This window comes from Silvanigrella paludirubra (assembly GCF_009208775.1).
In the GTDB taxonomy this organism is placed as follows: Bacteria; Bdellovibrionota_B; Oligoflexia; order Silvanigrellales; family Silvanigrellaceae; genus Silvanigrella; species Silvanigrella paludirubra.
Window position 1 is genome coordinate 118,511 of the sequence record NZ_WFLM01000005.1, and the last position, 57,671, is coordinate 176,181.

General features: G+C 28.6%; 53 protein-coding genes (2 of these 53 running past the window's edge). 19 read left to right on the forward strand and 34 right to left on the reverse strand.

Going from position 1 to position 57,671, the window contains the following annotated elements:
• Nucleotides 1–658, forward strand: partial view of a site-specific recombinase gene (locus GCL60_RS13830; RefSeq protein ID WP_153421269.1) — the 3' portion only. Its footprint begins 1,400 nt before the window's first position; only the last 658 of its 2,058 coding nucleotides appear in the window; its start codon lies beyond the left edge, outside the window; the stop codon is at nucleotides 656–658.
• A gap of 43 nt (nucleotides 659–701) precedes the next feature.
• Here GCL60_RS13830 and phnD read toward each other — a convergent pair whose 3' ends face one another.
• Nucleotides 702–1,604, reverse strand: coding sequence for a phosphate/phosphite/phosphonate ABC transporter substrate-binding protein (gene phnD, locus GCL60_RS13835; protein WP_161998221.1), 903 nt, complete (start codon nucleotides 1,602–1,604; stop codon nucleotides 702–704).
• A gap of 256 nt (nucleotides 1,605–1,860) precedes the next feature.
• Between phnD and GCL60_RS13840 the strand changes: the two genes are divergently transcribed.
• Nucleotides 1,861–2,748 carry an NUDIX hydrolase gene (locus GCL60_RS13840; protein ID WP_161998222.1) on the forward strand — a complete coding sequence of 296 codons (888 nt, stop codon included), beginning with the start codon at nucleotides 1,861–1,863 and terminating at the stop codon, nucleotides 2,746–2,748.
• A gap of 39 nt (nucleotides 2,749–2,787) precedes the next feature.
• Here the strand turns inward: GCL60_RS13840 and GCL60_RS13845 are convergent, their stop codons facing one another.
• Genes GCL60_RS13845 through GCL60_RS13855 form a run of 3 tightly spaced genes read right to left on the reverse strand, consistent with a single transcriptional unit; the run spans nucleotide 2,788 to nucleotide 5,286 of the window.
• The gene (locus tag GCL60_RS13845) at nucleotides 2,788–3,585 is read right to left on the reverse strand and encodes a MetQ/NlpA family ABC transporter substrate-binding protein (protein ID WP_153421272.1); all 798 of its coding nucleotides are present in this window, start codon (nucleotides 3,583–3,585) and stop codon (nucleotides 2,788–2,790) included.
• A 26-nt stretch (nucleotides 3,586–3,611) separates the two neighbouring features.
• Nucleotides 3,612–4,262, reverse strand: a complete 651-nt coding sequence (locus GCL60_RS13850; RefSeq protein ID WP_153421273.1) for a methionine ABC transporter permease — start codon at nucleotides 4,260–4,262, stop codon at nucleotides 3,612–3,614.
• The gene (locus GCL60_RS13855; protein WP_153421274.1) at nucleotides 4,231–5,286 is read right to left on the reverse strand and encodes a methionine ABC transporter ATP-binding protein; all 1,056 of its coding nucleotides are present in this window, start codon (nucleotides 5,284–5,286) and stop codon (nucleotides 4,231–4,233) included. The genes GCL60_RS13850 and GCL60_RS13855 overlap by 32 nt, the downstream gene beginning before the upstream one ends.
• 351 nt (nucleotides 5,287–5,637) lie before the next feature.
• Here GCL60_RS13855 and GCL60_RS13860 point away from each other — a divergent pair, with 351 nt between their 5' ends.
• Entirely contained in the window at nucleotides 5,638–6,879 is a 1,242-nt protein-coding gene (locus tag GCL60_RS13860) for an aspartate kinase (protein WP_153421275.1), read from the forward strand.
• On the opposite strand, the gene GCL60_RS13865 is transcribed toward GCL60_RS13860, so the two are convergent.
• A complete protein-coding gene (locus tag GCL60_RS13865) occupies nucleotides 6,865–7,590 on the reverse strand; it encodes a VC0807 family protein (protein ID WP_153421276.1) in 726 nt (241 codons plus the stop codon). The genes GCL60_RS13860 and GCL60_RS13865 overlap by 15 nt on opposite strands.
• 122 nt (nucleotides 7,591–7,712) lie before the next feature.
• Complete coding sequence (locus GCL60_RS13870; RefSeq protein ID WP_153421277.1) at nucleotides 7,713–8,129, reverse strand: RrF2 family transcriptional regulator; 417 nt, start codon at nucleotides 8,127–8,129, stop codon at nucleotides 7,713–7,715.
• Nucleotides 8,130–8,367: 238 nt separating this feature from the next.
• On the opposite strand from GCL60_RS13870, the gene GCL60_RS13875 reads away from it, so the two are divergent.
• From GCL60_RS13875 to GCL60_RS13890, 4 genes are read left to right on the forward strand one after another with little or no spacing between them, the layout of a single operon-like run.
• Complete coding sequence (locus GCL60_RS13875) at nucleotides 8,368–8,967, forward strand: O-methyltransferase (RefSeq protein ID WP_153421278.1); 600 nt, start codon at nucleotides 8,368–8,370, stop codon at nucleotides 8,965–8,967.
• Nucleotides 8,968–8,994: 27 nt separating this feature from the next.
• On the forward strand, nucleotides 8,995–10,272 hold the full coding sequence (locus tag GCL60_RS13880; protein ID WP_153421279.1) for an aminotransferase class V-fold PLP-dependent enzyme: 1,278 nt from the start codon (nucleotides 8,995–8,997) through the stop codon (nucleotides 10,270–10,272).
• Complete coding sequence (locus GCL60_RS13885; RefSeq protein ID WP_153421280.1) at nucleotides 10,256–11,791, forward strand: FAD/NAD(P)-binding protein; 1,536 nt, start codon at nucleotides 10,256–10,258, stop codon at nucleotides 11,789–11,791. Before GCL60_RS13880 ends, GCL60_RS13885 begins: the two co-directional genes overlap by 17 nt.
• Nucleotides 11,763–13,028, forward strand: a complete 1,266-nt coding sequence (locus tag GCL60_RS13890; RefSeq protein WP_161998223.1) for an ATP-grasp domain-containing protein — start codon at nucleotides 11,763–11,765, stop codon at nucleotides 13,026–13,028. The genes GCL60_RS13885 and GCL60_RS13890 overlap by 29 nt, the downstream gene beginning before the upstream one ends.
• Here the strand turns inward: GCL60_RS13890 and GCL60_RS13895 are convergent, their stop codons facing one another.
• The 3 genes from GCL60_RS13895 to GCL60_RS13905 all read right to left on the reverse strand — a co-directional run bounded on the left by GCL60_RS13895 (nucleotide 13,029) and on the right by GCL60_RS13905 (nucleotide 17,151).
• On the reverse strand, nucleotides 13,029–14,645 hold the full coding sequence (locus GCL60_RS13895) for an ABC transporter substrate-binding protein (RefSeq protein ID WP_153421282.1): 1,617 nt from the start codon (nucleotides 14,643–14,645) through the stop codon (nucleotides 13,029–13,031).
• Nucleotides 14,646–14,977: 332 nt separating this feature from the next.
• Nucleotides 14,978–16,174 carry an FAD-dependent oxidoreductase gene (locus tag GCL60_RS13900; protein ID WP_153421283.1) on the reverse strand — a complete coding sequence of 399 codons (1,197 nt, stop codon included), beginning with the start codon at nucleotides 16,172–16,174 and terminating at the stop codon, nucleotides 14,978–14,980.
• A gap of 47 nt (nucleotides 16,175–16,221) precedes the next feature.
• Complete coding sequence (locus tag GCL60_RS13905) at nucleotides 16,222–17,151, reverse strand: 50S ribosomal protein L11 methyltransferase (protein WP_161998224.1); 930 nt, start codon at nucleotides 17,149–17,151, stop codon at nucleotides 16,222–16,224.
• 171 nt (nucleotides 17,152–17,322) lie between these two features.
• Here GCL60_RS13905 and GCL60_RS13910 point away from each other — a divergent pair, with 171 nt between their 5' ends.
• Genes GCL60_RS13910 through GCL60_RS13920 form a run of 3 tightly spaced genes read left to right on the forward strand, consistent with a single transcriptional unit; the run spans nucleotide 17,323 to nucleotide 19,691 of the window.
• Nucleotides 17,323–18,333 (forward strand): hypothetical protein, encoded by a 1,011-nt coding sequence (locus tag GCL60_RS13910; protein ID WP_153421285.1) that lies wholly within the window; start codon nucleotides 17,323–17,325, stop codon nucleotides 18,331–18,333.
• 15 nt (nucleotides 18,334–18,348) lie between these two features.
• Complete coding sequence (locus tag GCL60_RS13915; protein ID WP_153421286.1) at nucleotides 18,349–18,600, forward strand: hypothetical protein; 252 nt, start codon at nucleotides 18,349–18,351, stop codon at nucleotides 18,598–18,600.
• A gap of 8 nt (nucleotides 18,601–18,608) precedes the next feature.
• Nucleotides 18,609–19,691 carry a rhomboid family intramembrane serine protease gene (locus GCL60_RS13920; RefSeq protein ID WP_237639067.1) on the forward strand — a complete coding sequence of 361 codons (1,083 nt, stop codon included), beginning with the start codon at nucleotides 18,609–18,611 and terminating at the stop codon, nucleotides 19,689–19,691.
• 53 nt (nucleotides 19,692–19,744) lie between these two features.
• Here the strand turns inward: GCL60_RS13920 and GCL60_RS13925 are convergent, their stop codons facing one another.
• The 3 genes from GCL60_RS13925 to GCL60_RS13935 form a co-directional block, all read right to left on the reverse strand.
• A complete protein-coding gene (locus tag GCL60_RS13925; RefSeq protein ID WP_153421288.1) occupies nucleotides 19,745–20,080 on the reverse strand; it encodes an HPF/RaiA family ribosome-associated protein in 336 nt (111 codons plus the stop codon).
• A gap of 67 nt (nucleotides 20,081–20,147) precedes the next feature.
• Nucleotides 20,148–21,140 carry a universal stress protein gene (locus GCL60_RS13930; RefSeq protein WP_161998225.1) on the reverse strand — a complete coding sequence of 331 codons (993 nt, stop codon included), beginning with the start codon at nucleotides 21,138–21,140 and terminating at the stop codon, nucleotides 20,148–20,150.
• 37 nt (nucleotides 21,141–21,177) lie between these two features.
• Complete coding sequence (locus GCL60_RS13935) at nucleotides 21,178–21,867, reverse strand: tetratricopeptide repeat protein (RefSeq protein ID WP_153421290.1); 690 nt, start codon at nucleotides 21,865–21,867, stop codon at nucleotides 21,178–21,180.
• 232 nt (nucleotides 21,868–22,099) lie between these two features.
• Between GCL60_RS13935 and rpsP the strand changes: the two genes are divergently transcribed.
• The gene (gene rpsP, locus GCL60_RS13940) at nucleotides 22,100–22,408 is read left to right on the forward strand and encodes a 30S ribosomal protein S16 (protein WP_419964832.1); all 309 of its coding nucleotides are present in this window, start codon (nucleotides 22,100–22,102) and stop codon (nucleotides 22,406–22,408) included.
• Between the two features lie 143 nt (nucleotides 22,409–22,551).
• Complete coding sequence (rpsT, locus tag GCL60_RS13945) at nucleotides 22,552–22,821, forward strand: 30S ribosomal protein S20 (RefSeq protein WP_153421291.1); 270 nt, start codon at nucleotides 22,552–22,554, stop codon at nucleotides 22,819–22,821.
• A 120-nt stretch (nucleotides 22,822–22,941) separates the two neighbouring features.
• Here rpsT and GCL60_RS13950 read toward each other — a convergent pair whose 3' ends face one another.
• On the reverse strand, nucleotides 22,942–23,886 hold the full coding sequence (locus tag GCL60_RS13950) for a substrate-binding domain-containing protein (RefSeq protein WP_153421292.1): 945 nt from the start codon (nucleotides 23,884–23,886) through the stop codon (nucleotides 22,942–22,944).
• A gap of 227 nt (nucleotides 23,887–24,113) precedes the next feature.
• Between GCL60_RS13950 and GCL60_RS13955 the strand changes: the two genes are divergently transcribed.
• A complete protein-coding gene (locus tag GCL60_RS13955) occupies nucleotides 24,114–24,479 on the forward strand; it encodes a group I truncated hemoglobin (RefSeq protein ID WP_153421293.1) in 366 nt (121 codons plus the stop codon).
• A gap of 27 nt (nucleotides 24,480–24,506) precedes the next feature.
• Entirely contained in the window at nucleotides 24,507–25,496 is a 990-nt protein-coding gene (locus GCL60_RS13960) for an FAD-binding oxidoreductase (protein WP_153421294.1), read from the forward strand.
• A gap of 24 nt (nucleotides 25,497–25,520) precedes the next feature.
• Here GCL60_RS13960 and GCL60_RS13965 read toward each other — a convergent pair whose 3' ends face one another.
• From GCL60_RS13965 to GCL60_RS14010, 10 genes are all read right to left on the reverse strand, one after another.
• Nucleotides 25,521–26,213, reverse strand: a complete 693-nt coding sequence (locus GCL60_RS13965) for a type 1 glutamine amidotransferase domain-containing protein (RefSeq protein ID WP_153421295.1) — start codon at nucleotides 26,211–26,213, stop codon at nucleotides 25,521–25,523.
• 161 nt (nucleotides 26,214–26,374) lie between these two features.
• A complete protein-coding gene (locus tag GCL60_RS13970) occupies nucleotides 26,375–26,962 on the reverse strand; it encodes a TetR/AcrR family transcriptional regulator (protein WP_202614033.1) in 588 nt (195 codons plus the stop codon).
• A 384-nt stretch (nucleotides 26,963–27,346) separates the two neighbouring features.
• Nucleotides 27,347–28,303 (reverse strand): COG2958 family protein, encoded by a 957-nt coding sequence (locus tag GCL60_RS13975; protein WP_153421296.1) that lies wholly within the window; start codon nucleotides 28,301–28,303, stop codon nucleotides 27,347–27,349.
• Nucleotides 28,304–28,316: 13 nt separating this feature from the next.
• Nucleotides 28,317–31,697, reverse strand: a complete 3,381-nt coding sequence (locus tag GCL60_RS13980; protein WP_153421297.1) for a DEAD/DEAH box helicase family protein — start codon at nucleotides 31,695–31,697, stop codon at nucleotides 28,317–28,319.
• The gene (locus tag GCL60_RS13985) at nucleotides 31,694–32,908 is read right to left on the reverse strand and encodes a restriction endonuclease subunit S (protein WP_153421298.1); all 1,215 of its coding nucleotides are present in this window, start codon (nucleotides 32,906–32,908) and stop codon (nucleotides 31,694–31,696) included. Before GCL60_RS13985 ends, GCL60_RS13980 begins: the two co-directional genes overlap by 4 nt.
• On the reverse strand, nucleotides 32,905–34,443 hold the full coding sequence (locus GCL60_RS13990) for a type I restriction-modification system subunit M (RefSeq protein ID WP_153421299.1): 1,539 nt from the start codon (nucleotides 34,441–34,443) through the stop codon (nucleotides 32,905–32,907). Before GCL60_RS13990 ends, GCL60_RS13985 begins: the two co-directional genes overlap by 4 nt.
• A gap of 314 nt (nucleotides 34,444–34,757) precedes the next feature.
• Nucleotides 34,758–35,552: a sulfite exporter TauE/SafE family protein gene (locus GCL60_RS13995; protein WP_153421300.1), complete on the reverse strand. Its 795-nt coding sequence runs from the start codon at nucleotides 35,550–35,552 to the stop codon at nucleotides 34,758–34,760.
• Nucleotides 35,549–36,436: an isocitrate lyase/PEP mutase family protein gene (locus GCL60_RS14000; RefSeq protein ID WP_153421301.1), complete on the reverse strand. Its 888-nt coding sequence runs from the start codon at nucleotides 36,434–36,436 to the stop codon at nucleotides 35,549–35,551. Before GCL60_RS14000 ends, GCL60_RS13995 begins: the two co-directional genes overlap by 4 nt.
• A gap of 196 nt (nucleotides 36,437–36,632) precedes the next feature.
• Entirely contained in the window at nucleotides 36,633–37,082 is a 450-nt protein-coding gene (locus tag GCL60_RS14005; RefSeq protein WP_153421302.1) for a hypothetical protein, read from the reverse strand.
• Nucleotides 37,083–37,354: 272 nt separating this feature from the next.
• Nucleotides 37,355–38,404, reverse strand: a complete 1,050-nt coding sequence (locus GCL60_RS14010; RefSeq protein ID WP_153421303.1) for an SPFH domain-containing protein — start codon at nucleotides 38,402–38,404, stop codon at nucleotides 37,355–37,357.
• Nucleotides 38,405–38,904: 500 nt separating this feature from the next.
• Between GCL60_RS14010 and GCL60_RS14015 the strand changes: the two genes are divergently transcribed.
• A complete protein-coding gene (locus GCL60_RS14015; RefSeq protein ID WP_153421304.1) occupies nucleotides 38,905–41,127 on the forward strand; it encodes a monovalent cation:proton antiporter family protein in 2,223 nt (740 codons plus the stop codon).
• A 10-nt stretch (nucleotides 41,128–41,137) separates the two neighbouring features.
• On the opposite strand, the gene GCL60_RS14020 is transcribed toward GCL60_RS14015, so the two are convergent.
• Entirely contained in the window at nucleotides 41,138–42,367 is a 1,230-nt protein-coding gene (locus GCL60_RS14020; protein WP_153421305.1) for a serine hydrolase domain-containing protein, read from the reverse strand.
• A 346-nt stretch (nucleotides 42,368–42,713) separates the two neighbouring features.
• On the opposite strand from GCL60_RS14020, the gene GCL60_RS14025 reads away from it, so the two are divergent.
• Nucleotides 42,714–45,173: a hypothetical protein gene (locus GCL60_RS14025; protein WP_153421306.1), complete on the forward strand. Its 2,460-nt coding sequence runs from the start codon at nucleotides 42,714–42,716 to the stop codon at nucleotides 45,171–45,173.
• A gap of 5 nt (nucleotides 45,174–45,178) precedes the next feature.
• On the opposite strand, the gene GCL60_RS14030 is transcribed toward GCL60_RS14025, so the two are convergent.
• From GCL60_RS14030 to GCL60_RS14060, 7 genes are all read right to left on the reverse strand, one after another.
• On the reverse strand, nucleotides 45,179–45,508 hold the full coding sequence (locus GCL60_RS14030; protein WP_153421307.1) for a TM2 domain-containing protein: 330 nt from the start codon (nucleotides 45,506–45,508) through the stop codon (nucleotides 45,179–45,181).
• Nucleotides 45,509–45,559: 51 nt separating this feature from the next.
• A complete protein-coding gene (gene orn / locus GCL60_RS14035) occupies nucleotides 45,560–46,075 on the reverse strand; it encodes an oligoribonuclease (protein WP_153421308.1) in 516 nt (171 codons plus the stop codon).
• 54 nt (nucleotides 46,076–46,129) lie between these two features.
• The gene (locus tag GCL60_RS14040; RefSeq protein ID WP_153421309.1) at nucleotides 46,130–48,793 is read right to left on the reverse strand and encodes a valine--tRNA ligase; all 2,664 of its coding nucleotides are present in this window, start codon (nucleotides 48,791–48,793) and stop codon (nucleotides 46,130–46,132) included.
• A 97-nt stretch (nucleotides 48,794–48,890) separates the two neighbouring features.
• Complete coding sequence (locus tag GCL60_RS14045) at nucleotides 48,891–49,682, reverse strand: DUF1028 domain-containing protein (protein ID WP_153421310.1); 792 nt, start codon at nucleotides 49,680–49,682, stop codon at nucleotides 48,891–48,893.
• 28 nt (nucleotides 49,683–49,710) lie between these two features.
• A complete protein-coding gene (locus GCL60_RS14050) occupies nucleotides 49,711–50,538 on the reverse strand; it encodes a transporter substrate-binding domain-containing protein (RefSeq protein WP_153421311.1) in 828 nt (275 codons plus the stop codon).
• Nucleotides 50,539–50,574: 36 nt separating this feature from the next.
• Nucleotides 50,575–50,985, reverse strand: a complete 411-nt coding sequence (locus GCL60_RS14055; RefSeq protein ID WP_153421312.1) for an acyl-CoA thioesterase — start codon at nucleotides 50,983–50,985, stop codon at nucleotides 50,575–50,577.
• 35 nt (nucleotides 50,986–51,020) lie between these two features.
• On the reverse strand, nucleotides 51,021–51,455 hold the full coding sequence (locus tag GCL60_RS14060; protein WP_153421313.1) for an acyl-CoA thioesterase: 435 nt from the start codon (nucleotides 51,453–51,455) through the stop codon (nucleotides 51,021–51,023).
• A gap of 184 nt (nucleotides 51,456–51,639) precedes the next feature.
• Between GCL60_RS14060 and GCL60_RS14065 the strand changes: the two genes are divergently transcribed.
• Nucleotides 51,640–52,269: a hypothetical protein gene (locus GCL60_RS14065; protein ID WP_153421314.1), complete on the forward strand. Its 630-nt coding sequence runs from the start codon at nucleotides 51,640–51,642 to the stop codon at nucleotides 52,267–52,269.
• A gap of 4 nt (nucleotides 52,270–52,273) precedes the next feature.
• On the opposite strand, the gene GCL60_RS14070 is transcribed toward GCL60_RS14065, so the two are convergent.
• Complete coding sequence (locus GCL60_RS14070; RefSeq protein WP_153421315.1) at nucleotides 52,274–52,846, reverse strand: LOG family protein; 573 nt, start codon at nucleotides 52,844–52,846, stop codon at nucleotides 52,274–52,276.
• Nucleotides 52,847–53,030: 184 nt separating this feature from the next.
• On the opposite strand from GCL60_RS14070, the gene proB reads away from it, so the two are divergent.
• Nucleotides 53,031–54,113 carry a glutamate 5-kinase gene (proB, locus tag GCL60_RS14075; RefSeq protein WP_153421316.1) on the forward strand — a complete coding sequence of 361 codons (1,083 nt, stop codon included), beginning with the start codon at nucleotides 53,031–53,033 and terminating at the stop codon, nucleotides 54,111–54,113.
• A 3-nt stretch (nucleotides 54,114–54,116) separates the two neighbouring features.
• Entirely contained in the window at nucleotides 54,117–55,370 is a 1,254-nt protein-coding gene (locus GCL60_RS14080; RefSeq protein ID WP_153421317.1) for a glutamate-5-semialdehyde dehydrogenase, read from the forward strand.
• Nucleotides 55,371–55,380: 10 nt separating this feature from the next.
• On the opposite strand, the gene GCL60_RS14085 is transcribed toward GCL60_RS14080, so the two are convergent.
• Nucleotides 55,381–57,351, reverse strand: a complete 1,971-nt coding sequence (locus GCL60_RS14085; RefSeq protein ID WP_153421318.1) for a M13 family metallopeptidase — start codon at nucleotides 57,349–57,351, stop codon at nucleotides 55,381–55,383.
• 24 nt (nucleotides 57,352–57,375) lie between these two features.
• On the reverse strand, nucleotides 57,376–57,671 hold the final stretch of the coding sequence (locus GCL60_RS14090) for a M13 family metallopeptidase (protein ID WP_153421319.1). It continues 1,720 nt past the right edge of the window; only the last 296 of its 2,016 coding nucleotides appear in the window; the start codon falls outside the window, past its right edge; it ends in the stop codon at nucleotides 57,376–57,378.

A 57,671-nucleotide genomic window follows, 5' to 3' on the forward strand; every position in this document is an offset into this window, starting at 1 on the left:
CCTTGTTATACCTAGTGCTTTTATTATTGATTTTATCTTTAAATATTTTACAGGACATAGTGTATTAACTCCCGATAAAGCGATATCAACTGTAAAATCAATTTCTATATTAGGACCCAGTATTTTTTATGCTATTTTTACTGGATTTTTACTTTGGATATCAAGCCTTGCCGCAGGCTGGCTTGAAAACTGGGCTGTTTATAGAAGAGTTCCAGAAGCATTAGCCAAAAATAAAAGATTGATTTTTGTATTTGGAAAAGAAAAAGCGGAAAAAATATCATCCTTTTTTGCGCATAATATTTCGGGATTTGGTGGTAATATTTCACTTGGATTTATGCTTGGCATGATTCCACAGTTTGGAATATTTTTAGGTCTTCCCATTGACGTTAGGCACGTTACTTTATCTACAGGTTCATTTTCATTTGCCATTTCTTCTATTGGCATTTCTGGGATAGGAAAATTCGAGTTTATATTAGCATTTTTTGGAATTATTATGATTGGACTTTTAAACCTATCTGTTAGCTTTTGGCTTGCTATGTCTGTAGCTATTCGAGCAAGAAAAATTCAAAGCGTTGGAAGAAAAAAATTAAGAGCGGCTATATTTAAACGTCTTATTACTTCCCCACTCGAATTTTTCTATCCTACTTCTAAAAAATAAAACAATTCTTAAAAATTGATTTTTTGAATTGTTTTATTTTAATTTATTTTTTACTAAAAATACTAGATATATCTAATCCTGAACTTTCAACTTCTTTCACAAATTCTGCATAATCTTTATTATCTGATTTAACAGGTGTTAATTCTTGCATATTATTAATATGGTTTGGATATTCTTTAATACAAGCCGGAATGGCAAGAGTTAATTTATCTTTCATTTCTTTTGTCAACCCTTTACGAACATAAACAGGTTCATTTGGAATGGATTTAGATAGCCATAATACTCTTGTTTCTTTAGAAATATTTGGATAAATATTTTCCACACGACTTCTTGCATCATTTATTTTACCCGTTTTGGCATCGGGACCATTATAATAAGCAGCCGTGGCATCGACTTGTCCTTGCATTAAAGCAATGATTGATGCATCCATACTTCCCGTTGGTACTTCTTGTGAAAACTTTTTATTATTTTTTTTCATTAAAATAGAAGGGAATATATAACTTGAAGCAGAACTTGCATCTGAATAAGCAAACTTTTTTCCATTTAAGTCATTGACATTTTTAATAGGAGAGTTTTCTTTTACAAAAATTGCGGATTGATAACTATTTGAACCATAGCGAATAATTTGTAAAATTGGTTCAACACCAAACTTATTTTTTGCTATTAAATAACTAACAATATCTCCAAATGCCATATCTACTTTTTGAGCGCCAATTGCTTCAACAACTGCAATATAGCTATTTGGAACTTGTATATCGACAAATATTTTTGCTTTATCTTCAATACATTTTGCTACTGGTTTTGCATTATCTAAAGCTTTTGCCGCATGCCCTGAGGGTACAATTGCAATTTTAAATGGATTATTTCTAGTACCTAATGAATCTGCAGCATAACAATTTGAAATCGTAAAAAAAGCATAAATGGAAGCTAACAATTTTAATTTCATAAAGAAAACCCTCATTATTTCTCTATTTAGTATAAACTACGCTCATATAAATTATTTATTTTTATTTGTCAAAACCAAAATATTTTTGAAATTAAAAATAGAAATTAATAATTTTAATTAGTTATAAGATATTGAAAAATCTTAAGATACAAATCAAAGTTTGATAATTATATGGTTGAATGATATCAAAAATTGTTTTTCTGTCAAATCGAAAGGGAAAGAAAAATATTTTTAAAAATATATGAGGATTTTATTCATGTTATCTCAATATAAAATAAAAAAATTATTTAAAATATTCATTATTTATTATTCCATACACGGTTCAATTTATCCCGTTTTTGCTAATCCATTAAATAACGAAAATAGTTTTACAAATTATCTTAAATTAATTGAAAATAATTCAATAGAACTTGGCAAAAGTATAAACGGTGAAATAGAAATTATAAAAAATGTAAATGAGATTTTAAAGATTGAGAAAAAAAGAAAACAAAGTTTTATAAAAAAAGGATATACTCCTGAAGAAGCTCATTCTTTTAGTAAGGTAGGTATTGTTTTTGAAGATCCTTACTGGCTTATAATTCGAGATGCCACAAAGACAGATAAAGGAACAGGAACATATAACCGACTTTTGTGGAAAAACTCTTTAGATGGAGGTTCACCAGGAGTTGCTATTTTACCATTGCTTCCTGATGGAAAGTTTTTATTTATTTCGACATTTAGACATGCAACCCGTTCATGGGAGTTAGAACTTTCTAGAGGAGGTCGGGAAAAAAATGAAGATAATATCGAAGCAGCAAAAAGAGAACTTCAAGAAGAGACTGGTTATAAAATAAAAGAAAATAAAGAAAAAGAATCTATTTTATTTTTAGGAAATATGACACCTGATTCTGGTACTTTAAATTCTGTAATTCCGATATATTTAATTCAAAACTTAGAAAAAAGCAAAAAATCCATTGAAGAAATGGAGGCTATTAATTCAAATATTTCATTAACCTGTAAAGAAACTTTAAATGTATTAAAAAATGGTTTTTATGAGTATACTGATAAAAATAATAAAATTAAAAAATTAATGGTAAGAGATTCTTTTATTAACTCTGCTATTTTGCAATATATTATTCATAGTCCAAAAAATAATTGCTTTTAATGTATAAATAAATTTAAATATTAAAAGCAATTTTAAATCTTACCAAGCAGGAACAGCCCCTGGAAAAAGTTCTTCCGTTTTTTTACGAACTTCGTCAGAATTCATAATACTCTTTAAATTTTGAAATACTTTTTTCTCTTTTTCAGATTCTTTAACTACAATAACATTAATATAAGGTTTTGCTGTTTTAGGATTTTCTTTAAACAGGGCTTCAGATGGTTTAAATCCAGCATTTGTTACAAAGTCATTATTTAAAACAACCGCTGTTACATCTAATGCAGAACGAGCTGCTTGTGCTGCATCCACAGATTTAATATCTAAATGTTTTGGATTAGAAATGATATCTTTAGGGTTTGGAATTTCACCTACGCCATCTTTTAATTTAATAAGACCAGCAGTTTGTAATAAAATTAAAGCTCTTCCCTGATTACTTGCATCATTTGGAATAACAATTGTTGCTTTATCTCCAATTTCAGAAATATTTTTTATTTTGCGAGAATATACTGCCATTGGATAAATAAAAGTGTTCCCAACGATAGCTAATTTATATCCCTTTTTTAATTTTGCTTGTTCTAGAAATGAGATTGTTTGAAATATATTTGCATCAATATCGCCAGCGTTTAAAGCTTCATTTGGAATTTGATAATCTCCAAAAGTAATAACTTTCAAAGTTAAATCATATTTTTCTTTTGCTAGTTTTTGAGCAACCTCTAGAACTTTTACAGAAGGGCCTGCTGTAATACCAACTTTTATGGTTTCACCCGCATTTGCTATATTTGCTGAAGTAACACCTAAAAATAATGAAGAAAATAAAGTAACTATTTTAACAAATTTCATACCAAATTCCTTTCGAACTAAGATGCTTAATGAGAAACTTTACGAGTAATAAAATCACCAACAAACTGAATAAATAAAACCAATGCTACTAAAGTAACGAGAGCTTGCATCATAACAGGAGTATTAAATTGATAATACCCATATTGTATCGCCATATTTCCTAGTCCACTTCCACCAACAGCTCCTGCCATTGCAGAATATTCTGTTAAGCTTACAAACAAAATAGTACAGGCATTCGCTATTCCAGGAATGGCTTCAGGTAACAAAACTTTTCTAATAATTTGCATTGGAGAAGACCCCATTGCTTGAGCTGCCTCAATTAAACCACGATTTATAGTTGCTAATTTACCTTCAACAATTCTTGCAAAAAATGGAATAGCAGCAACACTTAACGGAACCATTGCTGCAGCTGTTCCAATAGAAGTACCAACAATAAATCGAGTAAAAGGAATAATAGCAACCATTAATATAACAAAAGGAACAGATCTTCCAATAGTAACTATACTACTTAATATTTTATGAATTACTGGATTTTCATAAAACATTCCTTTTGAGGTAACTGTTAAAGCAATAGCAATTGGTAAACCAAATATAAATGCAGATAATCCAGCTACAAGCACCATATAAATTGTTGCTAATGTAGAATCAAGCAGTGTACTTAATGTTTCCAGAAACATAACCTAAAACCTCAGTCTTAATATTTGAATTACTTAAAAATTCAATTCCTAAATTAATTTGCTCTTGAACTCCAGATACTTGGCAAAGCATGATACCAATTGGAGAATTGCTAACAACATCGATATGAGCTTGTAATATATTTATACGAAGTCCAAATTTCATAACTAAATCAGAAATAATAGTCTCTGTAGCTACATCACCTACAAAAGAAATTTTTAAAATTGGATTTAATCCTTCTGTAGGAATTTGTATTAAGTTTTTTTCAATACTTTCAGGTAATGAAATATGAAAAGCTGATCGTACTAAAGCTTTTGTTACGTTTGCCTTTGGATTGCTAAACATTTCTACCATAGAAGATGATTCCACAATTTGACCATTTTCTATAACAGCAACTCGATCACAAATCGTTTTTACAACTTCCATTTCATGAGTAATTAAAAGAATAGTAACACCAAATTTTTTATTAATTTCTTTTAATAATTCTAAAATGGATTTTGTTGTTTCTGGATCTAAAGCTGAAGTGGCTTCATCACATAAAAGTACTTTTGGATTTGATGCAAGAGAACGCGCAATCGCAACACGTTGCTTTTGCCCACCACTTAACTGATGAGGATAATGATTTTCTTTATCAGACAACCCTGTTACTTCTAATAAATATTTAACTCTTTCATTAATTTCTTTTTTATCTACACCAGCAAATTCTAATGGCAAGGCCACATTTTTGAATGTAGTCGCAGACGAAAGAAGGTTAAAATGCTGAAATATCATTCCAATATTTCTTCTTTGTTTTCTTAAATCTACTTCTTTGAGAGATGTTAAAGAAACACCATCTAAAATAACTTCACCTTCGCTCGGTCTTTCTAATAAGTTAACAGTGCGCAGTAAAGTACTTTTCCCTGCACCACTTTTCCCAATAATACCAAAAATTTCACCTTTTGATACTTCAAGATCGATGCCTTTTAAAGCGTGGGAAATGCCAAGCTTTGTTTTAAAGTACTTTTTAATACCAATAAGTTTGATCATAAAAATTGCCTAAAATAATATAAACGATTAAAAATTTATAAATATGATACTTATTTACAAGATAAATTCATTATTATAAATAACAACAACAATATTTTTTATTTTGCATTGATTGATTTATAAAGAGGGAAATTATGACGAATAGATTAAGATAAATGTTCATTTAAGAATCCCGCTTTAGCTGAATTTACGTAGTAAATATGAACGCCCGCAAGCTGACTATCAAATCGGCATTCATGGAATGTAAAACATATTATGCTGTTTGAGTCAATAATAAAATGGGAACTAATTATGCTGACAAGATAAACTTGTTATGTTAAGTTTAAATTTCATATTTTCTAGGAGTTTATTGTGGCAACAAAGTCAATGTTATCAAGTAATAGTTCCTCACAAATCAATACTATCGGACCTGTATTTAAATTTGGTGGTACAAGCATGGGCACCATCGAACGAATTGAACACGTTGCCGAACTTTGTTTAAAATTAAAACCTTCCGCAGTTGTTGTATCTGCAATGTCAGGTGAAACAAATCGTCTTGTCTCATTAGCAAGTGAAATTTCAAATCGAATCGATGTGCCAGAATATGACATGTTAGTTGCTAGCGGTGAGCAGGTCTCTGTTTCCTTATTAAGCTTAGCTCTCCGAAAAAGAGGCATAGAACCCTGCCCCATGCTTGCTCCTACAGCAGGAATTTTAACGGACTCCCAATTTTCTAGGGCAAGTATTTTAAAAGTTAAGGGTGATGCCATTAAAACAGCTCTTGAAAAGGGACAGCTTCCCATCATTGCTGGATTCCAAGGGGTAACAGAAGATGGTCGATTAACCTCTTTAGGAAGAGGGGGTTCTGATACATCGGCAGTCGCAATTGCCGCTGGAATTGGAGCAAAAGAATGCATAATTTATACAGATGTGGATGGTGTTTTTACAACAGACCCTCGTATTTGTAAAGATGCACGCATTATTCGCACCATTAATTACGAAGAAATGCTTGAAATGGCAAGTCAAGGAAGTAAAGTTTTGCATATTAGAAGCGTTCAACTCGCTGCAAAATGGGGAATTAGACTTGTTGTTAGAAATACTTTTTCAAATGATGAAGGAACAGAAATGAGCACAATAGATAGTCCTATTGAAGGAGAAGTCGTTTCCGGGGTTGCGGCCACTCAAAATGAAGCCTGGATACAAGCTGGTTCCAGTAAAAATCCAAAATTTAACTTGGCTAATGTGTTCACAATTCTTGCGCAAAAAGGTGTTAATGTCGACATTATTACACAGTCAGAGCATGAAGGCGGGATGAAAATCAATTTTACCGTTTCTCAACCTGACGCAAAACTTGCTATGGAAACCCTAAAAAATGAATTTAAAGATTTAAAGTTAATCCTCAGGGAAGATGTATCAAAAATATCCATTGTTGGCGTTGGCATGCGAACTCATGCAGGTGTAGCGGCTAGAATGTTTCAAACTCTAGCGGAACAAAATATTGATATTCTTTTAGTAACAACTTCTGAAATAAAAGTAGGTTGCTTAATACCAAGAGAAAAAATGAATCAGGCCGTCCAAGCATTGCATAAAGAATTTATTTCATTCAGCCTTTAATATTTCTGCCGCATTTAAGCCAGTTAGTTTTTTAAGCTGAGAAATAAACCACCATAAACCAAAAATAGAAATAACAAATTTTGGAAGAGCAATCACAATATAACTTTTCCAGGTCATTTCAGCTAATTCTTTATTAAAAGCTTCAGTACCTGCAGGACTAATAATAATATTAATTGCTAAAATATAATTTAAAACGCCGCCTAGAAAAAACGCAAAACCAAAAACCATTGTTACTTGCCACATTAATATTTTAAATTGTCTTTCTGCATTATTTTGGCGTAACTTAGATTCTAAAAGATCAATTTTAAATATATTTTCGTTATAAATAAAGTAATTTACAAATGGCTTGCCAATCCAAGCAGAAACTATAGTAAATACACCTAAAAATGTTGGAATTGCTGCTTCTTGAATAGCAAACCAAAAGCCATCGACCTTATAAAAGGCAAATATTCCTTTTATAAGTACGCTAGTAATCCCTAATATTGCGATAGGGCTTGCTTGTTTTCTTTTTGCAAAGTCATAAATCCCAAAAACCAAGGGAAAAGAGAGAGCAAGAAGCAAGGTTTTCAATGGTCCAAGTGTTGAATTTAGCTTAGACAAAACCAAAACAGGGATTAAAACATAGAATATGATCGACGCCCAAAGATTTTCCTTTGGTTTTTTTATATCAGAGGGGGTTTCAACTGCCACCTCAACCTTTTTATTTTCCATAAAAACTTTCTATAAGCTTAAAATGACTCAAATGACAAAGAACAATAACATATCATGCATAGGGACGAAAAGCATATTGTATCGTTTTCAATGAATAAATCACTAAAAAAACCACTAAATCTTTAAAGAAAGATATTTTTATTCACCGCAATATCAGCTAAGGTTTTGTTTTCTAAGACTTTAAAAAAAGCTTGCCTTGCTTCATATAAAATTCCCTTTAAAGAACAATATGGTGACAGCATACATGTATTTTTTTCAGGATTAAAACATTCTACCAACTCAAAATTGCTTTCCATTTCTTTGATTATTTTGCCCAAATTTATATCTTTAGGGGAATGAGCTAAACAAATACCACCGCCTTTTCCACGGATAGTTTTAATGACCCCTTTTTCACCCAATTTATGCACAACACGAGTTAAATGATTTTTGGAAATGTTAAATTTGTTAGAAATTTCATCTATTGTAGATAAATCATCCTTTTTTGTAGCTAAATAAATAAGCACTCTTAAAGAATAATCTGTATATAAGGTTAATTGCATAAAATGATTTTCCTATTTCATAAAAATACAGAATACGTTGATCTTATAATTTAGAAAATCAAAAAATTAAACTGAAAATCTTACATATTATAAAATAAATGATTTTAATCTTGACAAATCAACTATTTATTTTTAAATAAACAGAATAATTTTTTTCATTTTCCTGTGATTTCTTAAAGAAAACTTCGAATATAACGATAGTCTAAATGTAAATAAATATATTAAATGAGGTATATTCATGTTCGAATTTAATTTAGAAGATTTTAATTCAAGTAAAATAAATGAAGTAATTCATTTTATAAATAATAAAACAAAAGAGCTTGGTTTTGATATGGCTTCGAGGCCAGAAACAGGTGCATTATTAAGGGTACTTGCTGCCTCAAAACCGAATGGAAGATTTTTGGAAATTGGAACCGGAACAGGATTAGGAACCGCATGGTTATTAGAAGGTATGGATAAAAATTCTAAATTAATTAGTATTGAATGCGATAAAAATGTTCAATCAGTTGCAAAAGAAGCCTTTCTTAATGACGATAGACTTGAACTCATTTATGATAATGGTAGTGATTTTTTAAAAAACCAAATTCCTAATAGCTACGATATGATTTTTGCAGATGCTTATCCTGGTAAATATGAATTTTTAGATGAAACTTTGAACTTATTAAAACCAGGTGGAATTTATATTGTGGATGACATGCTTCCACAAGCAGATTGGCCTGAGGATCATTTTCCATTAGCAAAAGGCGTATTAGATAGTTTAAAAAATTTAAAAAACGTTGTCTCAGTTGGTTTAAATTGGTCAAGCGGATTAATTATTATTGTACCTAAAAGAAATTAATTAATAAAAAATAATAAGAGGTTTTTTATGAATTCTCTCAATAATAAAAAAATGAGCTTAAATGATCATGATGAAACTTGGAATATTTTTAGAAATAATTATATTTTGGATCAAAAAATAATTCATTTTACATTAGCAATTCATGTGCCACATAGTTTATCATTAAATAAAGAAATAGATTATTATAGAAAATTAATAGATACGAATCCAGATTTAATGAGAAGAGAAAGACATAAATACACCACAGAAACTCTCGAAGCTGCTGCTCGGTATTTAGGTACAGATAAAAGCTTAATTGCTTTAACAGATAGCTCTACTATGAGCTTATCACTTATTTTAAATGGATTTGAATTTCAAAATGGAACAGAAATATTAACTACTGATAGTGAACATTATTCATTAGAAAAGCTTTGTGAAAGTTCTGCTAAAAAATATAATTTAACTTTAAAAAAAATAGACATTTCAAACATATTACATAATATTTCTAAGAAACAAATAGTAAAAAGTATTGTTGATAATATTAATGATAAAACCTGTCTTATTGCTATTTCTTGGGTAAATTCAAAATATGGTATTAAATTTCCTTTAAAAGAAATATCAAAAGAATTAAAAAAAATAAATTTTTCTCGTGAAGAAAATAAAAAAATTCTTTTGTGTGTAGATGGTGTTCATGGTTTTGGTATTGAAAATTTAAATTCAATTCATGATCTGGGAGTCGACTTTTTTGCATCAGGATGCCATAAATGGTTATTTGGACCAAGAGGAACGGGATTATTATGGTGCAGTGAGAGGGGTTGGAAAAAATTAAATCCCATAATTCCTTCGTTTGAAAAAATTGCATGGGATCATTATTTAGAATGGGATAATAAAAAATATAATGAAGACGAATTAATCAAGTCGCGTATGTGTACACCGGGCGGTTTTAAAACTTTCGAATATTTTTGGGCACTAAAACATGCTTTTGAAACACATGAAAAAATTGGTAAAGAAAATATTCAAGAAAGAGTTCATTATTTTTCTCAAATTTGCAAAAACGAAATTAAAAAAATTCCCAATGCAATTTTATTAACACCTATTTCTTCTTCTCTATCGTCAGGTTTTGTTTGTTTTAATATAAAAGGGATAAACCCTTCAGAAATTGTTACTAAAATGGGTGAGCATAATATCATAATCGGACAATCACCATACAAAGACTCTTGTCTCAGAATAACTCCTAGTATTTATAATACAGAAGAAGAAGTTTTATTTGCTTGTAATAAATTATTTGAAATTGTTAATGAGTTAAATCATGAAGATAAAAAATGATTATGATATAGTTGTTATTGGTGGTGGAGCTCAAGGTACCGCTTTTTTATCTTCTATTTATCATTTCGTAATGAAGCATAACATTTCACATTTTATAAAAATAGGTGTAATTGATAAAAAAGAAAATATGGGATGTGGTCAAGTTTACAATAATGATTATCCTTGGATAATCATGAATACCCCCACCACAGATCTTTCCATTATGAAAAATGAACCATTTGATTTTTTTAAATGGGTCGAATCAAACAAAAATGAACTATCTTTATTAAATAATAATACAGAGTTTGTTCCAAGAAGTGTTTTTGGCCTTTATTTAAAAGAAAAATATTATTTTTTCCAAAAAGAATTGATAAAATATTCAATAATTGTAGAAGATATTTATGATCAAGCTAATGATATATTATATCAGAATAATGAGAATAATATAACAATATCTTTAACATCAGGAAATTCAATAAAAACGAGTTATGTATTATTTGCTACAGGTCCAAATTCACCACAAGATCATTACAATTTAAAAGAATATAAAAATTATATTCACAATCCATTTCCTGCAATTAAAAATTTAGCTAACATACCAAATAAATCAAATATTGCTATAATTGGATCTAATTTAACGGCAATAGATATTTCAATTACATTAAGTCATCTAGGGCATAGCGGTAAAATATTTATGACTTCAAGAAACGGAAAACTTCCTGAAGTTAAAGGAAAGTATTTAAAATCTTATACTCCAAAAAATGTTTTATATGAAAATTTTGAAAAATTATTTCATGATAAAGGAACAGAATTAAATTTAATTGATTTAACAAGATTAATTCGTAAAGAATTAAAGAATCATGGATTCAATTGGAGAGACTATTTTTTTGATAAAAAATCAAAACCAGAATGTACTATTGATTTTGAACAAAGAGTGGAAGAAGCAAGAAATGGCCCAACTCCATTCAATATTATTTTAGGAATGATTCCAGAAATTGCTAAAACATGGCGACTTGTATCAAGTGAACAAATTGAAATATTTATGTCAAATTTTTACAGAAATGTTCATCAAAAACATGGAGCTATTCCTTTAATAAATGCTGAAAAAATACTTTCACTTCTAAAAAATGAAAAGTTAATTCTGAAAGGAAATTTGAATCACATAAAATATAATAATAATAATTTTTATCTTAATTTTGAAAATTCAAATGAAAGTTTAATTTGTGATTATATTATAAATGCAACAGGTCCAAATCGATCAATATGTTCCAATGAATCAAAACCATTATTTTTAACTCCATGTGCTAATGGTTTTATTAAAGAAATTAAAATAGGTGGCACCATAATTGACACAAAAAGTGGTATGATATTGAGGAATGATGGAAAATTTGAAAACAGATTAAGAGCTATTGGTCATAATGCAGAAGGCTCTCATCCATTTATAAATAACTTTGCTTGGATTCTAGAATCTACAAGTGAAGTTGCATATTCACTTATTAATGAGGTTATTCATGGAAAAAAATACGGGGAATCAAGCTAATCCTATCTGTATTGTTGATGCCTATTCAACCGGTAAAAAATTAGCTCATGAATTTCTTAAATTTGAAAAAAAATGTGTTCATGTAAAAAGCTCACTTGCAAATGCAAACGATCACAAAAGAAACGAATTTTTAGATGAAATATTATTTGACGGTAATATCAAAAAATTAGAAATTGATCTCATAAAATATAATCCATCCCATATTATTGCAGGCTCAGAAATGGGTGTTGAACTTGCTGATAAATTGGTTGAGATTTTTAAATTAACAAATGCTTGTGACCCAAAGACTACATTATTAAGAAGAAATAAATATTTTATGCATGAAAGGCTTAAAGAATTATCCTTACCATGTGTTAAGCAATTTAAATCAGATAATGAAAATGAAATCATAAAATGGGCGGAAAATTTAAACTCTTGGCCAGTTGTTATAAAGCCATTAAATAGTGCTGCAAGTGATGGAGTAACAATTTGTGAAAATATATTAGATGTAAAAACAGCCTTTAACAGAATTTATAAACATGAGAATAAGTTAGGAATTAAAAATGAAGAAGTTCTTGCACAAGAGTTTTTAGATGGAACCCAATATTTTGTAAATACTGTTAGCTGGAATGGAAATCATTATATTTCAGAAATTTGGAAACAAAATAGAAGGCGCTTACATGGAAGAGCTTTTTTATTTGAAAGCATGTCACTTTGCCCAAGTAACGGAAATATAGAAAATGAATTAATAAAATATACAAAAGAGGTTTTAAACGCTTTAAATTTAACTCATGGTGCTGCTCATAATGAAATTATGTGGACAGATAAAGGACCTGTCCTAATTGAATTAAATGCAAGATTAATGGGCGCATCAATCGATGATTCTGCTTTTATTGAGGCTCTAGGCTATACACAGGCACAATTATTAGCCCTTGCTTACATTCATCCTCAAAAATTTATAAATAAATATGTAAATCAAAATTATAAAATATTTAAAAATCTTTCAGAAGTTTCTTTTCTTTTTCATAAAGATGGAATTCTTAAAGATTTTCCCAAAAAAGAAATTATAGAAAACATGGAGTCTTTTTATAGTTTTAATGGATTAAGTGAAATCGAATCTATAGTTAAAAAAACAGAAGATACAATTGGTTTACCCGGATTTGTTTATTTATTACATGAAAGTGAAAAAATAATTGCAAACAATTTAAGTAAAATTATGGAATGGCAAAGAAATAACGAAATTTTTACAATTGAATAATTATCTTAGTTTCATTTTCCAAACATAAAATAATACGCCATTATGCTGTTCACCTAATGATGAAATTCGTTCTGAATTATATGCAAAAGACATTTTTTGATTTAAAACGATTACAAAAATATTATTTTCCGTAAAATACTTACATAATCTTTTAGTATAAATATTAGATACCGTACCATTTTTAACAGATTCATTATACAAAGTATCAAATAAAGGATCATTTGGTGCTTCATTCATATAATAAGAATCTTTTTTAAAAAATGAAAAGTTTTTATTTGGATCATTTGAAGAAAATCCAAATCCTGTCCACCACATTACATTTTGATCATCTATTTTAAATTTTGGATAACTTAAATCTGTATCGTGGAATACCGTATGAATACCAACATCTTTTAATTGATTTATAATTTCTTGAATATAAGGCAATGAATTGATATTTTTAATATTTGCCCAATAGGTATGAACATGAAAAATTTTATTTTTCCAAAGTTCATGAGGAACTTGATCTAATAGCATTTTTGCTTTTTCAACATTTTGACTTTGAATTGGCATATCTGCACGGTACTCTCTCATTGAACTAAAAAGTGGGATCATTTGATCTTCAGGTGTAATCTCTTTATAATAAGCAGTATATGCAATTTTTTCTCGATCTAAAGCTAGAGAAATTGCTTCTCTAAATTTTTTATTAGCTCCTAATTTCGTTTTAAAATTAAATAAAAAACCTCCATTTGAATATATGCTTGGAAAAATAATTCTCCTATCCGTTCCTGATTTTCCTCTTCCAGAATCACCTAATAATATTTTTATATCTCCTTCATCTTTATTACTAAAAATAAATCGTATGTATTTAGGAATATTTTCCGATTTTTTAAATCTCTTTAAAACAAACTCATATTTTTCCCAGTTAACATAATCTACTTTATATTTACCAAATCCAATGGGATATCTTTTCCAATTTGTATAACTAGAATCAAACTCTTCAATAGGTACAATTGGAATACGTCCAATTGCTATTTTATCAAAGAAAAATTTATTTTTTCTTTTTAATTTAAAGACAATATTATAATTATCTACAACTTCAATCCCCTTTACTAACCCAGTCGGATAATTATATGAATTAATTTTTTTAAGTAAAATATTTTCATTTGATAGGTCTTCAATACCAATAATATCATCAATTATAGAAGCAACTACGATATTTTTATTTTTTTGAATAATACTTCTTATTAAAGAAAATTCAATATCGTAAGCAGTAACTTCACGGCCATTATGAAATAAAATATCGCTTTTTAATGTTGCGTGACATATATTACCTTCGCAATAGTAATTTTCTAAAAGTGTATTTTGTTTTAAATTGCCTTCAAATGAATTTTCATCTTTTAAAATTAAACAACCATGAACAGAGGCAGAAAACGTTTCAATGACATGCGAAACAGCTCTCGAAGTATCCCAAGGAACTTGTGGTATTTCAGATAAATTAATTGTTATTGTTTCATCTGATGGAAAAATGACTGAGTTTCTATTTAGACTTTTAACTTTATTAAATAATGCAAATATAACAATTGGAATTATGATTGCTAAAATCAATTTTTTTATTTCATTTTTTTTAAATTTCATATTTGAAATTCCAATACAACTAATAAAATAATAATAAATATTACTTTTAACTAATAAAATTTTTTTATTAAGTCTATACAATTAGTACTAATTTTTTAAATAAAATAAATTACTTCTTTTATGTATTGAATTCAAATATAACAATTTTTTTAAACAGATTTATTAAATAAAACTATTTAAAAACCTATATAAAAAAAATGAGTGTAAGCAATAACCTTGATGTCCCAATAATCCAAATTCATTATATTTTTTTAATAAATATTGTCAATATTTTAATTTATAAATTATATTTTAAATATATATGAATAAATTCAATATTAATAAAGTTATTTTTAATTATTTACAAACTTTGTAAAAAGCCTTCTTGGATGAAGTCTTGAATGAAGCTCAAGGCTCTTCTCATTTAAAATAAGCTCACATATAATAGATGCAGCCCATGATCCTGAAGATAATCCAGTAGCTAACCATCCTGTATTTCCAAGAATACGACCTAATTTTCCATATTCACCTAAAAGGGGAAGTTCATCACAAGGATAACAATCTACTAAAATTTTTTTTGAAATTAATTCTACAGATTTATTAATAAAAATATTATGATTTGGAATTAGATTTGCAATTAAGTTAAAAACAATTTCTCTATGATATTTTTCTATATTTTGAAAAACCTTATTATCCAATTCTTTTTTTGTTAGATCAAAACCTGCACCAGCACCTGGTAATAAAAAACGAGGGCCCGATAGTTTTATTTTTATTTTATCTTTTTGATTAAATACAGAAGCACAAATATGACCGTTTGACGCTCTTAAATTAATAGGTTTAAACTGAGAATTTTCAGGATTATCTAGCTCATACTCAAATAAAGAATCACTCATAGGAATTAATATGGATTGAAATTTAGGCATAATCTTAGCAATATTCAATGAACTTCCTAATACAACAATTTCGCTTTCAATAATGCTGTTATTTTTTAATTCTAAGATACATTTAGATTGCCTCTCTTCTAATTTTATAACATCATAAGGAATTAAAGTAACATTATTTTTAGCTAAAGATTTTATTATATTTTCTTGAAAAAGTTTGCTATTAAGACAAATCAAAGAACTTTTATCTTCTTTAAAAACACTTGCATTTTCAGTTTTTTTAAGACCAAAACCTAAATTAAAAGCATCAACTAATTCTTCTACCTCAAAATCTTTAGCTCCAATGCGAAAACAATCAGCTTCAAGCCAATTATTTTGATCTTCAATTAAAGGCAGTAATGTTTCTTTAAAGTAATTTAGTCCTTTTATACAAAATTCATGGAGGTATAAGGCAACCTCATGACCATGAGCAACTTCTGCGCGTGTAGGTGGATCATTTAAAGAAGGCCAGCAAGTATTTAAAGTTTGTAAAAAGGACTCCATTGGAGAGGTATTTTCGGAATAAACAACAGCTACATTCATTCCTTTTTGTTTTAATAATAAAGCACTAAAGCAAGAAAATGCTCCAGCACCAACTATAATAACATCAAAAAACTGATTATTAGTCATTTTTTTTCCTAAATTCGATTTTAAATAAAGGAACTTAAAAAATTATTTTATAGTTTCTCATATACTAAGGAACACCAATCTCCCATTATTTTACTTAAAACAAAGCGAACATTTTTATTTTGCATAAATTCTTTAAATTCATCTATTTCTATGGATAAAATACCTGATAAAATAATAATACCATTCTTTTTTGCATGATCACATATAGAAGGTACCACAGATTTTAAAGGTTTACTCTCAATATTGGCAAGAATCATTCCAAAATTTTTATCTTCAATTTGTTCTATTGGGATATTGATAAATTTAATTTGAGGAGTCCCATTTACTTCAGCATTTTCATAAGCAATTCGCATACAATCTGGATCGAGGTCATTCCCAAGAACATGGACTGCTCCTAGTTTTTTTGCGGCAATAGCTAAAATTCCGCTCCCTGTCCCTACATCTAATACACTTTCTGGCATTTTATAATTAAGCATGACTTCAAGACAAAGACGAGTTGTTTCGTGTTGACCTGTGCCAAAAGCCATTCCAGGATTAATCACAATTTTATGCAATTGATTAAACTCATTTATATTTTCCCAAGGAGGCAAAATAGCGATCTGATCTGTAATTAAGATTGGTTTAAAAGAAGCTTTCCAACTTTCTTTCCAGTTTTGATCAGCAATTTCTCTTATAATAAAGGTTTTTTCATTATATTTAAAGTTTATCGCTTTAAAAACATGTTCCAATGAACTTTTTACGGACTCTAAGTATTCTTTATCTTCGCTATATATAATTGCAGGAATGTCATTTGCAAGTTCAGAATAAAAATCGGGCTTAGGCATTTGAGGGTTATATTCTGCAGGAATGTCGCAATCTAGAGAACCTAGAACAAAATCGTGTATCCCTAATTCACCAAGAATAGAAGCAAGAAGATCTTTGTTTTCTTCTGCAATAAAAATTCCAAGCTCATAACAGATTACTTTATTTTCAGTCATAAAGGACTCCCTTTCCATAGCATTTCATATAACAAATTCATAAACTTATAAGTCTCATTCGTACTATGTCATATTTTAATATATTTATGATATAGCTAAATAAGAAGACGATTTTATTTCATCTTCTTTTGTAACCTAATCAGCCTTATCCTTTTTTTATGGAGAAAAAAAGTGTTTTCCGGTAATCTTATTGAAAATACAAAACATTCTGAAAGTAAATTTGAAAGAGTGATAATCGGAGCTGGTGCCTTAGGACTTTTTTTAGCAGATCGTATTTTACTAGAATATAGAAACTCTAAATTACATATTATTTCAAATTCTATTTATAATTTACCTATCTATATTGAAAAAGAAAATCAAAAATCTCATTTACAAATATTTCCAAAGTTTTTTTTAACTCATAATTTAGATAACATTTATCCAAATTTTACTGAAAATAATATTGTAATTTATATCTGTATACCTCCACAATCCATAAATTTAATTTTTGAATATATTAGAAAAATCTTAATTCAATGTATTTCCGTTGAAAATGTTTATTTAGTTTTTTTAAACAATGGAATTATTCACATTGATCATTTAAATAAATTAAAAAAAATCTTAAATAAAAATTTAAAATTATTTATGCTAAGAGCAATTGTTCTTGGTGGTTTTAAAAGAAATATATTAGAAGACAAAATTGAAATTAAAAACACTTCAGGAAGAGAAGTATATTATGGATTTTATAATAACCAAATACAAAATAATTTAAATGAAATTTTACCTTCATACTATTTTCATTGGAATTACACTGATAAAATTTTTATAATTGAAAAGTCAAAATTTCTCATTAATTTTATATTAGGTTTGTATATAGGAAAAAGACTTTTAAATAATTTGGAAATTTATAATATTGTACCTAAAGATTATTTAAAATTAATATTCAAAAATTATTGTAAATTGTTTTCACAAAATTTAATTTCTCCTCGTTTTTTGGAACGGTACTTTAATAAAACGATCAAAATTAGTTCTTTAAATATAAATAGTTTATCGTATGCATGGTATCAAGGCAACACTAAACCGATTGAGTATTTTGTTGCAAACATGAAAGAAATGGCTTATTCATCAAATAATATGGAGGTTCAAGAATTTTTTGCAAATTTAATAAACCAACAATTTAAAGCTCGGAAAGAAACTTATTAATTCGAAAGATATTATATGCCAAGTAGAATAATTGAATCCATTTTCTCAAGAAAAAATGCTTTTGGAACTACATTATTTATATTAATTAATATCCTATTTTATTTTTATCTTTGTTTTCAATCAGGATTTTCCTTACAGAAATTAATTCAAGGCCCAGGATACGATACTTTAGTTCTTTTTGGGGCTAAAGAAAATGGTCTTATTTCTTTAGGACAAATTCATCGTTTTTTTTTCCCATCTTCATGCAGGCAAATTTACTCCACCTAGTCGTAAATATGTTTGGACTTTGGTCCGTTGGAAGAATATTTGAATACCTCGCAGGTTTTAAAAATTTTATTTTACTTTATCTTATTGCAGGTATATCTGGAAATATATGTAGTTTTGCTTTAATACCTATGCTTTCTGTAGGAGCTTCAGGAAGTTTATTTGGAATTCTTTTCTGTCTATATGTCATTCAAAAATACGAAGAAAAAATTGCAAGCCAATTAAAATGCAACAAAACAAATATGCAACTTGGAAAAATTATTCTTTTTAATGTTGTTTTAAATGTAGGATTTGGTTTATTTAATAATTCTATTTTTGATTGGGCTGCTCATTTAGGTGGTTCAGTTGCTGGAATTTTATTTGGTTTTGCTTTAACAACAAGGCATAAATGGAATTTAAAAATAATTTTATCCGAAAAAACTTCTCTTCAATTAAAAAAGAAATTTTTAGACAATTATCAAATATATTATTTTGCTATTATCATTATTAATATTCTATTTTTAATGTCTTATTTTAAAGTAAAAAAATATCAACAATTTTATGGATTAGCAATAGAAAAAGCAGCTCAAAATCAAACTCTTTTTTTAAAAAACTCTGAGTTAAATCAGTATAAATCAATTTTAGTTGATCAAAATAAAGAAACAAATCCAAATACCATTCTTAATAATGCATTAATTTTACACAAGAATAATTTTTATTTACCAGCATACAAATTATATGAAGTATTGCTTGAAATGAATTCAAACAATTTTGGATCAAAGGAGTTTACTTCAAATAAAACAAAAGAACTTATACAAAACTCTATGGCATTAGCAAAAGAAAATAAACCACTTAAAGAAGATATTATTATAAATAACGACGAAAATTTAAACTTCATTTCTATTGAGCACGAACAAATGTGTTCTAAACCAGCTCAACTGTTTATGACGCTAGGGTATTTTGAAATTTCAGGTAAACTGTTTGAATGCGCCTTCACTTTAAATATAAATGAAAATAATTATGCTATTCAATCATTAGAATCTTTTTACTTAGCAAGTAATTATAATGGAATAAATGAAATGTTAAATATTGTGAATTCTACGCAAAAAAAATAAACTACTCTTCAAAAAAGAAAAGTAGTTTTATAAATTTATATTTACTTTATTTTTTAATCATTTACATTTACAGGAATGGCATGAACCAATTTACTACCCTTATGATTTTGCTTTTTCTCATGGCTCTTTTTCATTTGTTCCAATGCTTTTTTAGCACATTGATGAATACTATTATACATGTCAGAGGATTTCACTGTTACGTTACCATTAAATGTTCCATCAGACCAAATAAGATGGGAAATTTGTTCTTCTCTTTGTATAGATAATGTCCATTTGGTAGTTATATTATTTAGAGCAATTGCATGAAGTTTATCTTTTGTTTCTGCTTCACAGGCTTCTTTTAAAGCAGCAGTTAATTCGAATCCATGGGCAGCGACTTGTATTGACATAAACACTCCTTTATCCAATGAGGTCTAAAGGAACCATAGCTGAATTTTTTATTTTATGCTACTCTTTTTAGGAGTTTTGGCTGGATATTTTTTGTGCAATTAATAGTGGAATAGTGCAAGCTTCTTCAATTGCTGAAATTTTACTTCCTAGAAAAAATCTTTTTAAAGCACTTCCGCCACTTGCTCCTATGACAAGCAAATTATTATGATCACGTTTTTTAATATAATTTAAAATCTCATCTCCTACTCTTCCAATATCTATATGAGTATTGATTTTTTTTAAATTATATTCATTTTTTATTTTTTCTTGTATTTTATTTATTTCTTGAAGCCTTTGATTTCTTATTTCATCAATAGTTTCTTTTTGAACTTGAGAAGGTACATAATCAATTGGAAAAATATGAGAAACATTTAAATCAAAATGTAAATTTAATGTGTCTATAATATGTAAAATAGATAAATCACCACTTGATTTTGAAGCAAATTCAGAAGCATAGCTTTCTGCCAATTTACTATCTTCTGTTAGAGAAGTTGCAACAATAATTCCATTTGGTATCCAGTTAATCCATTTATCTGAGTCTGGAATTAATAAAGTTGAAATATGACTTTCTTCACATATTTCAATTGCTGGCGATCCAAATAAAATTCTTTCCCAAAAATTATATTGCTGTCGGACAACAATAACTAAATCATAGGAATAACTTTTTTCTTCAATAGTATCCATTGTAGCTGTAACTTCATTATCTAGTTTAATTTCATAAATAATATTTTCTGGCAAATTAAGATTAAATTCTTTTATTATATTTTTAAAATGATCTATTGTTTCTAATTTTTTTTGCTCTAAAAATTTTACATATTCTTCTGTGTGCGGAAAATCAGGTTGTGGTTGAATTACATTTTCATCAAAATAATTGTTTGGAATATGTGAATAATATTCTCCACAGCTTAGTATTGTGAGTTCTGAGTCAAAAAGATGTGCTAACCGTAAAGAAGCTATCTCGGCATTTCTAGAGATTTGCGATAGATCTGTAACACAAAGAATTTTTTTTATCATTTGCATAATACAATCTCCTGTTGAGATTTTATCCATTATCTTATCATAACTCTAGTTTATTTGCTTCTTTTACTCTACCCGTTGATAGAAGTATCTTTGCAAGCATATTTTTTGCGGCTACATCATTCTTGTTTTTACTAATTAAATAACGAACTGCGACCTCCGAAAAAGCGGTCTCTTTTAATTCAAAAAAAACTTTAGATATCAGAATGATAAGTTCAGGGCTATTTGGCTTCCTCGCTAAAGCAGGAAGCAGTAATGAGTAAGCTTTTTCAATATCTTTTTTATTTATCAAAGATTCAATTACTTCAACTAACATCTTACCCGATTGATATTGATAGCTTTTTTGAAAAGAAGATCGAATCCTCTGTTCTAAAAAACTTTCATTTAATGGTTTTGGAACATAGTCCACATAACGCCCTGATTTTAATAAATTAATATTAAAATTTTCCTTAATTTCACACAGCCCTAAACAAGGTGGGGGCACCTTAAATCTCTTACAGGAATTTATAAATTGAATGGGGAAAAAATGATACTGTTCAAAGACAGTAACATCCTCTATTACAAAATGAGTTTGAAATTTTTTATCTATAATATTATCAATAGCTTCACTGACTGTTTTGCATGCTAATATTTTTTTTGCTCCACATCGCCTTAAAGCGCCTTCAATAATAGGGGCTATGTCAGGGTCTTTTGTTATATAAAGGGCTCGCAAAAGAAAATCGGATTGCACAGTTATTTCCTCAATTTATTGCAATCATAACAAAACCTTATTTGCTATCCAAACTTATTTCGACTTTCTTCTGAAAAAAGAGCATTGTCCTTATTTTCTTGACATTTCTTGTAGAAGATTTTATCAGAGGCAATTGCTGTGCGAAAAATTAGCTCAGCTTTTTACTAGCAATGCACCCTGTGCGAGGTTTCTTTGTAAGCAATAGTGCTTACAACACGCAACTCTGCAGCAAGTGCCCAATAAATGGCTTAGCCCATTAAGGAGTTCTCATATGGCTTTAAAATTTAGACTTCAACGCTTTGGCTGCAAAGGTCGTCCTTTTTACCACGTTGTTGTTACAGACTCTCGTAATGCGCGCAACGGCCGTTTTATTGAGCGCGTAGGTCACTATAATCCAATGACTGAGCTTTCTGTAGTAGAATTCAAAACTGACAGAATGGCTCACTGGTACGGAGTAGGCTGCCGCCCAACAGATACCGTAGCAACTCTTCTTAAAATTAAGAAAGTTGACTTAAGCGCTCTTGCAAAGAGCCAAGGATAATTTCTTTTCTTTTTTATTGTCTATTTAAGTATCCATAGCTCTTAAATAGGTTTCTTTAAGTGTTAAATTGGTTCATGCAAGTATATGCAGTAACACTTATTTTATTTTAGCAGCATATACTTATCTTATTATGGAGCTTTTCAATGGCTAATCATGTTTCTTCTGAAAAACGCGCACGTCAAACTGAAGTACGTCGCCTACGCAACCGTGCTAATATGAGCACAATGAAAACATCAGTAAAAAAAGTACTTGATGCTGTTCAAAAGAAAGACTTTTCTCAAATTGACGCTCTTTTAAGAGACGCTCAATCTGCAATTGCAAAAACACGCCAAAAAGGCACAATCCACAAAAACAATATGGCACGCCGTATTAGTAGATTGAATGCTTTTGTAAATAAAGCACGTAAAGCTTAGTAATTATTTTACTTGTTTTGTTAAAAAAATCCCCTCTTTGTGAAAAATTTTTCAAAGAGGGGATTTTTAATTTTGATAACTGCAAATGAACTTAATATAAAGTAACAAAATAAACAATAATTATTTAGAAATAACTCCTGTTTTTGTTTTTAAAATATTTGGCAAATCGGATTGTTTTAAGTTTTTATTTATGGCGCCAACCGCTAATTCAATACTTGTAATTGCTTGAAGCACAGAAAATTGATCTACCGTTGCAAACAACTCTCTAGAATCTAAATAACGTCGAACACTTGGAATATTATCATAACCAACTACTTCTACTTTTCCTTTTAAATTAAGCTTTTCTATTGCCTTAATGGCACCAATTGCCATATTATCATTACCGCATAATAGTGCTTTTAAAGTAGGATATTTTTTTAAAAGATCATTTGCAGCAATAAAAGCTTTATCCTCTTCCCATTCACCAGAAACCACAGCTTCAACTTTTACGTTTGCATCTTTCATTGCAGCACGAAATCCATCACTACGTGATTTTGCATTTACAGACGAAGCGAGTCCTTCAATAATAGCTACAGAATCACCAGACTTTAACTTTTTATGCGCTAATTCCGTTGCAACTTCTTTTGCGCCATTAAAGTTACTTGGGCCAACAAAAGGAATGCTTATATTTTTATTAATTAATGCTCTATCATCTATTTTATTATCAATATTAATAACAATAATATTTTGATTCATTGCTTTAATTAAAGAAGGAATTATTTTAAAAGAATCTACAGGAGCTATAAGGATAGCATCAACTTTTTGTTTTATAAAATCTTCAACAAACTGAATTTGAGAATCGGAATCGGTTTCGTTTTGAATTCCTTTGAAAATAATTTCCATATCATCGCTATGGCTATTTTGATATTCTTCAACTCCTTTTCCCATTTCTTTAAAAAATTCATTCTTTATTGATTTGACTATAATAGCAACTTTAGGCTTTGATTTAGCAAAACAATTTAATGAGAAAATAAATAAAGTTATAACAAAAATTAATTTTAATTTTGTTTTAATATTAATCCACATTTAATAAATGCCTCCAAATTTCAAAATTTCAAAATAAAATTAAAACTTAAATAAATAATTATAATTTACATAGATGATTCTAACATGAATAAACTTAATGCATAAAATAAAAGTGTTTTTTTGAATAAAATGAAATGGGTGTCAATTTTTTTAACTTGTCCATTGACGAACTACTCTATAACATGTATTTAAAATACATGTTATAGAGTAGTTCGAAAGGAGCTCAAATGAATAGCATTTATCAAGAGATTGGCGGCGAAGCCGCTGTTGATGCCGCAGTCGCGATTTTTTATAAAAAAATATTAAAAGACAAAAGAATTAATAATTTTTTTAAAGATATAGATATGAAACAGCAAATTGCAAAACAAAAAAGTTTTTTAACTATGCTATTTGGGGGCCCAAGCGAATATACTGGAAAAGACCTTAGAGCCGGACATTCTCATTTAGTAAAAAGAGGATTAAACTCAGATCACTTTGAAGCTGTGATTGAGCATCTAACAAGTACACTAGAAGATTTAAAAGTACCAAATAAAATAATAGAACAAATTATTACAACAGCCTCCTCTGCTAAAAATGACGTTTTAGGAATATAATCATAAAATAATATTGTGAGCATAAAAATGATTACAGTAGAATATAATAATAAAAAATATTTGGTAAATAATAATGATAGCGTTTTAAAAACTTTATTAAAAAATGAGAGTTTCATTCCTTATTCTTGCCAAAACGGAATTTGCCAAAGCTGCATTATGAAAGTGGTAGAAGGAAATATACCAAAAGAAAGTCAAAAAGGATTATCCGAAAATCAAATAGAAGAAAATAATTTCTTACCTTGTATTTGTAAACCAAAAGAAAATATAAAAATTGATTCCACTTCAAGTCATTCTAAAATTTACGACGCCGAAATAAAAAATATTATAAAAAAAACAGAAGATATTATAATATTAACGATTACATGCGCTGACCCTTTAAATTATAAACCAGGACAATTTATTAATCTAATTAACGATAAAAATATATCAAGAAGTTATTCTTTAGCAAGCCATCCAGAAGTATCCACTGATTTAGAACTTCATATCAAATTATGTTCTCATGGTATTATGACAAATTGGATTTTTAATGAATTAAAAATAACAGATAAACTTAAAATAGCTGGACCAAATGGCTATTGTTATTATACCCAAAAATGCAAACAAAAACCTTTATTACTTATTAGTGTGGGAACAGGACTATCTCCTATTTTAGGTATTTTAAAAGAAGCTCTTTTTCAAAAACACGAAAACGAAATTCATTTGATTCATGGTTCATATCGTTCTTCGGGGTTATATTTATTTGAAGAAATAAAAGATATTCAAAAGAAAAATAATCATTTAACTTTTTATCCATGCGCAATTGAAATTGACGATCATAATCAAGAAGTACAAAAAGAATCCATCCAAACTCTAATTGAAAATAAATTTCCCGATTTATCAAATTGGGAAATTTTTATTTGTGGAAGTGAAGAATTTGTTAAAAAAATGGAACAACAATGTTTTTTACAAGATGCGGAATTAGATTCAATTCATTCCGATGCCTTTGTAGAAAATAAAAAAAGAGATTCAGATTTTTAATCTCAATCTCTTTAAAGGAACAAATTAAACTTTTGCAAGTTGCTCAATTAGTGTCTTAGCAATAAATGGAGATGTCGCAGGATTTTGTCCTGTAATTAAGTAACCATCTACAACTACTTTTGGAACCCAATTCTTTTCAGAACGTTGGTAATTTGCACCTTTTTCTTTTAATGCAGTCTCTAATTGGAATAATAAATGTCTAGATAAGCTGAGTTCATCATCTTCAGAGTTTGAAAACCCTGTAACATTCATTCCCTTAACAAGAGGCTCACCATTTGGTTTTTTAACATCACGAAGAATAGCAGGAGCATGACAAATTAACGCAACATGTTTATTTGTGTAAATAAGATCTTGAATCATTTGCAATGCAAAAGAGTCATTTGCTAAGTCCCATAGTTGTCCGTATCCACCTGGGAAAAACGCAGCATCAAAAGAGCGGTAATTGATATTACGTAACACAGATGTGTTTGATAAATCACGCATTGCTGCAGGATCTTTTAGAAACTTGTGAGTGTTTTCTGTCATAAACATCTCATCATAACTAAACGGATCGATAGGCGCAGATCCACCTTTTGGTGATGCAAGAACAACTTCATGACCAGCTTGCTTAAATAGATAATAAGGTGTTGCCACTTCATCAAACCAGTTACCTGTTTTTTTACCGCTTAAGCCCATATCTTCGTGTGAAGTTAAAACCATTAAAATTCTCTTAGACATAACATTCTCCTAATTCATCTTTTTGATGAAAAATAATTAAAATAAAAAAGTGAACACAAAAAACTGAAACACATGAAGTGATCCCATAATTATGGCTTGGAATCACTCTTACCCTAAAACTACCAACTAGTTGGATTGTTTAGATTCTAAAAAAAACCACATTAAACTGAAACAATAGACTTAAAAGCCGTTTGAGCAACATCCCTTAAGGTGTCATCGGAACCAACGCCTCTCCCTACAACCATTGCCCCTTCCAGGGATGAAAGAAGATAAAGAGCTTCTTTGGATGGATTTAAATTTAATTTAAACTCCTTTGACTTGACCCCAAATTCTATAATTTTTGCTAACCAATTTTGATTTAATTCGAAAAATTGACCAACAGCAATCACAATTTCTTGAGGCAAAATATCAGACTCAGCACCGAGCATTCCACAAACACACAACCTGCGATTTGTATCATACGTTTTACTAAAAAGTTTGATATAACCATTTAGTTTGTCAACAGCTGAAAGGTTTTTTAAATCTATTTCTTCCAACAAGTTTTTAAATCGAAAACTGTAACGCTCAACAACCATCGAAACCAAACCTGATTTAGTTTGAAAATGATGGTGAATACTTGGCTTTTTTAACCCTACTTGACGAGAAATATCGTCGTAAGAAAAACCGTTGTATCCGTTTTGCTGTATCAACTGTTCTGCGGCATCTAAGATGCGGTGCGCTACAGGTGATAACTCGTCAAGCCTTTTCATCAATCCATTCTCCAACTTTGTTAGGAAGTCTTCAGTCTACCGACTAAATGGTTTGTACGCCTCTTTTAAAAAGAAGTCAAATAAATTTTAACTTAAAAAAATATATTTTTTTAAAATTATGATTTTATTTGGAAATTTTAGTTTAGGAAGATGAAAGAGTAGACGAAATTCGATCTTGCGGTGAATAGGATCTCGATTCACCGCAAAAGATGCGGTGAATCGAGATTGGCGAAAATTTCAATAGATGATTAATTCATACTTTTATTTTTGATGATGCTTTAATTTAATAATGCGTTCCTTCTTTGAAAAATTGGATCAATTCAAACGCTTTTTTATTAAAATATATATTTTTTGGATTCAAAATAATTAATATATTTAAACTACTCAATGATCCCAATCTTTTCTTCTCACTTCTCCAGTTTGATATGCTTGCTTAATTAATTTTATATATTCTAAAAAATCACTATTTTCGTCGGCTATTCTATTAGCACTACTCCAATCAACATCGGGTCGTTCTTTTGCAGGAATTAAAATTTGGCTTTCCGAGGGCATTTCTGTATCAAGCTTAATCACTCCAATCCCATGCAAACTAGATAACATTCGCAATTCTAATAGGGTTTTTTCTTCTATTTCTGACGCAACTAAATAACTAAAATTAGCCCACCCAGAATTGCTTACAGTTTGAAAAAAAGATTCACGAACATTTGATCGGTTCAAAAGAATTTTAACTTCAAAAGACCACAATTTTGTTTCTTTATCCGAATAAACTTTGACACAGTCCTTAACTTCACGAAGCCAGCCTTGTGTTAAGTCTTGCATGCCAACAACATCGGGGTAAAGCCACTTGTTCCCATTTGGTCCTCGAGAATTTTTTGAACATTTTTCATTAATTCTTTTGCTATATATCTCTAGTTCTGACCACAAATATTCAGATAAAATAGGGTAAAGATCTTTTTCACTTAATTGATTTTCATTTTGAGTTTCTTCACTTTTAAATGAATTTTCTTCTGCTTTTATAATTTCAACAGCATCGCTTTGTTCCGTATAGTAATATTTTTTTGGCCGACCTTCGGTTGTCTTAATTTGAGGATGCTGATTTTGTAAGCGTGGCCGTTTAGCTGCAATCTCGGCCGCAATTTGATTAATAAGATCCTTATCATCATTTAAAGGAATAGCTTGAGCTGTAGATCTTTTTTGTTTTTTTTTGCATTCAATAGGATAATTATTAAAAATCCAATTTGCAATTTCATTTGCAGTATATTTATTGTCTGAGTGCTGTTTTAAAAAGTCATAAGTTTTTTGAGCAATTTTGAGCCCAGAATATGCTTCTTCCAGAGTCATAGTCTTTTCCTATTTAAGCGACTTTCGCATTTTTATGAATTATGGATAAAATATCACAAATATGATCTATTTCTTTTATATTAAAAATTCCCTCAGGTCCTTTATTGCTAAGATCTGTAAATGGTGATTCATAAAGTAATTTAGGATCCATGTTACCTTTAGCAGTTAAGTAATTGATAATTAAATTTATAAAATCAACTTGACTGCTTCTTAATGTTTTTCCATTTAAAAATTCCGAAAAAGCGTTTTTAGCTGCTTCTTTATCTAATCCTACAAGGCTTCGAATAAATACACCAAGGCCATCCGATTGTTGTGAAATAAGATGAATAGACTCTTCGTTCCCAATATTATTTTCAATAAATATTTTTTCAACTTCTAAAAGATCTTGTTTTGTTAAAGGAACATTCATTTTAATTTTATGAATTGATATATGATTTAAATGTTTTTTTAAAAATAATTGTGCTTTTATTTTAAAGTTTTCTAAATTTCCCTCAGCAGAAAAGTTACTATTTTCCCCTGAAATTGGAATAGGAACAATTGTGCCTTCATCAATTATGTCCTCAAAATTGGTATAAACAATTCTTCTTTGAGATTTTTCAATAAAGACAACTAAATTTCTAAGATTTTTTCGTGTATTTTCAAGTATAGGAATGTTGATATCTTGCCACCATTCTTCATTTTGAATGTCTATTATAAGATCCATATGTTTAGCTACGCTAGGTATATTCGATTTTTCTTGAAGCAAATTACAAATTGAAATTAATTTTTCAGAATACTTTTGATAGTCTAATTGGTCGTTTAATATAGATATTTGCATTTGGTACATTAAAATATCAAATCTTTTTAATTCTTGAGGCTCTGCTTCTAATTCACATGGTAGGCCAGCAACTTCGTTAGACAGGGCTTCATAATCATCTTCAGTTAATTCTTTCCAAGAATCAAAATTAGCAAATTTTTCAACACTTTTTCTATAGTGCCTGACTACAAAATTCTCTACATTTATTGCTGCTATTTCTTTGTGTAGTTCCTTTTTTGTGTCATTAATAATTCCAATGTAATTGGCATCATTATTTAAACTTTGAATATATTCAAGCCTTGTAGTAAATAAACGATGTGAAATAGATTTTTGAACAGAAGGTTCTTTTAGTTCTGGATTTTGTCCAAAAAATTCTAAGTTTTGACAATAATCAAAAATATAAAAATTTTCTTTGTCTTTGCCTGGAGCAAATAAATCAGGGCATAAACGAGTACCGCGACCTATCATTTGCCAAAACTTGGTTTTTGATCTGACCATTTTAAAAAAGACAAGATTCACAACTTCTGGAACATCTATCCCTGTATCAAGCATATCTACAGAAATGGCTATGTGTGGATCTTTCTCTTTTATTGAAAAGTCTTCCAAAATATTTTGTGCATAGGCTGTACTATGGGTAATAATTTTGGCAAATGAACCTTTATAATGAGGATAATTTGCATCAAAACGCTCCGCAATAAAATTTGCGTGTGCTTGGTTTTTTGCAAATATAATAGTTTTTCCAATTCGATCGCCACCATTTACACAAATACCTCGCGTCATTAAATATTCTAAAACTTTATCTACGGTATTCACGTTAAAGAGCCAGTTATTGAGAGCACTAGCATCAATGGTTTGAGGTCTTATTTCATCTGCTCCTTCACTCCATTCTATTTCATCCCATTGCTGTTTTTCTTGATCTGAAAGTTCATTGTATTTAATTCCTTCTCGTAAAAACCATGTAGGAACAGAAGTAGGAATAGGAGGAACTAAATATTTTTCTTCTATGGCAATTGATAATTCATAAGCATCTGTTGGAACATTTTCTTGGAGATCAAAAAGATCGTAAGTGTTTCTATCTATTTCACTTCTTGGAGTAGCAGTAAGCCCCACAAGCAACGAATCAAAGTAACTAAAAATATGTTTGTATTTTTGATATACGGAACGGTGTGCTTCATCTACAATAATTAAATCAAAATAACCTGGGGTAAAAATTCTTTTTTCTTCATTTGTTTCGTTAATTAATCCCATCATAGTCTGATAAGTTGAAACACACACACGCCCTTGTCCTGCATGGTCTTCAATTAAATTAACAGGCGAAGAATTTGGCAGAAATTTTTTAAACGCATTTAAAGCTTGTTTTACAAGCGAAACTCTATCCGCTAAAAACAAAACTCGTTTTACCCAATTACTTTGCATAAGAACATCGCACAGAGCAATAACAGTTCTCGTTTTACCTGTTCCTGTGGCCATAACAACCAAAGCTTTGCGATTTTTTTCTTTTTCAAAAGATTCGCATATTTTTTTTATGGCACGGTATTGATAATAACGGCCTGCAATTTCATCATTTATTTCTGCATCAACTATAGATTTTTTTGTGTTACGTCTCTGGATTAAGAGTTGCAGTTCTTGTTTTGTATAAAAACCCTGAACTTTTCTTGGAGGATAATTTAAATCATCCCACAAATAATGATCGTAGCCATTTGTGTAAAAAATAACGGGACGCACACCATGTTCTTTTTCTAAGCAATCGGCATACAGTTTTGCTTGTTCTTTCCCTATTTGTGGATCTTTTTTAGTACGTTTAGCTTCGACAACGCCAAGTGGTTTGCCATCATCCCCCCACAAAACATAGTCAACATACCCAACGCCTGAATTGCTTGGCATGCCTGTTACTTTATATTCTCGATCTTTTTCATTACCTAAAGACCAACCTGCTTCTTTTAATAAGAGATCAATAAAATAATCTCGCGTTTGCTCTTCGGAGTAATCATGGGTATCTATTCTTGCCGAATTTAGCTTTTTAATTTCTGCAATCTCTGCTCTTAATTTTTCAATTTCAGAATCTAAATTTGTTTTATCATTTATTAATTTGGAATTTTTTTCTTTTTGTTCTTGATATTCGGTTTCGTATTTTTTTAATTGTTCAATGGTCTTTTTTGGAACAAGAATTGTTTGGGGGACTAAAGAATCATCAAAGATTAATGACTCGGGTAGTTTTTGATATTTATTATATCCCCGCGCTAACCAATAACATATGTGAAATAATTCTTTTACCGTTGACATCGCGTCTCTGGTTGTTACTTCTCTATTGCTGTGAACAGCATTGTTACCTAGTTTTGTAATGATCCGCATTTTTTGAAATAATGCTTCGCCAACAAGGTCTTTAAATGTTTTTTCATGAATAAGGGAACTTAAATTATCTTGGTAAGGCATGCTTAATGAATTATCGAACTTATATAACCAAGAAACAGCAAGCTCAAGACAACGTCTTGTATAAAAACAAGACGTTCGTGGATCATGATGTATCGAATTTTCTGCTTTATTTGCTGCTTCGTATAGGAACTCCCAATCTGCTTGAAGAAAAGAAAAGTTGCTCATAATTGGCTCTCTGGTTGTTTGTTTTGGTTTTTTGCATGGTTTTTTAAAATACTTTCTAAGGAATCATTTTTGCTAAGTTCGCCTTTAAAGGCGCGGTCTTGGAGGGAGGAGAATAAGTTATTAAGTTGTTCAAAAAATAATTGATAAATTTTAATCTGTTTTGAAATAACAACAATACGGTTAATGTATTTTTTTTGAAGATTGGGACAAGGGATTGGAATATTTATAGACCCAAGTCCTTGTGTATTAATATTATACTGTCCTGCAGAAGTTTTGCTTTTAGATAATAATTGTCGTCGACCTTCTTGACTTAAAAGAAAATCGCGTAAATAAATAGAATTAACTTCATTCCTTAATCTTAATCTAATAAGATATGATGCATAAATAAATATATTATCATCGTACCCAGATTCAATTACTCGACAAGTTTCAAAAACAGCGCATCTGCCAACATAATTTTGATTACCATTTGTTCTTACAATTAATAAATCACCCTCTTGTAATTTTAATCTATGAAATTCTGAATCATCAACTAAAACATTTTTAATTTCTTCAAAATTTAATTCACCCTGAAAAACATTTGGAATTCTTAATGTTGGATAACCCTTTTCACCCGATTTATTTGATGTTCCGTATCTGAATTCATGAACTAATTGCTCCAGGGGCTTAATTACCCATCCCTTCGAATTTGTCACAGGATCACCAAACATATCCAAAAAAATAGATTTTTTAAGTTCATTCAGATGCTCAATAGCTTGGCGGCGTTTTGTGCGAAGTTCGTCAGCGCGATCAAGAATGTCTGCAATTCTTTTTTGTTCTGGGAGGGGGGGGAGATCTATTTTATATTTTCCAAGCGATTGAAGAGTAATTTGTGGCTGCGCTGCACCGGTAATTATATATTTAAAACCTTTATGCTTTAAAAAATGAGCCAGATAATCTTGATTAACTTTTAAAGTATCAAGATTATCAAGTGCCATTGCATTTCCAGTGACGTATGATTTTGATTCACACACGTTGATAGTTCCACATGTAGCACCTCTACATGTAATTAATATTGTGGGTTCTTCATGATTGTAACGATCAAAATATCCAATAACTCCATTTGCACCATAAACAGGATATCCGATTTCAGTTAACTGTTCTTGTGTGATTGTTGGCCACTGTTTTGGTCTGCAAATCTCAGTTAAAAAAACTTGTTCCCACGCTTTCATCCCAACATCCCTTCTAACTCTTTCATCCCTCGCTGAATTTCGGTTTCTAATTTCGCAAGGTCTGCAAGAATTTCTAAAGGAGCACGATGTTCTACTTCCTCATGCACAACTTCTTTGTAGCGGTTCAAACTTAAATCGTAGTCTTGAGCGACAATATCTTTTTTAGGAACACAAAAACTTTGTTCGGTACGTTTGCGTTTTCGTTCTTCTGTATTTCTTTTTTCGAAACGAGAAAGGACATCGGGTAAATTATTTTTATTTAATTCATCACTATTTAATTTAACTTGTATTGTAGCACCAAGTTTATCTTCACTTAATAAAGGGGTACGTTTGTCATCTAAACTCCAACCGTCCGCTTTAACATCATAAAACCAAACCGAGTCAGTTCCACCAGAATTTGTTTTTGTAAAAAATAAAATTGCGGTTGAAACACCAGCATAAGGTTTAAAAACACCGCCAGGTAAAGAAACAACAGCATCGAGTTTTTGTTCTTCCACAATCATTTTTCGTAACTCTTTATGTGCTTTACTGGAGCCAAATAAAACTCCATCGGGAACAATGACAGCAGCACGTCCGCCTGGTTTTAAAAGCTGTAAAATAAGGGCAAGAAATAACAATTCGGTTTTTTTGGTTTTCACCACTTGTTGTAAATTTTTAGCAACATTTTCATTATCAAGAGAACCAGCAAAGGGTGGATTTGCAAGAAGTAACGTGTATTTTTCCTCTTCATCGGAATGATCTTGTGACAGAGAATCACGATACAAAACATCGGGATTTTCCACACCGTGCAAAAGCATATTCATACTACCAATACGTAACATCGTGCTATCAAAATCAAAACCATGAAAAGCTTTGTGATGAAAGTGATCTTTTAGTTTTGCATCTCGGAGTATTTCAGGGTGTTTTTCGCGTAAATATTCACTGGCTGCCACTAAAAAACCGCATGTGCCACTAGCAGGATCGCAAATCACATCTTTGGGATTTGGTTTCATCATTTCAACCATCAAACGAATGATGTGTCTTGGAGTACGAAATTGTCCATTTTGACCTGCTGTCGCAATTTTACCGAGCATATATTCATACAAATCGCCTTTGGTATCTCTATCTTCCATAGGAACTTGATCGAGTAAATCAACAACTTTTGCAAGCAATGCAGGTGTTGGTATCGTAAAACGAGCGTCCTTCATATGACCTGAATACGTAGAACCATCGCCACCCAAATTTCGAAGAAAAGGAAACACATGTTCGCTAATCACCGTAAACATTTCTGCGGGGGATTGGTTTTTAAAACGCGACCAACGCAAATCTTGGTAGTTTCGTCCTTTTTGATCTTTTCCATTGGGGAAAATTTGTTTTTCCATGGATTTTTTTAAGCGGGTCGCTTTGTTTTCTTCTAGAGTTTGAAGATCATCAAGGCGTCGTATGAAGAGTAAATATGTAATTTGTTCAAGAACCTCTAGTGGGTTTGAAATTCCACCAGTCCAAAAGGAGTCCCAGATTTTGTCGATTTGATTTCTTAATTCACCTGTAAGCATCTTCTATCCTAACTACAATCGTAGGTGTTATGTATATGACTTCCTTTCTATTCTTATTAAAAAAATTTTTCTATAGGATATTGAAGCAATTTTCGAAAAAAAATTTTTGCTGAAAATTAAATCACTCTATAATAAATAGAATATTAAAAATTTGGAATATTATATTAATTGAAATTCCACAAACCGAATTTACTTCTCAAATCATTATAAATCGAATAGGTATTTATATTGATTTGAATTTTCTTATTGGAATGCTTGTTGAAATTTGTTTACCTGTAATTTTTTAAAAAAGTATTTTTACCACAAAAAAAATCTTACAATAAATTGCTTATTAACATTTTTGAGCTAATTAATATTAAAAATACAGCAAATATTTTCTTTAAAACACCAACAGGCATAGAGTGAGCAAGTTTAGCACCTAAAGGAACAAACAAAAGGCTTGTAGGGACAATTGAAAAAACAGCAGGCCAATAAATGTATCCAGCTGTAAAGCCAAGCCCATTTTTTATTCCAACTAAAACATAACCTAATGCACCTGCTAGAGCTATTGGCAATCCGCAAGCCGCAGATGTAGCAATCGCATTACGGACTGGAATACGAAACCAAAGCAATAAAGGAACAACTAAAGAACCTCCACCTATACCAACTAAAGCGCTCATATTTCCTATTAAAAAACCACTCAAACCACTTCCAATTTTACCTGGAAATTCTTTCATGGCTTTTGGCTCTGCTTGTATTAAAAGCTGTAGAGAAATTAACAAAAGAAAAGTTCCAAAAATAATTTTCAAAATATTATTTGATAAAGAGCTCGCAACAAAAGCTCCTAATAAAGTACCTAAAACCATTCCAGGGGCAAGTTTTTTTACTAAACTCCATTGAATTGCTTTTCTTTTTTGATGAGCACGTATGGATGAAATGGCAGTAAATATGATTGTTGTTAAAGATGTTGCTAAAACAATTTGCATTAAATGATTTTGATTTATTTGTGGTTGATTTTGAAAAACCCATAATAATGTAGGAACAAGAATTATTCCTCCACCAATACCAAGTAATCCAGCTAAAATTCCAGTAAAAGAACCTAATAAAAGTAAATAAAAAATTTCAATCATACAATTTTACTCTTTCTATTATTTGAAATAAAAAAATTATAATTTTCTGTCATTAATTTATTAACTTCTGAAAGAGGTGTGATTTTTTCATTTGATATATTTTCCCAGTTATTTTTAATCATCCATTCCATCCGTTGTTTCATGGCAAATATTGAGCTAAATAATAAAGGTGCACTTAAATTCATAATTGAAATACCAAGCTTTTGAAAATAACTTGCAGAGTGTTGTTTTAATTTTCCTCCATCGACAACATTTGCCATAATAAAAGCTCTTTTATTCACAAATTTAATCACTTCATTTAACTCTAATTCATTTATCCCATCTACAATTACAATTTGAGCGCCTGCGTTCATAAATGCATTTAATCGATTAAACGCTTCCTCATTTTTAAAAGAAGAATCCGTTCGCGCAATAACCTGCATAGGATAGGACGCCTCAAGAGCTAAGGAAAGACGATCTACGGATTCTTGCAATGGTCGAACTACTTTTGTAGGAATATGACCACAAACTTTATCATCTAAAGTTTGATCTTCTAATTGGACAGCAGAGACTCCTAAATTTTTTAATTCAGTACATGTTCTTCTTAATTGTTCTTTCCCTCCTAATCCAGAATCAATATCACAGGTTAAAAATATATCCGGATTATTTGAGCGAATAATTTTTGCCGCATTAATAATTTCATTTGAGTTAATTAATCCGACATCTGGCCAAGCAAATTGGGAATAGGTATAACCTAAACCACTTACAAATAATCCCTTCGTTTCTGGAAATTGTGAAGCGATTAAAGCAGAAGCTGCATCATAAACGCCAACATTTACAAGTAATGATCCTTCCTCTAAAAATTTAAGCAATAATGATCCTGAATGTTGATAATTATGTATCATATTTATTCCTTTATTTATTTGTTTTTAGTTTATAATTTTTGACAGCATATACATTCAATTCATGAATGTCAATTTGGAATTTAATCCAAGCTACTTTATTTTTTTATAAGAAGAATTGTTTAAATTAACAGATAAATAAAATTTTAGTAAAAATATTCTTAATATCATTTTTCATATTTATATAGAAATAATTGAATTAATTTTCTAAAACATAATTATTTTCAAATTGATACTTTCCATCTTCAGTTAAATAACTAAAAATGTGATAACCACTATACATTAGAGAATCATGATATGGATATGCAAATATATATTCAGCACCAAGTATTTTTTTACAATCATTTTTTAATGAATCAATAAGATCTTTTCCACCATCAATTAAAAAATAATTAAACTGTTTATTGTTCATCATCCCACTTTTCCATTTTCCATAAACTCTAACCGGAGGATTATATTTATTAACATAAATACCTGCAGAAAAATCAAGGGCAAATCTTTTATTTATTTTAAGATTAGGTAACCATTGCCATGATCCATTTATTGATGTGCAATAAATTTTTGCCTCATCTGCAAAAGTCTTTAAAGACAGAGAAAGTACCAGTGAAAAAACAAAAATATTCCTGAAAAATTTTTTAGTTAAATACATTTAAAAAATTCCTATTTTATAATTTGACACTCTTTTATTTAAAATATTTTGATAGATTCCAGAGATTAAAAATAAAATATATTTTATACTTTAATACTTCAAAAGTAAATGCTTGAATTTTTTGATTTGATCTAATATCATCGATATGCAAAATTTTAATTCTGTTACTTAGATTTATTTATCAAGATATTAAAATTAATTATCATATATAAAAAAAGGAGGTTAAAAATGAACCCCCTTCTCCAAAAAATTAGCTTGATTTAAATTAAAAACTAAAACCATTTACGAAATTTATTTTTTGCTTCTTCAATTTGCTTGGCAATACGTTCACCCTCTTCTCTTATACGCTGTGCAGTTCGATCCGCTTCTTCTCTTGCTTGTTGTGCAGCACGATCAGCCTCTTCTCTTATACGTTGTGCAGTTCTATCTGCTTCTTCTCTTAAAAGTTGCGCAGTTCTATCTGCTTTTATTTTTTCATCAATTTTAGAAATAATTTTATTAGATTCATTATTTAAATAATTGAATAGTGGTTGAATTTTTTCAGCATCAAATTTAACTAATGCTTTATCACTTTCTCTTTTGAAAGCATCTACTTTATCACGAAAATGCTGAAGCTGTTCTTCAGTTGTAAGTTCTCTAAATTGAGAATCCCAACGTGCCAATTCTTCGCGAATTCTCTTTTCTAACTTCGCTAATTCAGAACTTATTTTTTCTATATCATTTGGTTCTTTAACTGGATTCTCAGTATTTGGTACTTTTGGAGTCACTAATACAAATTTAATTTTTGTTAGTGATTGTTCTGTAGCTGTACTTTTTTCAACAATAAAACATAATTGAGGATTAAGGAAATTTTCACAAGATAAGTAATAACCATTTTCTTTATTAACAAGATAATAAGTATTATTATTATCATTAGTTTTAATTAAATTAAATAATGTTGGTTTTATTTCCTTGTTATTTTCTATTACTAGAAATTGAGTCTGAGCTCGATTCATTAACTTTCCTAAAGAAACATTCTCTTTTTTATTAAAAAAAGTTATTTCTAAATTATCAGAAACGTGTAGCTGTTTTTTGTTTTGTGCCTGATTTTCAGCATTAATTTCTGCATTAATATTAGCGTTCTGATTCTCTAAAGTATTATTTGATTTTATAATATAACTATCGTTCAAATTTGGGTAAATAAAAGAATCAGTTGCCGTTTTTATATAATATTTTTCATGAGAAACCAGACTATTTCCTTCATTATCTTTTATATTTTCTGCAAAAACAGCCTCCGTTATTGCTAATGTAAAAATTGATGTAAATAAAATAGATTTTTTCATGATAAGCCCTTGATTTTGATAAGAATTAGATAAATTCTTTATGTTTAGATAATTAAAATTGCATTTAAATTTTATTTTGTCAATTATAAACTTTACTAAATATAATTTTTTATAATTTAATTAAAATAAAAAACAATAATAAAAACAAAATAAATAATAAATTACATATACATAAATTTACACTTTTTTTTCGAAGAAAAATATCTTATAAAAATCAAAATAAATACCATGATAATATTGGAATAAACTATATTTTTTATAATAAATATTATAAAAATAAAAAAATTATTTACCATTTTTCTATTCTTAAATTTGATTAATATAATAACATTCCATTTCATTTCAAATTTTGAATGAATTCTTAAATTATCATATAAAAATATATCTATTAAATTTATTTTTATCCTTTTGATTCAATTTTCTGTGTGCAATACTAGGAAATAGTTTTTGAATAAGATGAATTAGGAAAACTCCTTTCATTTTAAATTAAAGGATATTAAATGAATCATATACCACAACTTATTATTGATTTAGCAGTTATTTTGGGAGTAGCTGCTATTGTCACTTATGTATTTCGGAAAATAAATCAGCCTGTTGTTTTAGGATATATTGTTGCTGGTATTATTGTTGGCCCTTATACACACCCGTTTTTTTCCATAGTCGACGTCGATTCGCTTAAAACGTTAGCAGAACTTGGCGTTATCTTTCTTATGTTTGCACTAGGTTTGGAATTTAGCTTTCGCCGATTAGCTAAAGTAGGGGTATCTGCTGCAGGAACAGCAATCATTCAAATTATAGTTATGATTACATTAGGCCTAACAACAGCTAAATTATTAGGCTGGACAAACATGGATTCCATTTTTTTAGGATGCATGATTGCCATATCTTCAACTACAATCATTATAAAAGCATTTGAAGAACTTGGATTAAAAAAGAAACGCTTTGCCGAATTGGTTTTTGGAATTTTAATTGTAGAAGATCTTGCTGCTATTTTAATGATTGTTGCACTTACAAATATTTCTTTAACATCAAGTTTTAATGGAATTGAGTTATTAATAGCGGGTGGAAAACTAGCTGTTGTTGTAGGAGCATGGTTTTTAATTGGGATATTTTTAGTACCAAGATTAGTTAAAAAAGTAGGACAACAAAATAATAGCGAAATGCTAGTTGTTGTAGCAATAGCATTATGTTTAGGTCTTGTTGCTTTAGCATCTTATTTTAATTACTCCGTTGCGCTTGGCGCCTTTATTATGGGTTCTATAATTGCAGAAAGTCCAGAGGCAAAAAGAATAGAGCATTTAGTAGAGCCCTTAAAAGATATTTTTGGCGCTGTTTTTTTTGTTTCCGTTGGTATGCTTTTAGATCCCAATGCTATTTTAAATAATTTGGGAGCAATTTTATTAATTTCTGCTGTAATTATTTTTGGTAAATTATCATCTGTCACTTTTGGATCGATATTAACAGGACAAAGAGTTCCTAATGCTTTACAAACTGGATTTAGTTTAGCACAAATTGGTGAGTTCTCATTTATTATCGCTACTCTTGGTATTAGTTTTAAAGTAATTGATGATAAACTATATCCTATTATCGTAACTGCATCTATCATAACAACATTTACAACACCCTATTTAATAAAAGCATCGGTAAATATTTCACAAAAAATTGAAAATAAAATTCCCAAAAAAATAAATGAATACATTAATAGTTATATAAATAGATTTCAGAAATTTAGTATAATCGAAGAAAAACAAAAAACATTTAATTTAAAAATAATGAAATGGTTTTTAAATTTAATTGCAATCATAACTATTTATTCTATTATTTCTGTAAAATTTGAGCCTTTTATAAATGGGTATGTTGAGTCTGAAAAATTATCAAAATTATTTTCTTGGATTACTGCTTTTTTAATTGCAGCTCCTAGCACTTGGGCTATGCTCAATACATTTCAATGCAATCCAAATGATCTCTCCACTCAAAAAAGCCTTCGCATTAAAGCATTGGTATTATTTATAAGTAGAATTATAACTATTTTAATAATTGGCTCTCTAAGTTTGAATTTTATTCCTTCGCTTATTTCAGTTTCTATAGTCATAATTGCATCTCTCATTTTTTTATTATTCTTTAGAAGACAAATTTCACAATATTATGCTTGGTTTGAAACACAATTTAAATCTAATTTCAATCAAGAATCCACAAAACAAATGTGTGATGTGAACTCTATATTAGCCCCATGGGATGCTCACTTAATTGAAATAAATGTTCCAAATAATTCTTTTATTTCTGGAAAATCAATTATAGAATCAAATTTGAGAGATTTATATGGAATAAATATTGTAGGAATTTTAAGAGAAGAAAGTTCTTTTATTTCTCCTAAACCTAAAGAAATTATATTTCCAGGAGATATTTTATTATGTTTTGCAACCGACGAAGAAATTGAACAGCTCCGTCAAGAATTAGAAAAGTCTACAAAAGAAAACAACAAAACAAAAGAAGTCATTGATTATTGTTTACAAAAATTTATTATTAAAAAGGAATCTTATTTAAACGAAATTTTAATTAAAGATACAAAAATTAGTGAAGACTATCATTGCACTATTGTTGGAATTGAAAGAGAAAATGTGCGAATAAAAAATCCAAAGGCAGACTCTATTTTAAAAGAAGATGATATCCTTTGGATTGTTGGTGAAAATCAAATGCTTGAATCTATTAGAAACAATATTTAAAAATAATAAATTATTTACAATTTTGCTCAATATATTTATCTAAATTTTGATAAAATGCATTTTCATTTGTATATAAAAGAGCATTAGAATTGAAAGCTGTTACAAAAGAAGCTTTTTTAGAAGGAAAATATTTCATTTGTGATCTAAAGCCAAAAGTCCTACCTCCATGGGTAAATTCAATCTCTTTTAATATTGAATTATATCTTGCTTCTATACCCAAACCATAACCTTCTCTATTATTTTCATTGACTCCATTTATTAAAATTTCACCCGTATTTTGATCAACTAATGTTGTTAATTTTTTGAGTTGTTCCGAATCCAATAGTTTTCCTGAAAATAAAGATCTTAAAAAAGTATTTAAATCCAATGAATTTGAGGTTATTGAAATTCCAGCATTTGCCCAAGACATAGAAAAATCAATAATATTTGTTCCATTTTCAAATATTCGTTCTTCTTCTTCAGTTGTATAATAATAACCATGAATTAAGTTATTAGGAAATTTAACATTTTCTTTTGGAAAAGTTTTAATATAAAAAGTATGCTCTAACTTTAAAGGTTTTATAATACGATCTAAAATTTCTTCTGAAATATCTTTACCTGTTATAGACTTTATAATTTCAGCAGCTAAAACATAATTTGTATTTGAATAATTATATTTATTTTTTGTTTGATCTAAAAGAGGTTTATTTTTTACAGAGTCCAAAATTTCTTCTGAAGTTATATGCTTAAAGTGAAATTTTATAAATTGTTTTAAAATATCAGTCACAACTCTATTTTCATCAGTATAATTTGGAATTCCAGAAGTCATATTTAATATGTTTTTAATTTTAATATTATTCCATAAAGGATATTTATCATTTAAAAATTTCGACACAGGATCTTCGATACTCAAACGCCCTTCTTTCTCTAATTGCAACATTACAACACTTATAAATACCTTTGAATTGCCTCCTATTTGGAATAAACTATGATCAGTTATCATTTCTCCATTTTTACTTTGTTTTCCAATATTAAATGTTTTTGGATTGGAAGAAAAATAACCCGAACATTGTAACGTTAATGGAATACCAGTTACCCCGCTTCTATTTTCTTCTTTCGCCATGATGTCTGTTAAAAGGTTATGAATGTCTATTTTTTCATGATCTTTAGATTCATTTGTATTTTTTTTACAAGATATAAGTCCAACAGATATTGCCATCAATGATAAAGATACTAAACTTTTTAAAGAACTAATTTTCATAAATTCCGCCTATATAAATAAATTATATTAATAACTTAGAAAAATTAAGTTACGTCAATCTGTTTATTTATTACCGCATTAACAAAAAACAAACGTCTTCCTTATTCCAAGTCATTATTGCATTACAACCCGAAATTTTTTTTCTCAATATACCTATAACTTTTTTTTAATAGCTTGATACTTATAGACTTTTAAATTCCAACTCAACTTTGAATACATGGATTATTCTTAAAAATTTCTTAATCAATAATTTATGTTGAATTTTGTAATATATAATCGTTAATTTATTTATATTATAAATATTAATATAAAATTATTTTTAACAAATTATAAAGGATTTAATATTATGAATTCAAAGAATTTACTTGACAATGAAAAAGTATATATACTTGATAAATTATCTGATAAAGATCTTAAATTTGGTCAAAAATTATTTTTAGTCATAGAAAATTTAGAGAAATTATCAACATCAAAAAATATTTTAAATTTTAATTATAAAACATTATTAAATATGAATTATAATTTTCCAAAATCGTTGCAAATTACAGCTTTAAAAACCGAAAAATTATTAGATTCAAAAACAACTTATCCTGTTTTTTATGCAAAAATAATCTATTTAATTTGTCGATTTTATATTTTAAATAAAATAAAAAAAAATGACAGTAATACAAGTCCATTATTTTATAATAAAAATATAAATGAGAAAGAATTTTTATCATTATTAGACCCTATCATATTTTATAGTCAAGAAAATTTTATATTTATTTTTGATGAAAAAAAACAAAAAAACATTGATAAATATATATTATTAGCCAAAGATTTAGCTTATAATATAATTATATCAAATATAAATGAAGAAAAATACTTTCCTGCTATTTACAATACATATAATAAAGACTCAAAATTCATGGAACTTTATAATAATGACTCCTACTGTTATGGTAAAGTAATAAATGGGAAATTGTTTTCTGGTGAAGTAAAAAATTACAAATTAAATGGCGCTACATTTAATGGAAAATTTTATGATTCAGAAATATTTAATGGCCATGTGATTAATTATTCAGTTGGTGGAGGAACTTTTACTGGTGAGATTAAAAATAAAATAATGTGGAAAGGAAAAGCTGAAAATATACAATATAACATTAATAATAATTTAGGGACTTTTTCTGGCGAAATATCTAATGGAATATTTTGGTCAGGTATAGCTGACAATATTTCTTATTCAAAAGCAAAAAATTCTAATAAAACAGTTTTTTGTGGGATTTATAAATATGGCATGGAATATGATGGATATATTTATGAAACTATCAAAAACTCTGATCCTGCTTTAAATGATATAATTATTAAAACAAAAATTCAAGAAGGTTCATTTTCAAATGAAATACCTAAACTACAGAGAGCTGATTCTCAAACATATTTTCAAAAGTTAATTGATACCAATCCCAAAAATACAGATATTAAAAAGAAAATTTTAATTGGGGATAAAAATACCTTTAAAAATCTAAGTTTAGAAGAAAAATTTGATATTAATAATGATAGCAGCAGAAGATTTTTTGAGACTGTTTTTGCAAAAAAACTTTTAAATTATACAATTAATCATAAAATAACGAATAACTCAATTCATCAGGAAAAAATTAAATATCGAATTAAAAATTTAGAAGAATTTACTCATTTTTTGTTAAATTTAAGCGAAATTGTCATACATAAACAGCATTTTAATGAATGGAAAAACGCAAAAAACGACAACCCTCCAAATAAAAATAGCACTTTAAAGCAATACTCTGCTAAGAAAAAATCGTTAGATTCTTCTCTAGAAAATATAATTGAGTCAAAATACCATGATGAAGAAGTTTTTGCAAAACAAAAAAAAATAATTGCTGATATTTATGATCTACATTATTTGCAATATTCATCTGATAAAGAAGGAACTGATAAAGGCATAAAGAGTAAAATATATGAAGATGAATTAGGTATAGATTCAAATCTTTACAATTCAAACCCTTTGTATGTAAAACGCGGTAGATTAGATAACGGATTTTTTAGAAGAATTGAAAGCAAGCATCAAGGAATTTTAAGAAGTATTGATCCAACTCCGCGAAATTTAGTGGACTTAAAAATGGATTCGAATTTAAAAAAATATGATGGAGTAACAAATAAAGACTTTAATGACAGTAATGTACGTTGTCCAGATAGATTTGAGATGGATTTTCCGAATAAGGGAAATAATAGCGACAAAGATTCATGGTTGACTTCAAACTTTGCCAAGCAAGTTCATCCTGTTGTAAATGGGATGTCAGGCTCTATTCTTTGTCAAATACGTTTTTTAGTTTATTGTAAAAACTTTTGTGATAAGTACAGGATAGATAGAAAATTCCCTAAAAACTCAGATGAATATATTAAAAACATAAAATTTATTCATTTCATTAAAAACTATAAGAAAACATACAATAGAGGAATTCCATCATTTAGATTTTCTCAGGTAAGAGATTATTTAAGAATAGTAACTGGTTTATTTGTATTTTATGAAGGAGGCCATACTTTAAATGAAATAATGTCTCCATTTGATTTAGATATTGTCAAAAAAAGACTTACACAAACATTCCCGAATCACTCTGAAATTATTGATGGTAGACAGAAAAATGTTTCACTGAATTTTGAAAATATTTTATTTAAAGACAATTTAGAAGTCTTGGATAGCTCAATTATTGAAACTGAATTTTACTACAAACAAATAAAATTAAGGAATAAATTACACAATGAAATTTTATTAAATAGGACAATTCTTAAAAAAATAAATCCTATATAAAATTACTATCTATTATATTTCATATTAAAATCTTGATCAGACATAATTAAAAATAAAATGCCTTCAATTAAGGAAATAACGCTAGGTATGAAAGTCCATGTAAAAATCAAATATAAAACACCTAGCCAAATTTTACCTAAATAAAATTTATGCGCTCCAAATGAACCTAAAAAGAAAGCAAATAAAGCAGCAGCAATCCTATTTTTTTCATTTAAATTTGAAGCATGAGCTTGTCTGCAGCCACAATTTGGACAGATTTCTGCTCTCAATTTAATTATTTTTCCACAATCAGAACAGTATTTACTATTTTCATCTTTATATAAAATATTTTCCATATATTATTTCCTGTAAGAACAAATAAAAAATAAAGAAGGGAATATAAAATATTATACCTTTATATATTGCATATAAAACTTTAATTCTTCAATAGATTCAATTATATCATCAATAGCTCGATGCTTATGTTTTTTATTATATTTTTTATTATAAATACCTTCAAACAAAATTTTAAAACTAGAAACATCTAACATGCGATAATGTAATGTTTTTGCAAAATCAGGCATCCATTGATCAATAAATTTTCTATCTTGTCCTATAGAATTACCAGCAAGTAATGCCCGATCTGAAGGGGAAAATTCTTTTATTATTTTTATAAGTTCTTTTTCAACCTCTGCCTCAGGTTTACCATGAGGGACTTTTGCGGTTAAACCACTCTTACCATGATGCTCTGTACACCAAGCATCCATTCCCTTTAAAACAATATCCTCTTGAAAAACGATAGTTTCGTATTCTTTAACTATATTCAAAGATAAATCTGTTACCAAAAGAGCTACTTCAAGAATTCTTTCTTTAGTATGCTCTAAACCAGACATTTCCATATCTAGCCAAAATAAATGTTTCATTAATCATCTTTCCATAAAAAAAATAAAAGAGAGCTTATAAGCTCTCTCTTTATCTTAAAGTAATTTCAAAGATTCTTGCAACATTTCAAGCTCTTTTTGATTTTCAAGAAGCTGCTTTTTGGCACCTTCTAGAATATGAGCAGGGGCTCCGTTGGTAAATTCTTTGTTGCTTAAACGCTTTTCAACACCTGATATTGTGTTTGTTACCTTTTCAATTTTTTTAAGCAATCGCTCTTTTTCAGCTTGTCTATCAACCAATCCTTCCAAACTTACAAAAAGTTCAGATCCATTTACAAGAGAAGGTGCACAAAATCCTTTTTGCTCTGTAGCAAAATTAAATTTAGCTTTTGCTAATGCTTCCATTTGTGGAGTTAAATTACCAAATCGAGATTGTGAATCTTTTAAATAAACAGTGAGTTCTGTGGCTGGGTGAATATTAAATTTACCTCTTATCGCTCTTACAGCTATAACCACAGCCTGGACTTCTCGCATATGATGAATTGAATTTTCATCGATCATTTGTGAGCTTGACTCTGGAAGTTTTTCAAACCCAATTGTTTTTCCTTCATGTGATGGATTTAATTGTTGCCATATTTCTTCTGTAATAAAAGGCATGATTGGATGCATAATCCGCAAAATTCCATCAAATATTTGGAATGCAAGAGTTAATGTTTCTTTTGCTAAATTTTTATTATTTTCATCTGCTAAACGTGGTTTTAATAACTCAACAAACCAATCGCAATAAGTCATCCAAATAAATTCATACATAGAGCTTGAATATTGGGAAAATTCATAACGAGAAATATTATCATGAACTTTTCTAACAACATCAAAAAATTCGCTTGTAATCCAGCCCATAATGGCGTCATCTGATTTTGATTTTAAATCATCAAATGAAATTTTAGAGGGATCAACATTAAATTTTTCTGCATTCATAGTTAAAAAACGAGTTGCATTCCAAATTTTATTTGCAAATGTTTTACCTAATTCACAACACTCATCACTCCAAAAAATATCTTGACCAGTAACAATTTGATTCACAAGAGAGAAACGCATTGCATCGGTACCATATTTAGCCATTATGCCAGCAACATCTGGAGAATTGCCTAATGATTTGCTCATTTTTCTACCACGAGAATCACGAACAATAGGTGTAAAGTAACAATGCTTAAATGGAGTTTCACCTGTAAAATACTCACCTGCCATTACCATTCTTGCAATCCAAAAGAATATAATATCAGCTCCCGTAACAATAACATTTGTTGGGTAATAATATTCTAAATCTAATTTTTCTTGCTCAGAAGGATTCGCCCAATTATGAACTCCAAAAGGCCATAGCCAAGAGCTTGCCCAAGTATCGAGAGCATCGGGATCTTGAGTTAATTTATCATGGCCACATTTATCACACTTAATTGGAGGTTTTTCTTCACAATGCACATGATTACATTGATCACATGTGTACATTGGTAAACGATGTCCCCACCATAATTGACGAGAAATACACCAATCTTGAATATTGGTGAGCCAATGCTCCCATGTTTTTTCTTGGTGTGTTGGTATTAATTTTAAACGCCCAGAACGAGTTGCGTCTAAAGTCATGTCTGCTAGTTTTTCCATTTTAATGTACCATTGTTCACTTAAATAGTATTCAATTGGCACATTTCCGCGCTCAGAAATTCCGACAACAAGTTTATGTGGCTGTATTTTTTCAACAAGACCTAGTTCTTCTAATTCAGATACAAGTTTTTTACGCGCAACAAAACGATCTAGACCTTGATAAGATTCAGGTGCATTTTCATTAAGACGTGCATCAGGATGAAATATATTTAATAAACCTAATTTATGTCTTTTACCTACTTCAAAGTCATTCATATCGTGAGCAGGAGTGATTTTTACAATACCAGTTCCAAACTCTTTTTCTACAAAATAATCTGCAATCACTGGGATTTTACGATTACAAATAGGAACTAAAACATTTTTTCCAATTAAATGAGAATAGCGATCATCACTTGGATGAACGGCAACAGCAAGGTCTCCGAACAAAGTTTCGGGACGGGTGGTTGCTACAATTATATATTCATTTGAACTTCCCTCAATAGGGTAACGTAAATGCCAAAGTGATCCATTGCGCTCTTCGGGATTGACTTCTTCATCAGATATAACCGATTGGCTTACAGGGCACCAGTTTACAAGTCTATGGTTTTTATAAATAAGACCATCTTTATATAACTTTACAATACCTTTAGTAACAGCTGCTGAATATTTTTCGTCCATTGTAAAAGTATTACGAGACCAATCACAACTGATTCCCAAAGTTTTTAAATAGTCTTCAATGCGCCCGCCGTATTTTTCTTTCCACTCCCAAGCGTGTTCCAAAAACTTTTCACGACCGATTTCTTTTTTAGAAATGCCTTGATCTGCCAACATTTTTGTTACTTTAGCTTCAGTGGCAATACTTGCGTGATCTGTCCCAGGAATCCAACATGCTTCATACCCCTTCGCCCTATGCCAACGAATGAGAATATCTTGTAGGGTAAACATCATATGACCCATTGTTAAGTCACCCGTGACGTTTGGAGGAGGCATCACAATGGTATAAGGCTTTTTATCTGGATTGCGGGAAGATTTATAAAAATTATTTATATTCCAATAGTTACGTAATTTCGCTTCTGCTTGAGAAGGTTCGAAGGCTTTGGTAAAAGCTTCAAATTTTGTCACGGGCGGCTCCTTTGCTTAAAACATACCCGTTTTTATTACCACTGAATAAAATTAGACACAACTTATAAAAGAATTTCAATTTATTGAAAATTTATTTCTATTGTTGATGAATACAACCTATTTTTTTATAGCTTTTATAAAGTTCATTAACAGCATCTTTTATATTTATTTTAGTATTATTTTTTGTATTTATAAAACAATTATGAGTTATTTCACTTGAATTAATATCAATATTATTATATATTCTTAAAAAAGCTAGATTGGAAGTTATATTTAAATTCAAACACCTTTTATCACCCAATCCTTTATTTTTATAAACTACATAAATGGCCTGAATTAACTTATCACTTAAAGATCCTCTCGTGTTTAAAAACGATTTTTCCATAAATTTAATTATATTAATGTTTGTTAATAAATTACCCGCGATAGCATAAACATATCTATTTGTTTCACCAAGTATACTATATTTTTTATCAAAAACACCACCGCCAGTGATTACTGCGTTAGTAAATTGTTTATTTATATTTTTTTTTACAATAAGATATTGTCTATCTTGGTAAGAAGGATCCATATCAATAGAGGAAAGATATTGAAGAATAAAATCTGCTGAATAATAAGGATCGTCTTGATACATAATATGTTCAGCAGTATTATACCAGTCAAGATTTTGATTTCCAATTAATCCTTGGGTAATCATTATACCATATCCATTTCCATTAAAAACCACATAATCAATAAATTCATTTGTAAGAGAAACATCTTCATCAATACAAGTTGCAAAAACAGAACCAGAAATATTTGTTTCTTTATCAATAGCAACCATAGAAAATGTAGCAAATATAAAACGACTATAAAATATAATAAAAATAGAAAATAATATTTTTAACATGATATTCCTTGAAATAATAATTCAAATATTATTTTCTATATCTTTCTAATATTTTACTCATTAACTTTGGATTATTTGCTGGTTCTGCAATAGTTTTCCATAAAAGTTTTTTTTGTTCAGTTGTTAATTTTGATTTTTTGGATATGGGATAATAATAAGAACGAAAAAGAAATGGCTTTTTAGAATATTTAATAAGATTATGAAATTCTTTATTATAATTTACACTAAATTCAGCGTAGTGAAGATTTCCTAAGACACTTCCATCACCATCTCTTAATAATTTTTGAACTGCTTTATCACTATCAAACGAGTTTTCAAAAGGTATATTCAATTCTTTTAAGTGATCAGATACAGAATACCCCAAACTAACTCGAATAGGTCTAGGAATTAATTTTGGATCCCCCTTATATTCAAAAGGATTATTTTTTAAAGTAATTACTGTATAGCCATCACATGTAGCCATTAATTTGCAAGCACATGACTCTTTTTCATTATTTGCGCCATCAGGATAGTCTAAAATCTCCTCTCTCTCTTTTGTATATGCTGCTAAAATAATCATATCCAATTTACCGTTCCGAATATCTTCAAAACATCTTTTCCAAGGCGCTTGTTCAATTTTTAGATCAATATCTAAAAGTTGCTTCTTTTTTAATTTTTCTATGGCTAAATTTATCAAATCAAATTTAATGCCTGTCATCTTATTATTATCAAACATAGCCATAGGAAAAAGAGGTTTGTCATCAACACAGGCTGTAATAGATATTTTATCCATTGCATTAGCATTACTGCAGATAAAAAAAAGAAAAACGAAATAAAAGATTTTCAAATATAAACTTATTTTTTGAATTAATCTCATAATGACCCCAAATGGATTTATTATACTACAGCCAAATTATAGATTACTATTTTTTAACTGCAATTTATTTTTAATCATTTCTGGTACTTTAATTATTCTATTTTGTTCTTTGTCAAAAACAACCAATTTTGTAATCACCTCTGCATGAAGAAAATCATTGACGTAAAATGCAGTTAAAAGTTCGAAAGAAGCATTAGAGATAGATAATAATTTAAGCTTAAGAATTATGGGATCATGATAATATATTGATTTTTTAAAATCTAGATTTAAACTTTTAGTAATTAATTGTAATTTATTAAAATACAAAAGTTCGTCATTTAAATAAAGCGAACGAGACTCAATAGAAATATCAATATATCTTGAACTTGTTAGATGACCATAAACATCAATATCAGACCATCGCAATTTAAAATTTTCAATAAATAACCATTCTGAGTTTAAGTCCATAAATAGAATTCTTTCTAAAATTGTAATTTTAATAATCAAAAATTTTCAACAATTAAATGTTCTTTTATTAGAGCAATAAATTTTTCAGGAAATTTAACCATTTTATTTGTTTTGAAATTAAAACTCACTAACTTAATGAATCCAGAAGCGGATAACTCTCCATTGTCCATATTTTTAACTATGGATTCCATTTTAACTGAAACTGGTGATAGTTCATAAAACTTAGAAGTTATTTTAATATTATCAGAATAATAAAGTTGTGACTTATATTTAAAATTTATTTCATTTACGATCAAACCTACATTATCTTCACCAATAGATAATTCTTTAAAACCATAATTTTCAAAAAAAGAGCATCTAGCATCATGTATTATCGTAATTAATTTATCGTGACCAAGATGGTTACCATAATTTAAATCACCAATTCGAATTTGATAATATTTCTCATTTTTATATATTATTTTTTCCATATACCATCCATTTTAAACTATAATTCAAATAATAATTCAGTAAATAAAAAATATCGACCCCTCTAGATTAATGCTTTTATTTAGAAATATAAAATTTGTCAATATTTTATAATTTGTTTAAATATTGCATAATTTTAAGAACTGAAGTATCATAAACTTTATTATACTTAAATAAGGAATTCAAATGAAAATTTTGTTTATTTATATTTTAATATTATTTAACTATATTTCTTATTCTTACGCATCAGAAAGTAATAATGAAAAAACAGTTATTTTCATTCGGCATGGGGAAAAACCGTTAAATGTAGAAATAGGACAAATAAATTGTAAAGGACTTAATCGTTCTTTAAAATTACCTAAAGTTTTAGTACAAAAATTTGGAAAACCAAATTTTATTTTTGCTCCAAATCCAAGTGATCAAATAGAAAAAAAACAGCAAAAATTTTCTTATAATCGACCTCTTTCAACTATTGAACCAACTGCAATTCAACTAGGTTTACCAACAAATACATTATTTGGGTTTACTGATGTAAAAAGATTGTCAAATGAAATTTTAAGTGAGAAGTACAATAATTCTTTAATATTTGTAAGTTGGGAACACAATAAATTAGTTGAAATTGTAAAATATATTTATACAAAAGATAAAAACAATAAAGAAACTGATATTCCAGATTGGCCTACAATAAAATACGATGACATTTACATTTTAAAAATTAAAAAAGAAAATAGTTCTTATCAAATTAAATTTACACAAGACAAACAAAACTTAGATAATCAAAGTGAAGTCTGTCCATTTCCAATTGATTCTAAATAAATTTTTATTTAGAAATCCATTTGTCAATAAAAACAGGATTCCAATTTTTTATTTTATGAAGCAATATATCTGGATCGGAGTCACTTAATATTAATTCGGCATTTTCTTTACGAATAAATTGTTCAGCAACAGCATTTTCTATTAGTTTTAGCAAAGAATCATAAAAACCATCGACATTTAATACACCACAAGGTTTTTTATGAATACCCAATTGTGACCAAGTAACAACTTCAAAAAACTCTTCAAATGTTCCAAAACCACCCGGAAGTGCAATAAAAGCATCGGAAAGTTCTGCCATTAAAGCTTTTCTTTCATGCATAGAATAAACAACATGAAGCTCCGTTAAAGATTGATGAGCTATTTCTTTATCAACAAGATTTTTAGGCATAACACCTATAACTTTGCCTTTATGAGCTAAAACAGAGTTCGCAATTTCACCCATTAAACCTACATTTCCAGCACCATAGACAAGAGTAAATCCTTTTTCAGCTATAAGACGCCCCAAATATTGAGCAACCTCACTATAAACAAGTTTAGCCCCATAATTCGATCCGCAAAAAACACAAATTTTTTTCATATACCGTCCAAGTAAATGAGCAATATTAACAAGTTAATAAACAACTAAAAAAAGATCATTGCCTAATTAAAACGGAATAAGATATAAGATTAAAAGTGAGATTGATCAATAGGATTATTAAGGTGACAATATTTTAAAGATATAAAAGTAAACAACCTTAATGTTAAAGCAAGGAACTTTTAGTATGAAAATCGTAATTAAGGTTGGAACTCAAGCCATATTATCTAACGATGGAACCGTTCTTGAAAGCACAATGCAAACATTAGTGGAGCAAATCGCCTTTTTACAGAAAGAGGGTCACCAAATCATTTTAGTCAGCTCAGGAGCTGTTGGATCTGGTAGAAAAGTAGCCCGAGAATTATTAGGCAAAGAATATGGTTCATCTACTGGAGAAAAACAGGTATTAGCTAGCTTAGGACAACATGAACTCATGCATGTTTACTCTAATATGTTTAAAAACTATGGTATTCTTGCCTCACAACTTTTATTAACGAAACAAGAGTTTCATACAAGACAGCATTATTTAAATATTTCAAGACTGCTCAAAGAAATTTTACAACAAAAAAATATTATTCCAATAATTAATGAAAATGATAGTGTCGCAATCGAAGAATTGATGTTTACTGATAATGATGAACTTGCAGGGTTAATTGCATCACAAATAAATGCAGATAAACTCATTATTTTAACTTCAGTTAAAGGTGTATATAATGGAAATCCAAATCTTCCTGAATCTAAATTAATTTCCATAATCAATCCTGTAATTGATGGCTGGCCTGAAGTTTCAACATCAAAAACGAGTCAAGGACGTGGTGGCATGATTACAAAACTTGGCATTGCGCGAAAAATGTCTGAATTAGGAATTACAACACATATATGCAGTGTCCATGAAAAAAATATCATTCATGAAATTATGAATGAAAAGAATATTGGTACAACTATTTTACCAACAAAAAAGAAATCAAATTTAAAACGCTGGATAGCTTTTAGTGATAGCAAACAAAGCAGTGTTATTTTTGTGAACTCATGTTTACTTGAAATTATAAAAGAAAATAAAAGAGTTATTAGCTTATTACCAATAGGAATTGAAAAAGTTCAAGGGGAATTTAAAAAAGGTGATTTAGTTGAAATTTACTCTCCAAATGGTGATAAAATTGGTGTTGGTATTGCACGTTATCATTCTGAAAAATTAAAAGAATATCTTGGTCAAAAAGGAAAACCCGAATTTATTCATTATGATCAATTACATTTTAATATAGGAAAATAAAAAATGTATGAATTAAAAAATCAATTTCAAAAAACTAAAAAATCAAGCTATGTTTTAAATAATTTAAGTGATCCCATTAAGAACGAAGTCCTTAAAACTTTATCAAAAAATTTAATTGTAATGCATCAAACCATTTTAATTGAAAATGCTAAAGATTTAGAAAAAATGAGCAAAGAAAATCCATTATATGATAGATTATTACTAACAAAAGATAGAGTTCTAAGTTTTGCTAATGACATTTTAAAAATAGTAAAACTAAAATCACCTGTTCAAAAAATTTTAAATGAAAAAATACTCGAAAATGGATTAAAATTACAAAAAATAACTGTTCCTTTAGGAGTAATAGGAATCATATATGAAGCAAGACCAAATGTAACAATAGACGTTTTTACACTTTGCTTTAAGTCAGGAAACGCTGTTATCCTAAAAGGCGGAAAAGAAGCTCATTATAGCAATTCAATTTTATATGAAATCATAAAAAAAACCTTAATAGAACATCATATAAATTCTGATATTGTTTATTTACTGCCCCCAGAAAGAGAAGCTACAGAATTTTTAATTCAAGCGGTTGGTCTTGTTGATGTTGTTATTCCACGTGGTAGTAAGCAATTAATAGATTATGTTCGAAATCATTCTAAAGTTCCTGTAATTGAAACTGGTGCAGGAATTGTCCATACATACTTTGATTCTAGTGGAGATTTAGAAAAAGGACGCCGCATTATTGAAAATGCAAAAACCCGAAGAGTCAGCGTTTGCAATGCACTTGATACCTTAATTATTCATAAAAATAGATTAAATGATTTATATGATTTAATTAAAGATTTAAGTTTAAAAAATGTAGAAATTTTTGCAGATGAATTAAGTTATAATAAACTAATTGAGAAATATCCTGATCAACTTCTAAATAAAGCAAAAGAAGAAGATTTTGGAACTGAGTTTTTATCATTAAAAATGTCTATAAAAACTGTAAATTCAATAGAAGAAGCTTTTGAACATATTTTTCAATACTCCTCTGGCCATAGCGAAGCGATTATAGCTGAAGATGAAAATGCGATTCAATCCTTTTTTCAAAATATAGATGCAGCTGCTGTCTATGCAAACGCTCCCACTTCTTTTACAGATGGTGGAGAATTTGAAATGGGTTCTGAAATAGGTATAAGCACTCAAAAATTACATGCACGTGGTCCAATGGGACTTGAAGAACTCACAAGTTATAAGTGGCTAATTACTGGAAATGGCGAACAAATCAGAAAATAAAGTTTAATTATCACCAGAGCAAAAGCCTTTGTTCATTTTTTAAAGTCATAGGTTGATTTACTTGACATGAAAAGGTTTTTTCAAAATCTTCAGATAACATCATTTGAAAATTGACACGTAATTTTAGAAAAGAATGTTTTTTTATCTCTTTTAAATATTTGTCCTCTGTTTCTAAGCCACACCATTTTTTTGCATATTGAATAAAAAATTTCCTTTTTTCATTATTATTTATTTTTTTATTTTCAGGAAAATGATTTTGATATGATATTTTTAAACCATTTAAATCTGCTATATTTTCGTCTAAAGTGATTTCTCCATCATTATTTTCAGTATTAAATAATAAAACCATTTTATCCAATTCTTTCTTTAAATATAATTTTTCATTTTCAGAAAGCCAAGAATGTATATTTCCATAGGCATCAAACTCAATTCCATTACCATCAAATGCATGCGACATTTCATGAGCGATAGTTATACTTAATGAATAATAATCTAATTTATCTGATAGTCTTTGATCTAAAATAGATGATTTTAATACACCATACGGAATAAAAAACTTATTTAAATTAGTTGTATAATAAGCACTAGTATAAAGAGGTGAGTAAAGCCATTTAGATGAATTTGCATTTTGATTAATTTGATTTATCATTAGTTTAAATTCATTTTGTAAGATTTTCATTTGATTTTTTAAATATTTTTTAGTGCTTAAATTTAGAACAGGCTCTAATCCCCAGTCTTTCATATTTTCAGGTTTTGCTATTTCAAAGCGAATAAAATTAATTTTATTTATTGCATGATCCTTTGCTGAATTTGAAAGCCATTTATTATTATAAATATTTTTTTTAAAAGTATTTTTAAGATCTGTAATCAAATTATAAATTTTTGCATAAGGAATTTCTTTATTGTAACTATGAAATAACTCATAATCTAAATTTCTTTCAAAAGATTTTATGGTTGATAAATAACAATGATCTTTTATATCATTTTCCTTATTTGAATTTTTAAAATATTTACTTTTAAAATTTTCTTTTTGAAAATAAAAATCTGGAAATGAATATCTAATTTCACCTTTAGACAATTTGTACCAGAGTATTAAAGATTGCAATTCTTCTTTTGTGGATTTTTCAAGTAATAAATTCAAATGTAAAAAAGCATTTTCTGGTATTATAGAAATTTTAATTTCAATTGGTATTTTAGGTAAAATATATTTAAAATAAATATTTGGAAATTTATTTAATAAATAATCTCTATTTACTTTTTTGTCTTTCATAATTATTTCATTTAAATTTTTTTCATTTGGATAAATATTTGCAATGCTTTTTTCAAATTCAATAATATAATTAGCCATAGATTCATAATTTTTAATATTCATATTCTTTAAAAATAATTTTATTATATTTTCGTACTCAATCATTGAATTATTTTCAGAATAGATACTTTTCAATTTAAGTGGTAATTCATAAGTAAAAAATATATCTTTTATTTTATTATTCTCAGAATTTAAACTCTCTTCTATATTAAAAAAGTATAAATGACCATTCAAGGCATCTAATGCTATTTTAATAAGTAAATCATTTTTATTATTTTTAAATAATTGGTTTTTATATTTATCTATTAATTCAAACTCCTCTAATTTTCTAGCATTTTCACTAATACAAGAATTGTAATAATTTTTAATCATTTCACTTCTTGGTGAATTATCTTTTCTATTTAAAATTGAGTTTATATAATTTTTCCTATCATTATTTATTTCCAAAATTGCATCTTCATGACTATAAACATAGCTATGCTTATTTTGGGGTAATATATTTTTATTATTTTCATTTGAGCAAACATAATCATAAAAATTTTCACAGGGTGAAATATCTTCGTTTAACTTAAATTCTCTATTATAAAAATTCTTATAATTAAAATCAACATAATTTTGTGTATATGCAGCATTAAAAATAAAAATATTTATAAATATTATAATATAGAACATAAATCCTCCAAATATAATTTATTCTTACCAAAAATTAGAAATATTTTCCTTATAAAAATAAAGAGGATCTTCTTTTTTACAAGAAAATACGCTAGAAAATTCTTTTGAAAGTTTCATCTGATTATTAACTCTAAAATCAGGTGGGGAATAATTACTATTTTTTAATAAATTTTCTTTTTCTAATGGAGAATATACTGCACAAAATATTTTAGCTGATTGAATAAAAAAATCTTTTTTTACGGATATATCTTTTTCATGAATTTTTGCTGCTTTATATGAAAACCTCAATGCATTAAAATCGGACAGATTCTCACTTAATG

Excerpts from the sequence above, each read along its gene's own strand:
- phnD (WP_161998221.1), bottom strand. The coding sequence starts at position 1,604 with ATGAAATTAAAATTGTTAGCTTCCATTTATGCTTTTTTTACGATTTCA.
- GCL60_RS13840 (WP_161998222.1), top strand. The coding sequence starts at position 1,861 with ATGTTATCTCAATATAAAATAAAAAAATTATTTAAAATATTCATTATT.
- GCL60_RS13845 (WP_153421272.1), bottom strand. The coding sequence starts at position 3,585 with ATGAAATTTGTTAAAATAGTTACTTTATTTTCTTCATTATTTTTAGGT.
- GCL60_RS13850 (WP_153421273.1), bottom strand. The coding sequence starts at position 4,262 with ATGTTTCTGGAAACATTAAGTACACTGCTTGATTCTACATTAGCAACA.
- GCL60_RS13855 (WP_153421274.1), bottom strand. The coding sequence starts at position 5,286 with ATGATCAAACTTATTGGTATTAAAAAGTACTTTAAAACAAAGCTTGGC.
- GCL60_RS13865 (WP_153421276.1), bottom strand. The coding sequence starts at position 7,590 with ATGGAAAATAAAAAGGTTGAGGTGGCAGTTGAAACCCCCTCTGATATA.
- GCL60_RS13870 (WP_153421277.1), bottom strand. The coding sequence starts at position 8,129 with ATGCAATTAACCTTATATACAGATTATTCTTTAAGAGTGCTTATTTAT.
- GCL60_RS13875 (WP_153421278.1), top strand. The coding sequence starts at position 8,368 with ATGTTCGAATTTAATTTAGAAGATTTTAATTCAAGTAAAATAAATGAA.
- GCL60_RS13880 (WP_153421279.1), top strand. The coding sequence starts at position 8,995 with ATGAATTCTCTCAATAATAAAAAAATGAGCTTAAATGATCATGATGAA.
- GCL60_RS13885 (WP_153421280.1), top strand. The coding sequence starts at position 10,256 with ATGAAGATAAAAAATGATTATGATATAGTTGTTATTGGTGGTGGAGCT.
- GCL60_RS13890 (WP_161998223.1), top strand. The coding sequence starts at position 11,763 with ATGGAAAAAAATACGGGGAATCAAGCTAATCCTATCTGTATTGTTGAT.
- GCL60_RS13895 (WP_153421282.1), bottom strand. The coding sequence starts at position 14,645 with ATGAAATTTAAAAAAAATGAAATAAAAAAATTGATTTTAGCAATCATA.
- GCL60_RS13900 (WP_153421283.1), bottom strand. The coding sequence starts at position 16,174 with ATGACTAATAATCAGTTTTTTGATGTTATTATAGTTGGTGCTGGAGCA.
- GCL60_RS13905 (WP_161998224.1), bottom strand. The coding sequence starts at position 17,151 with ATGACTGAAAATAAAGTAATCTGTTATGAGCTTGGAATTTTTATTGCA.
- GCL60_RS13915 (WP_153421286.1), top strand. The coding sequence starts at position 18,349 with ATGCCAAGTAGAATAATTGAATCCATTTTCTCAAGAAAAAATGCTTTT.
- GCL60_RS13920 (WP_237639067.1), top strand. The coding sequence starts at position 18,609 with ATGTTTGGACTTTGGTCCGTTGGAAGAATATTTGAATACCTCGCAGGT.
- GCL60_RS13925 (WP_153421288.1), bottom strand. The coding sequence starts at position 20,080 with ATGTCAATACAAGTCGCTGCCCATGGATTCGAATTAACTGCTGCTTTA.
- GCL60_RS13930 (WP_161998225.1), bottom strand. The coding sequence starts at position 21,140 with ATGCAAATGATAAAAAAAATTCTTTGTGTTACAGATCTATCGCAAATC.
- rpsT (WP_153421291.1), top strand. The coding sequence starts at position 22,552 with ATGGCTAATCATGTTTCTTCTGAAAAACGCGCACGTCAAACTGAAGTA.
- GCL60_RS13950 (WP_153421292.1), bottom strand. The coding sequence starts at position 23,886 with ATGTGGATTAATATTAAAACAAAATTAAAATTAATTTTTGTTATAACT.
- GCL60_RS13955 (WP_153421293.1), top strand. The coding sequence starts at position 24,114 with ATGAATAGCATTTATCAAGAGATTGGCGGCGAAGCCGCTGTTGATGCC.
- GCL60_RS13960 (WP_153421294.1), top strand. The coding sequence starts at position 24,507 with ATGATTACAGTAGAATATAATAATAAAAAATATTTGGTAAATAATAAT.
- GCL60_RS13965 (WP_153421295.1), bottom strand. The coding sequence starts at position 26,213 with ATGTCTAAGAGAATTTTAATGGTTTTAACTTCACACGAAGATATGGGC.
- GCL60_RS13970 (WP_202614033.1), bottom strand. The coding sequence starts at position 26,962 with ATGAAAAGGCTTGACGAGTTATCACCTGTAGCGCACCGCATCTTAGAT.
- GCL60_RS13975 (WP_153421296.1), bottom strand. The coding sequence starts at position 28,303 with ATGACTCTGGAAGAAGCATATTCTGGGCTCAAAATTGCTCAAAAAACT.
- GCL60_RS13980 (WP_153421297.1), bottom strand. The coding sequence starts at position 31,697 with ATGAGCAACTTTTCTTTTCTTCAAGCAGATTGGGAGTTCCTATACGAA.
- GCL60_RS13985 (WP_153421298.1), bottom strand. The coding sequence starts at position 32,908 with ATGAAAGCGTGGGAACAAGTTTTTTTAACTGAGATTTGCAGACCAAAA.
- GCL60_RS13990 (WP_153421299.1), bottom strand. The coding sequence starts at position 34,443 with ATGCTTACAGGTGAATTAAGAAATCAAATCGACAAAATCTGGGACTCC.
- GCL60_RS13995 (WP_153421300.1), bottom strand. The coding sequence starts at position 35,552 with ATGATTGAAATTTTTTATTTACTTTTATTAGGTTCTTTTACTGGAATT.
- GCL60_RS14000 (WP_153421301.1), bottom strand. The coding sequence starts at position 36,436 with ATGATACATAATTATCAACATTCAGGATCATTATTGCTTAAATTTTTA.
- GCL60_RS14005 (WP_153421302.1), bottom strand. The coding sequence starts at position 37,082 with ATGTATTTAACTAAAAAATTTTTCAGGAATATTTTTGTTTTTTCACTG.
- GCL60_RS14010 (WP_153421303.1), bottom strand. The coding sequence starts at position 38,404 with ATGAAAAAATCTATTTTATTTACATCAATTTTTACATTAGCAATAACG.
- GCL60_RS14015 (WP_153421304.1), top strand. The coding sequence starts at position 38,905 with ATGAATCATATACCACAACTTATTATTGATTTAGCAGTTATTTTGGGA.
- GCL60_RS14020 (WP_153421305.1), bottom strand. The coding sequence starts at position 42,367 with ATGAAAATTAGTTCTTTAAAAAGTTTAGTATCTTTATCATTGATGGCA.
- GCL60_RS14025 (WP_153421306.1), top strand. The coding sequence starts at position 42,714 with ATGAATTCAAAGAATTTACTTGACAATGAAAAAGTATATATACTTGAT.
- GCL60_RS14030 (WP_153421307.1), bottom strand. The coding sequence starts at position 45,508 with ATGGAAAATATTTTATATAAAGATGAAAATAGTAAATACTGTTCTGAT.
- orn (WP_153421308.1), bottom strand. The coding sequence starts at position 46,075 with ATGAAACATTTATTTTGGCTAGATATGGAAATGTCTGGTTTAGAGCAT.
- GCL60_RS14045 (WP_153421310.1), bottom strand. The coding sequence starts at position 49,682 with ATGTTAAAAATATTATTTTCTATTTTTATTATATTTTATAGTCGTTTT.
- GCL60_RS14050 (WP_153421311.1), bottom strand. The coding sequence starts at position 50,538 with ATGAGATTAATTCAAAAAATAAGTTTATATTTGAAAATCTTTTATTTC.
- GCL60_RS14055 (WP_153421312.1), bottom strand. The coding sequence starts at position 50,985 with ATGGACTTAAACTCAGAATGGTTATTTATTGAAAATTTTAAATTGCGA.
- GCL60_RS14060 (WP_153421313.1), bottom strand. The coding sequence starts at position 51,455 with ATGGAAAAAATAATATATAAAAATGAGAAATATTATCAAATTCGAATT.
- GCL60_RS14065 (WP_153421314.1), top strand. The coding sequence starts at position 51,640 with ATGAAAATTTTGTTTATTTATATTTTAATATTATTTAACTATATTTCT.
- GCL60_RS14070 (WP_153421315.1), bottom strand. The coding sequence starts at position 52,846 with ATGAAAAAAATTTGTGTTTTTTGCGGATCGAATTATGGGGCTAAACTT.
- proB (WP_153421316.1), top strand. The coding sequence starts at position 53,031 with ATGAAAATCGTAATTAAGGTTGGAACTCAAGCCATATTATCTAACGAT.
- GCL60_RS14080 (WP_153421317.1), top strand. The coding sequence starts at position 54,117 with ATGTATGAATTAAAAAATCAATTTCAAAAAACTAAAAAATCAAGCTAT.
- GCL60_RS14085 (WP_153421318.1), bottom strand. The coding sequence starts at position 57,351 with ATGTTCTATATTATAATATTTATAAATATTTTTATTTTTAATGCTGCA.